48 protein-coding genes (1 of these 48 only partly in view) are annotated in these 57,671 nt (G+C 46.7%); 10 read left to right on the top strand and 38 right to left on the bottom strand.

Features of this window, described 5'->3' with window-relative positions:
• Positions 1 to 236: 236 nt before the first annotated feature.
• The gene (locus KFE26_RS07595) at positions 237 to 2,471 is read right to left on the bottom strand and encodes a heavy metal translocating P-type ATPase (protein WP_212600052.1); all 2,235 of its coding nucleotides are present in this window, start codon (positions 2,469 to 2,471) and stop codon (positions 237 to 239) included.
• A gap of 155 nt (positions 2,472 to 2,626) precedes the next feature.
• Between KFE26_RS07595 and KFE26_RS07590 the strand changes: the two genes are divergently transcribed.
• Complete coding sequence (locus KFE26_RS07590; protein WP_212600051.1) at positions 2,627 to 3,088, top strand: Cu(I)-responsive transcriptional regulator; 462 nt, start codon at positions 2,627 to 2,629, stop codon at positions 3,086 to 3,088.
• 33 nt (positions 3,089 to 3,121) lie between these two features.
• Here KFE26_RS07590 and KFE26_RS07585 read toward each other — a convergent pair whose 3' ends face one another.
• The 11 genes from KFE26_RS07585 to KFE26_RS07535 form a co-directional block, all read right to left on the bottom strand.
• A complete protein-coding gene (locus KFE26_RS07585) occupies positions 3,122 to 5,170 on the bottom strand; it encodes a S9 family peptidase (protein WP_028760559.1) in 2,049 nt (682 codons plus the stop codon).
• 78 nt (positions 5,171 to 5,248) lie between these two features.
• Positions 5,249 to 5,491 carry a hypothetical protein gene (locus KFE26_RS07580; protein WP_028760560.1) on the bottom strand — a complete coding sequence of 81 codons (243 nt, stop codon included), beginning with the start codon at positions 5,489 to 5,491 and terminating at the stop codon, positions 5,249 to 5,251.
• Positions 5,492 to 5,706: 215 nt separating this feature from the next.
• Positions 5,707 to 6,465 carry an SDR family oxidoreductase gene (locus tag KFE26_RS07575; RefSeq protein WP_011846385.1) on the bottom strand — a complete coding sequence of 253 codons (759 nt, stop codon included), beginning with the start codon at positions 6,463 to 6,465 and terminating at the stop codon, positions 5,707 to 5,709.
• A gap of 24 nt (positions 6,466 to 6,489) precedes the next feature.
• Positions 6,490 to 7,392, bottom strand: a complete 903-nt coding sequence (gene mmsB, locus KFE26_RS07570; protein WP_212600050.1) for a 3-hydroxyisobutyrate dehydrogenase — start codon at positions 7,390 to 7,392, stop codon at positions 6,490 to 6,492.
• A 136-nt stretch (positions 7,393 to 7,528) separates the two neighbouring features.
• Positions 7,529 to 8,698 carry an enoyl-CoA hydratase/isomerase family protein gene (locus KFE26_RS07565; RefSeq protein ID WP_212600049.1) on the bottom strand — a complete coding sequence of 390 codons (1,170 nt, stop codon included), beginning with the start codon at positions 8,696 to 8,698 and terminating at the stop codon, positions 7,529 to 7,531.
• Entirely contained in the window at positions 8,698 to 9,471 is a 774-nt protein-coding gene (locus tag KFE26_RS07560) for an enoyl-CoA hydratase (protein WP_173245775.1), read from the bottom strand. The genes KFE26_RS07565 and KFE26_RS07560 overlap by 1 nt, the downstream gene beginning before the upstream one ends.
• 59 nt (positions 9,472 to 9,530) lie before the next feature.
• A complete protein-coding gene (locus KFE26_RS07555; RefSeq protein WP_113938930.1) occupies positions 9,531 to 10,688 on the bottom strand; it encodes an acyl-CoA dehydrogenase family protein in 1,158 nt (385 codons plus the stop codon).
• An 88-nt stretch (positions 10,689 to 10,776) separates the two neighbouring features.
• Complete coding sequence (locus KFE26_RS07550; protein ID WP_212600048.1) at positions 10,777 to 12,276, bottom strand: CoA-acylating methylmalonate-semialdehyde dehydrogenase; 1,500 nt, start codon at positions 12,274 to 12,276, stop codon at positions 10,777 to 10,779.
• A 116-nt stretch (positions 12,277 to 12,392) separates the two neighbouring features.
• Entirely contained in the window at positions 12,393 to 13,583 is a 1,191-nt protein-coding gene (locus tag KFE26_RS07545) for an acetyl-CoA C-acyltransferase (protein WP_212600047.1), read from the bottom strand.
• 291 nt (positions 13,584 to 13,874) lie between these two features.
• Positions 13,875 to 14,816, bottom strand: a complete 942-nt coding sequence (gene metA / locus KFE26_RS07540; RefSeq protein WP_028760567.1) for a homoserine O-succinyltransferase — start codon at positions 14,814 to 14,816, stop codon at positions 13,875 to 13,877.
• Between the two features lie 70 nt (positions 14,817 to 14,886).
• On the bottom strand, positions 14,887 to 15,306 hold the full coding sequence (locus KFE26_RS07535) for a YbaY family lipoprotein (protein ID WP_173245790.1): 420 nt from the start codon (positions 15,304 to 15,306) through the stop codon (positions 14,887 to 14,889).
• 117 nt (positions 15,307 to 15,423) lie between these two features.
• Between KFE26_RS07535 and KFE26_RS07530 the strand changes: the two genes are divergently transcribed.
• Positions 15,424 to 16,167 carry an SDR family NAD(P)-dependent oxidoreductase gene (locus KFE26_RS07530; RefSeq protein WP_028760569.1) on the top strand — a complete coding sequence of 248 codons (744 nt, stop codon included), beginning with the start codon at positions 15,424 to 15,426 and terminating at the stop codon, positions 16,165 to 16,167.
• Positions 16,168 to 16,266: 99 nt separating this feature from the next.
• Here KFE26_RS07530 and ompW read toward each other — a convergent pair whose 3' ends face one another.
• From ompW to phhA, 8 genes are all read right to left on the bottom strand, one after another.
• A complete protein-coding gene (gene ompW / locus KFE26_RS07525) occupies positions 16,267 to 16,914 on the bottom strand; it encodes an outer membrane protein OmpW (protein ID WP_212600046.1) in 648 nt (215 codons plus the stop codon).
• A gap of 476 nt (positions 16,915 to 17,390) precedes the next feature.
• Positions 17,391 to 18,047, bottom strand: a complete 657-nt coding sequence (locus KFE26_RS07520) for a nucleotidyltransferase family protein (protein ID WP_249195615.1) — start codon at positions 18,045 to 18,047, stop codon at positions 17,391 to 17,393.
• 88 nt (positions 18,048 to 18,135) lie between these two features.
• The gene (locus KFE26_RS07515; protein WP_212600045.1) at positions 18,136 to 18,426 is read right to left on the bottom strand and encodes a hypothetical protein; all 291 of its coding nucleotides are present in this window, start codon (positions 18,424 to 18,426) and stop codon (positions 18,136 to 18,138) included.
• An 86-nt stretch (positions 18,427 to 18,512) separates the two neighbouring features.
• Positions 18,513 to 19,163 (bottom strand): maleylacetoacetate isomerase, encoded by a 651-nt coding sequence (gene maiA, locus KFE26_RS07510; protein WP_212600044.1) that lies wholly within the window; start codon positions 19,161 to 19,163, stop codon positions 18,513 to 18,515.
• Between the two features lie 87 nt (positions 19,164 to 19,250).
• Complete coding sequence (locus KFE26_RS07505; RefSeq protein WP_028760574.1) at positions 19,251 to 20,237, bottom strand: fumarylacetoacetate hydrolase family protein; 987 nt, start codon at positions 20,235 to 20,237, stop codon at positions 19,251 to 19,253.
• 384 nt (positions 20,238 to 20,621) lie between these two features.
• Positions 20,622 to 22,160, bottom strand: a complete 1,539-nt coding sequence (gene tyrR, locus KFE26_RS07500) for a transcriptional regulator TyrR (RefSeq protein WP_113938940.1) — start codon at positions 22,158 to 22,160, stop codon at positions 20,622 to 20,624.
• 268 nt (positions 22,161 to 22,428) lie between these two features.
• The gene (locus tag KFE26_RS07495) at positions 22,429 to 22,767 is read right to left on the bottom strand and encodes a 4a-hydroxytetrahydrobiopterin dehydratase (protein WP_106650051.1); all 339 of its coding nucleotides are present in this window, start codon (positions 22,765 to 22,767) and stop codon (positions 22,429 to 22,431) included.
• Between the two features lie 131 nt (positions 22,768 to 22,898).
• Entirely contained in the window at positions 22,899 to 23,699 is an 801-nt protein-coding gene (phhA, locus tag KFE26_RS07490) for a phenylalanine 4-monooxygenase (RefSeq protein ID WP_212600043.1), read from the bottom strand.
• A gap of 321 nt (positions 23,700 to 24,020) precedes the next feature.
• Between phhA and galU the strand changes: the two genes are divergently transcribed.
• The 6 genes from galU to KFE26_RS07460 all read left to right on the top strand — a co-directional run bounded on the left by galU (position 24,021) and on the right by KFE26_RS07460 (position 31,134).
• Entirely contained in the window at positions 24,021 to 24,929 is a 909-nt protein-coding gene (gene galU, locus KFE26_RS07485) for a UTP--glucose-1-phosphate uridylyltransferase GalU (protein WP_028760578.1), read from the top strand.
• On the top strand, positions 24,929 to 25,942 hold the full coding sequence (gene galE / locus KFE26_RS07480; protein WP_028760579.1) for a UDP-glucose 4-epimerase GalE: 1,014 nt from the start codon (positions 24,929 to 24,931) through the stop codon (positions 25,940 to 25,942). The genes galU and galE overlap by 1 nt, the downstream gene beginning before the upstream one ends.
• A gap of 92 nt (positions 25,943 to 26,034) precedes the next feature.
• Positions 26,035 to 26,517, top strand: a complete 483-nt coding sequence (gene napF / locus KFE26_RS07475; RefSeq protein ID WP_168823154.1) for a ferredoxin-type protein NapF — start codon at positions 26,035 to 26,037, stop codon at positions 26,515 to 26,517.
• 112 nt (positions 26,518 to 26,629) lie between these two features.
• A complete protein-coding gene (locus tag KFE26_RS07470) occupies positions 26,630 to 27,079 on the top strand; it encodes a polymer-forming cytoskeletal protein (protein WP_173245805.1) in 450 nt (149 codons plus the stop codon).
• 314 nt (positions 27,080 to 27,393) lie between these two features.
• Positions 27,394 to 28,368, top strand: coding sequence for a LysR family transcriptional regulator (locus tag KFE26_RS07465; RefSeq protein ID WP_113938944.1), 975 nt, complete (start codon positions 27,394 to 27,396; stop codon positions 28,366 to 28,368).
• A gap of 468 nt (positions 28,369 to 28,836) precedes the next feature.
• Positions 28,837 to 31,134, top strand: coding sequence for an OmcA/MtrC family decaheme c-type cytochrome (locus KFE26_RS07460; RefSeq protein WP_212600042.1), 2,298 nt, complete (start codon positions 28,837 to 28,839; stop codon positions 31,132 to 31,134).
• A gap of 107 nt (positions 31,135 to 31,241) precedes the next feature.
• On the opposite strand, the gene KFE26_RS07455 is transcribed toward KFE26_RS07460, so the two are convergent.
• The 8 genes from KFE26_RS07455 to KFE26_RS07420 all read right to left on the bottom strand — a co-directional run bounded on the left by KFE26_RS07455 (position 31,242) and on the right by KFE26_RS07420 (position 42,365).
• Positions 31,242 to 31,925, bottom strand: a complete 684-nt coding sequence (locus KFE26_RS07455) for a DUF2982 domain-containing protein (protein ID WP_212600041.1) — start codon at positions 31,923 to 31,925, stop codon at positions 31,242 to 31,244.
• A gap of 57 nt (positions 31,926 to 31,982) precedes the next feature.
• A complete protein-coding gene (locus tag KFE26_RS07450; RefSeq protein WP_212600078.1) occupies positions 31,983 to 32,684 on the bottom strand; it encodes a YdcF family protein in 702 nt (233 codons plus the stop codon).
• Positions 32,685 to 32,902: 218 nt separating this feature from the next.
• Complete coding sequence (mak, locus tag KFE26_RS07445; RefSeq protein WP_212600040.1) at positions 32,903 to 33,820, bottom strand: fructokinase; 918 nt, start codon at positions 33,818 to 33,820, stop codon at positions 32,903 to 32,905.
• Between the two features lie 61 nt (positions 33,821 to 33,881).
• Entirely contained in the window at positions 33,882 to 34,688 is an 807-nt protein-coding gene (gene cysQ / locus KFE26_RS07440) for a 3'(2'),5'-bisphosphate nucleotidase CysQ (protein WP_212600039.1), read from the bottom strand.
• A gap of 357 nt (positions 34,689 to 35,045) precedes the next feature.
• Positions 35,046 to 36,167 (bottom strand): dTDP-4-dehydrorhamnose reductase, encoded by a 1,122-nt coding sequence (gene rfbD, locus KFE26_RS07435; RefSeq protein WP_212600038.1) that lies wholly within the window; start codon positions 36,165 to 36,167, stop codon positions 35,046 to 35,048.
• Between the two features lie 6 nt (positions 36,168 to 36,173).
• Positions 36,174 to 36,938 carry a phosphatase gene (locus tag KFE26_RS07430; protein ID WP_028760589.1) on the bottom strand — a complete coding sequence of 255 codons (765 nt, stop codon included), beginning with the start codon at positions 36,936 to 36,938 and terminating at the stop codon, positions 36,174 to 36,176.
• 50 nt (positions 36,939 to 36,988) lie between these two features.
• On the bottom strand, positions 36,989 to 40,213 hold the full coding sequence (locus KFE26_RS07425; RefSeq protein ID WP_212600037.1) for a DEAD/DEAH box helicase: 3,225 nt from the start codon (positions 40,211 to 40,213) through the stop codon (positions 36,989 to 36,991).
• A gap of 262 nt (positions 40,214 to 40,475) precedes the next feature.
• Entirely contained in the window at positions 40,476 to 42,365 is a 1,890-nt protein-coding gene (locus KFE26_RS07420) for a DUF885 domain-containing protein (protein ID WP_249195608.1), read from the bottom strand.
• A gap of 567 nt (positions 42,366 to 42,932) precedes the next feature.
• Between KFE26_RS07420 and KFE26_RS07415 the strand changes: the two genes are divergently transcribed.
• A complete protein-coding gene (locus KFE26_RS07415) occupies positions 42,933 to 43,142 on the top strand; it encodes a cold-shock protein (protein ID WP_006080998.1) in 210 nt (69 codons plus the stop codon).
• A 110-nt stretch (positions 43,143 to 43,252) separates the two neighbouring features.
• Here the strand turns inward: KFE26_RS07415 and KFE26_RS07410 are convergent, their stop codons facing one another.
• Positions 43,253 to 45,199 carry a monovalent cation:proton antiporter family protein gene (locus KFE26_RS07410; RefSeq protein ID WP_212600036.1) on the bottom strand — a complete coding sequence of 649 codons (1,947 nt, stop codon included), beginning with the start codon at positions 45,197 to 45,199 and terminating at the stop codon, positions 43,253 to 43,255.
• Between the two features lie 171 nt (positions 45,200 to 45,370).
• On the opposite strand from KFE26_RS07410, the gene KFE26_RS07405 reads away from it, so the two are divergent.
• Positions 45,371 to 46,261 carry a GGDEF domain-containing protein gene (locus tag KFE26_RS07405; protein WP_105249714.1) on the top strand — a complete coding sequence of 297 codons (891 nt, stop codon included), beginning with the start codon at positions 45,371 to 45,373 and terminating at the stop codon, positions 46,259 to 46,261.
• 140 nt (positions 46,262 to 46,401) lie between these two features.
• On the opposite strand, the gene tilS is transcribed toward KFE26_RS07405, so the two are convergent.
• From tilS to bamA, 9 genes are all read right to left on the bottom strand, one after another.
• Complete coding sequence (tilS, locus tag KFE26_RS07400) at positions 46,402 to 47,841, bottom strand: tRNA lysidine(34) synthetase TilS (RefSeq protein WP_212600035.1); 1,440 nt, start codon at positions 47,839 to 47,841, stop codon at positions 46,402 to 46,404.
• Positions 47,842 to 47,882: 41 nt separating this feature from the next.
• Entirely contained in the window at positions 47,883 to 51,356 is a 3,474-nt protein-coding gene (gene dnaE, locus KFE26_RS07395; protein WP_212600034.1) for a DNA polymerase III subunit alpha, read from the bottom strand.
• A gap of 150 nt (positions 51,357 to 51,506) precedes the next feature.
• A complete protein-coding gene (rnhB, locus tag KFE26_RS07390; RefSeq protein WP_212600033.1) occupies positions 51,507 to 52,139 on the bottom strand; it encodes a ribonuclease HII in 633 nt (210 codons plus the stop codon).
• Positions 52,139 to 53,317, bottom strand: coding sequence for a lipid-A-disaccharide synthase (lpxB, locus tag KFE26_RS07385; RefSeq protein WP_113938987.1), 1,179 nt, complete (start codon positions 53,315 to 53,317; stop codon positions 52,139 to 52,141). Before lpxB ends, rnhB begins: the two co-directional genes overlap by 1 nt.
• 241 nt (positions 53,318 to 53,558) lie before the next feature.
• Positions 53,559 to 54,329, bottom strand: a complete 771-nt coding sequence (gene lpxA / locus KFE26_RS07380) for an acyl-ACP--UDP-N-acetylglucosamine O-acyltransferase (RefSeq protein ID WP_028760598.1) — start codon at positions 54,327 to 54,329, stop codon at positions 53,559 to 53,561.
• Positions 54,326 to 54,790, bottom strand: a complete 465-nt coding sequence (gene fabZ, locus KFE26_RS07375; RefSeq protein ID WP_006080990.1) for a 3-hydroxyacyl-ACP dehydratase FabZ — start codon at positions 54,788 to 54,790, stop codon at positions 54,326 to 54,328. Before fabZ ends, lpxA begins: the two co-directional genes overlap by 4 nt.
• A 31-nt stretch (positions 54,791 to 54,821) precedes the next feature.
• Positions 54,822 to 55,847, bottom strand: coding sequence for a UDP-3-O-(3-hydroxymyristoyl)glucosamine N-acyltransferase (gene lpxD, locus KFE26_RS07370; protein ID WP_105249717.1), 1,026 nt, complete (start codon positions 55,845 to 55,847; stop codon positions 54,822 to 54,824).
• A gap of 3 nt (positions 55,848 to 55,850) precedes the next feature.
• Positions 55,851 to 56,348, bottom strand: a complete 498-nt coding sequence (locus KFE26_RS07365; RefSeq protein ID WP_028760600.1) for an OmpH family outer membrane protein — start codon at positions 56,346 to 56,348, stop codon at positions 55,851 to 55,853.
• A gap of 64 nt (positions 56,349 to 56,412) precedes the next feature.
• Positions 56,413 to 57,671: the 3' portion of an outer membrane protein assembly factor BamA gene (gene bamA / locus KFE26_RS07360; RefSeq protein ID WP_212600032.1), read on the bottom strand. 1,225 nt of this gene lie beyond the right edge of the window; 1,259 of the gene's 2,484 nt are visible here — the last part of the coding sequence; the start codon falls outside the window, past its right edge — the gene reads right to left on this strand; the stop codon is at positions 56,413 to 56,415.

The following is a 57,671-nucleotide window of genomic DNA, read 5'->3' as shown; positions in this document are numbered from 1 at the left end:
ACTAAGCCTGCGTGAGAAGCGTAATTGATTTTACCCTATTGGCTTAGCTTTCAATGTATTCGAGCAGAATGACAATCTGATGACCCTTAGCGTCGTAAAGCTTGCCGACGCTAAGGGACTATCTGCTTAGGGGCTATCTGCTAAGGACTTATGTGGTAAGTGTTAATGTGGACATAGCCCAGAGTTAGCTCAAGATACCCATTTCAGTATATTGAGCTTTTTTGGGCACAGGCAGCTTATAACTTCTGCCGTCTTAAGCGGTTGGCGTTCGTTACCACAGTAAGTGAAGACAAAGCCATGGCGGCGCCAGCGATCACAGGGCTTAATAACATGCCAGTAAGTGGATAAAGCACGCCCGCCGCAACCGGAATACCCAAACTGTTATACACAAAGGCGCCGAACAGATTCTGCTTAATATTGGTAATCGTCGCCCGCGACAATGCCAATAAGTTAGCAATCACTATCAATTGCTGCGACAGCAAGGTGATATCCGCACTTTCAATCGCCACCTCAGTGCCCGATCCCATCGCGATCCCCACATCGGCGCTCATGAGAGCTGGCGCATCATTAATGCCATCCCCAACCATAGCCACCACATGCCCTTGCTTTTGTAAATCCAGCACATGTTGTTGTTTTTGCTCGGGCAGTACGCCGGCAATCACTTCGGTGATGCCCACTTGGTCGGCCACCGCCTGCGCCGTTTGTGGGTTATCCCCCGTTAACAGCACCACGCGAATGCCCCTTTGCAGCATGGCCGCGATGGCTTCTTTGGCATCGGGTTTAATCGGATCAGCCAGCGCGATAGTGGCCACTAACTTGCCCGCTTTCGCGATATAAATCGGGGTTTTACCTTGGTGCGCAAAACTTAATGTCGCGTTAGGATCTAAGGCACTGCCATCGGAATTGACAATCTCCAATGCCGTCATCAAGGCGAGATTACCAATCGCCAGCGATACGCCATCGACCTTGCCCTCAATCCCCTTACCTTGATGGTTCGTAAACGCCTGTGTGTCAGGCAATTGAGTCAGTGATTCCTTGGCATAACTGACAATCGCCCCCGCTAACGGATGCTCAGAGTGCTGCTCAAGGCTTGCAATTTCGCCCAGCAAGGTTTCTTTGTCGGCATCACTCAGTGTTTGTACTAATACAAAGTCAGTGACTTGCGGCTTACCTAAGGTGACAGTGCCGGTTTTATCCAGCACCACACAATCAACTTTACTGGCGGTTTGCAACGCTTCGCCATTTTTGACTAACACGCCCATTTGGGCGGCGCGGCCCACAGCCACCATGATAGACATAGGCGTAGCCAGCCCCAACGCACAGGGACAAGCTATGATGAGCACACTCGTCAGCACCACTAACGCATGGCTTAAGGCGGGCGCTGGACCTGCAAAATACCAAATAGCCGCCGCCAGTAGTGCTATCGCCACCACAGTAGGGACAAATACCGCGGAGATCTTATCGGCCAATCGACCTATGGGTAATTTTGACGTTTGTGCCTGTTGCACCAATGCAATGATTTTGGCGAGCTTAGTATCTTGTTGTCCCGCCGTCACTCGGTAAACTAGGCTGCCATTGCCGTTGACTGTGCCCGCACTCACACTGTCGCCGCGATTTTTAAGCACGGGAATAGGCTCACCTGTGAGCATGGCTTCATCAAGTAGGGATTGTCCTGTTTCGACCTCACCATCAAGGGCAACTCGGTCACCGGGGCGCAAACGCAGCTTATCGCCCAGTTTCAACTGACTTATCTCAACCTTTTCATCACCCTTATCCGTAATACGAATCGCAGTAGTGGATTGCAACCCGAGCAGTCGCTGCACCGCTTCGCTGGTTTTGCCCCGCGCTTTGAGTTCGAGTCCATGACCTAAGTTAATCAAACCTAGAATCATCACACTCGCCTCAAAGTACACATGGCGGGTATCCATAGGGAATGCGCTGGGCATAATGACCACCAGCATGGAATAGGCCCATGCGGTACTGGTGCCCAGCACAATCAGCGTATCCATGTTAGTGGTTTTGGCTTTGAGCGCCCGCCACATACCTTGATAAAAATGTCTGCCTGTGGTGATGAGTAAAGCCAAAGTGACCAGTCCCATGATGCCCCAGCCTAACTGCAGGTTTGGGCTGTTGATCATCATTTCACCGCCCAGTAATCCCCACAGCATCATGGGAACACCCACAACGAGCGCAGCTATAGCTTGGCGCATCCGCAGTCGATACTCGGCGGCATCTTCAAGGCGTTTTTCTTCGGCGGCGACTTTAGCATCAATAACGACCTGCGCCGGATAACCCGCATTTGCCATCACAGCCAAGGCGGTATCAGCGCTCATCTTGCCTTCTACCGTCACTTGCTTATCGGCGAGATTCACACGCGCTTCAACGCCATCTTGGGCAGCAAACGCCTTTTCAATTTTTGCGACGCAGCCAGCGCAATTCATATTGGCGACATAGAGTCTGGTCATAGACATGGGAGATCCCTCACTTGATGTTTCACACTATAGGTCTAAGATAAAGTCTCCCATCACTGGAGAGTCAAGGATGAATTTGCTCAATGTGATCACATCGACAATTAATTGTTAGGCGAAATGGGTGATACCATTCAGTTGGAAAAATAGAGGTCAAAATGAAGATAGGGGAAGTGGCGAAACAAACGGGCTTAAGTGTTAAGAGTATCCGTTATTACCATGATATTGGTTTAGTGTGCGGCGAGCGCAATGAGGCGGGTTATCGAGTTTATCGCCATCAAGATATTGAAGCACTTAAGTTTGTGCATCAATGTCGCGACTTAGGTTTTAGCCTAGAGGATTGCAAATCCTTGCTTGGTCTTAAGGGCAATGAAAGCCGTAATGCCGAGGACGTTAAGCAGCTTACCCAAACGCACCTTGCCTATGTCGAGCAACAAATCAATAAGTTACAGCAGCTTAGGTCGCAATTGCAGCACATGGTGACCCAATGCCAAGGCGGCGATCAGCCCCACTGTGCCATTATCGACAGCCTAAGTCACGAGACTCATGGCAGCCATGAAAATCACAAGAGCCAGCAAAATGCTGGCTCTGAGTGTTGCAGTAAAAGCCAATCGCAATAATGATGGCCAAGTTCAATAACGGTAAATACTGCGTTATTGGCTTCTCACTATGGTTGGCTTTAGCGCCGCGGCGTTATCCAGTACCAGTGTTGCAAGCTTACCCGCAGGGGTAAAGTTAAACACTTGCCCATAAAATGCCAGCTCAGTTTCTAATCCTGCGGCCTTGTGCTCAGGTTTCCAACCGCCGTGGGGTTCATCCTGATAGGCGATATAAGCCGTGGGTACGCCTCTCACTTTTAACGCCTCATAAATCTGCCGCGACTGCTGTGGTGGCACGATTTGGTCACGTAATCCTTGAAAAATTAATAAAGGCTCATTCAATCCTTCAAGGTGATGCAGGGGCGACAGTTCCCTATAGCGGGCTTGATTTTCACCATAGGGGCCGATAAGCAGATCTAAGTAGCCAGTCTCGAATTTATGGGTACTCTTGGCGAGCTGTTCAAAGTCACTGATCCCCGCATAGCTCACCCCCGCTTGAAATACATCATAAAATGCCAAGGACGACATCACAGTTAACCCACCAGCGCTGACACCTCGAATCGCCAGCTTTTGTCCATCAACCCAGCCCTTATCGACTAAATAACGGGCCGCATTGACCGCATCCTCCACATCAACTTGGCCCCATTTTCCGTAGATACTTTGACGATAAGCACGGCCAAAACCACTGCTGCCACGGAAATTAACATCGAGAACCGCAAAGCCTCGGCTGGTCCAAAATTGAATGTCACTGCGATAAGCCAGACTCGCACGCGCCGTAGGACCGCCGTGTAACATTACAATCAAGGGCGGACGGGTATCATTAGGCGCAGTATAGTTGGGGTTAACCGGACCATAAAAATAACCGTAAGCTTGCTGGTTAGCACCTGTTTTAAAAGTAATATTTTTAGCACGGGAGATATAATTGGGATTAAGTTTTGGTAAGTTAGGGGTATACACCAACTCAGTACCACGACCGATCACTTTATAAATGCCCTTCTCTGGCGTCGCCTTAGCGCCGACAAAATAAACAGCATCTTCCCCTCGGATCACTTGGGTGATTTCACCAAAGTCGACGGCCAAAGATTCGGTCAGGCCTGAATCTAGATGCAGTCGAATTAAAACGGCCTGACTACCAAGCATATAACTGGCAATAATTGTTTTTTCGGATTCAAAGGCATAGTTATGATTGCCTAAATACCAATCAGCCACCGCAAACTCGGCCTTTTTCTTTAGCACTGGGTCTAAGGTATTTTGTGCCGTGACTCGATAGATATTCCACCAGTTACTGATATCCGATACGACATACAATTGTCCATCAGGACTAAATAACGGCTGCGACACCGAAGAATCTGCGGGCGTGTTTACCTTACGAATATTGTGTAATTGCCCTTTACGGTCTAGATCCCCAAGCCAGAGCACACTATTATCCCATGGCATATAGGGATGTTCCCACGTGATCCACGCCAGTTGGCTGTTATCGGGCGAGATGGCTGGCGAAGAAATAAAGTCATGGCCCGAAACAAAGGTATCGCCTTCACCGGCAAAATTAAGATTAATGGTAACAAGACTCGCCTTAGGCTCACCCGCTTGACGATGATCTTCGCGCACACAGATAATCCTCGACCCTTTGGGGTAAGCAATACAATCTGCATGGCGAGTACCATTTGGCGTTAAAGGCAAAGGGGGTTGATTAGGGGCAAAACGATAAAACAGTTGGTCCTGTGCCTTAGTGGCAAACAGACTCTGACCAATCCCCAAAAAGGCGGCACCACCGTATTCATGAACGGCGGATTTAACATTAAACGCAGGCGGCACTATGTCGGTAATTTTGCCCCGTTGATCGAGGCGTTTAATGCCGACTTGGCCTTGTTTTTCACCATCAGATTCAGAGAAATAAATAGCACCATCAACGCTTTGTAACTCAGCCACATTATCGGCCTGCTCAAAAACTTCAGTCGCCGATAGCGGAGACTGCCAACTACCATAGGGCGCAACTATGCGCGCGCCATTATCACTAAGATGCGGCGTCTCTTTGTTCGAGCGCTCGCAAGCACCTAAACAAAATAAGCCCCCCAGCATCCATAAATATCCATGTAGCTTCATTGTTTCTCCCCAATGTTTGCCAACTGCACAAACCGAAACAAAATATGAACTTGCAGAAATGAGTTATGTGTAAATTAGTTATTTTTTAAATTTTTTTAAGAACCAATTTACCACTTGCACTTGTTGTACTTGCGTTAAACCAAAATAAATACACACCCAAGGTGAGATAAGAAAAAACCATGGGATCACGGCCACAGAGCGGCCACTAAAGAGCAGAAAAAAGAAACCGCAATAAATCACAACCAACCCTAAGATACCCACGATCAACATCATGCGCTTAGTGATTTTCTCAAGCCAGTGGGCTTTTTCCTGCCAAGACATCCGGATTTCAAGCTCCATTACATGTGATCAACATGTTTGTAAAGTTATGTAAAAAAACGGGAGAGCGATTGTTGAAGGTTAACAACTAAATGTCAACTCCAACAGTGAAATCTAAATAAATCCGAAAGCTAAGGTATAAGAACCATTATCTTTATTTACCCTATAAAAAAACCGAGCCTAAGCTCGGTTTTTATGCAAATCAATAAGATATCGCTCTAAAGCCGGATACCACCATCGATTTCAAACACACGACCGTTAACATAATCGTTTTCAATAATAAAACGTACGGTAGAAGCTATCTCGTCGGCATGACCTAAGCGGCCAACAGGCACGAGTTTCTCTAAACGCTCCAACGCTTCTGGCTTCATTGCCGCCGTCATCTCGGTCGCAATCACACCTGGTGCTACGGCTGCACTACGGATATTGTAGCGCGCTAACTCCTTCGCCCAGCCGACGGACATAGCCGCAACACCCGCTTTTGAGGCCGCGTAATTTGATTGACCCATATTACCCGCCTTAGCAAGGCTAGAGATGTTAACAATCACTCCCGCTTGACCCGATTCAATCATGGCCGCTGCGGCCTCACGGCCACAGAGGAAACTGCCGGTCAGGTTCACATTGATCACCGATTGGAACTGCTCGTAAGACATACGATCAGTGACTTTGCCGTCTTTGGCTTTGACTAACATGCCATCACGCAGAATACCGGCGTTGTTCACTAACACGTTCACTTGACCAAAATCTTCGAGAATATAAGCAAAACCCGCGACGACATCTTCTTCGTCGGTAATGTCTAAGGCATAACCTTGAACTTCAGTGTCCGATCCAAGCTCAGCGCAGGCTCGCTCGAGTTTTTCTTGGTCCACATCGATAAGCGCTATCTTAGCACCCGCCTGCGCAAAATTTTGCGCCATTGCTAAGCCTAAGCCACCCGCGCCGCCAGTAATGACGACAACCTTATCTTTTAAATCCATCTGGTGATCCCTTGTTATCTGTGTCTATTTTTTAAGTGGTGCAAATTGTTCAAATATACTGGAAAAATCTCGGCGACCATTGCCTTGTCTTGCATGATTAACATACAAGCTGCGGGCTAAAGCGCCCATTGGCGTGCTAGAGTTGCTCAATAATGCAGCTTCTTGTGACAGACCGAGATCTTTGACCATCAAATCTACCATAAAGCCACCCTGATAGCCCTTAGAAGAAGGCACAGTTTCCATCACGCCTGGGCAGGGATTGTACTTCTCAAGCGTCCAGTTTCCGCCACTGCTGACCTTCATAATATCCGATAGCACTTTAGGATCGAGACCATGGTCAATCCCCATTTGCAGGGCTTCAGAAGTACCGACCATCAGCACAGATAACAACATGTTATTGCAGATTTTAGCGACTTGCCCCGCCCCTGGACCGCCTGCGTGGAAGATATTCACACCCATAGCCTTAAGTACGGGCTGTGCACGTTCAAAAGCGGTATCCGAGCCACCACAAATAAAAGTTAAGGTGCCCGCCGCCGCGCCTGCCGTGCCGCCAGAAACCGGTGCATCCATAAATTCGATGCCGCTTTTAGCCGCTTCAGCTGCCACGAGTTGTGCGCTTTGCGCATCGATGGTTGAACAATCGATGAGCAAGGTATCACCCGCAACCACTTCAAGTAGGCCTTTGTCTGTTCCATTGCCTAAATATAAGTTTTTTACATGCTTGCCCGCAGGCAGCATAGTAATCACCACACTTGCGCCCGCTGCAGCGCCGCAGGCTGTACTTGATACTAAGGGGCCTTTTTCGGCCAATTGCTGCATAGCCTCGGGGACTAAATCAAAGACACGAACCGTCATGCCTGCTTTTAATAAATTGGCCGCCATTGGGCCGCCCATATTACCTAAACCGATAAAGGCTACTGTACTCATGCCATCACTCCTGTGTGTTGTTCTTTTTAGTGTTGTGATAATGCTAGCCAATTGATTATGCTGACTTTATCACAGAGTAAAGCGAGCTTAGCTAAACCTATAAACACAGCGCTTAGCCAACTCGGCCCTTAAACGCTTAACTCAGTTGGTTAAAGGGATGCGCCTCGCCCCATGGGGAAGCCAATATTTGCTCAAGTACCGCTGTGGGTACTGAGTTAACATCCTTAAAATGCCATTGCGGTTTCTTGTCTTTATCAATCAAGAGTGCACGAACGCCTTCGCAGAAATCACCGTGGGCGCACACGTTAACACTCGCGGTTAACTCCCATTTGAAACATTGAGCTAAGCTAAGCTTAGTCCCTAACTGCCCTTGGATATAGACCAAGTGCCAGCTGATAGGGCTACCCGCAAGGAAGGTGTCCCGCGCTTTCATTAACCACTTTTCTTCCGATACCAAAGTTGACATGCGTGCTGCAATATCCTGCAGACTGCCCGCCATAAGCCTGTCAATTATGTCTTGGCTTTCGGCTAATACACTGTCGCCCTTCGGAATATCCACTTGATTAGACAGCTCGTTAATCATGCTATCTAAACGTTGATGATTAAGTGCTGGCGTATCGCTCCAATCTAAGGTTGCCATGGCATCAAACATCAGCTCTTTGTCGTCGCGGTTCAGGTAATGATCCGCAAGGCCCACATAACAGGCATCGGCGGCATTGAGTTGATAGGCGGTCAATCCCAAAAACAATCCCATCTTGCCCTGCATACGATTAAGGAAATAACTGCCGCCCACATCGGGATACAGGCCGATAGTCACCTCAGGCATAGCGATACGCGAGGTTTCGGTAACGACTCTGTGACTTGCGCCCGCCATCAAACCGAGGCCGCCGCCCATGACTATGCCATCACCCCACACCAACACAGGTTTGCCAAAGGTATACAGTAGATAATCGAGGCGATATTCCTCTTCGAAGAAAACCTTTGCTTCCTCAGTCACTTGCCCATTAGCGGCAATGGAAGCATGGTATAAAGCGCGCACATCACCCCCGGCACAAAATGCCTTCTCACCGCTGCCATCTAATACGATGCAAGCGATAAGGGGATCTTTCTTCCACAGATTAAGCTGCGCCGTCATAGCGCGCACCATGCCTAAATCTAAGGCATTGAGGGCCTTTTCCACATTGAGTGTGACCACCCCAACCAATTTGCCAGAAGCAGTGGCTAAGGTTTGAAAAACCACATTTTGTGTGGTCGTGACCTGATTTGCGACATGCTCGACCACGTCATTATCTACTACATTCGTCATTAGCGGTTTCTCCACTCAGCTTTACGTTTCCCTAAAAACGCATTCACGCCTTCGGCCTGATCTTCAGTATCAAATAATCCGACAAATAACTCACGCTCAATCGGTAGCGCTTGGCTACGCGCCATAGTGCGCCCCGCTTGAATAAGTGTCTTGCACGCTGTGACGCTGCTTGGGCTTTGGTTAGCGACTTTAACGGCCAACGCGATTGCCGCATTAAGCGCTTCGCCAGTATCAACCACTTCTTCCACTAAACGTAGATTCAATGCTTGAGTTGCATCGATACGCTCGCCGCATAAAATCATCCGTTTAGCCCACCCTTCACCGACTAATGCGGTCAGATTTTGAGTGCCACCCGCACAGGGTAATAAACCGACCGTCGCTTCGGGTAATGCCATTACAGCTTGAATTTCGGCGATACGAATATCGCAGGCCAACGCGACTTCTAAGCCGCCGCCCATGGCATAGCCATTAATCGCGGCAATCGACACACCGCGGAATTGGCTTAAGGTTTCAAAGGCTTCACCAAAATGCTTTGCCATCGTTGCCGCATTACCTTTGTCACCATCGCTAAACAGTTTTAAATCGGCGCCAGCGGAGAAGAACTTTTGCCCTTGACCCGTTAACACTAAGGCATAAATATCTTTATTGGCATTCAGCTCAAGCACTTTGGCTTTAAGCGCCTGCAAACTCTCGGCGGTCCAAGTGTTGGCTGGCGGATTGTTCATGGTCAGAATCGCCGTGTGGCCTTCGATACGTTCAACTAAATATTCCATCTTTATAGACTCCTTTTCAGTTATCGCCGACCTGTAAGTCACGCATATTGCGAGTTGAATTACAGGATTTGTCCTGCATTTTCATCGAGTAAACGACGGGCGATAATTAAGCGCATAATTTCGTTAGTGCCTTCTAAAATCTGGTGTACACGCACATCACGGAAATGACGTTCCAGCGGGTACTCCCTTATATAACCATATCCACCATGAATTTGCAGCGCCGCATCGCAGACTTGAAAACCCACATCGGTGGCAAAGCGTTTCGCCATAGCGCAATAAGCCGTGGCCTCAGGATCGCCACTATCGAGTTTAAAGGCCGCAAGACGCACCATTTGGCGGGCTGCGACTAATTCTGTCGCCATATCGGCAAGCTTAAATTGCAGCGCTTGGAAAGCCGCTAACGGTTTACCAAATTGCTGACGCTCATTCATATATTGAGTTGCGCGCTCTAAAGCCGACTGCGCCGTCCCCACAGAACAGGTAGCGATATTGATGCGACCGCCGTCTAAGCCTTTCATCGCGAAAGCAAAACCTTGGCCTTCTTCACCGAGCAAGTTTGCCACTGGCACACGCACGTTTTCAAAGGTGATTTGACGGGTCGGCTGGGCATTCCAGCCCATTTTATCTTCAGCTTTACCATAAATAACGCCAGCGGCATCCGCCGGAATGGCAATGGCCGAAATCCCCTTAGGGCCAGCTTGGCCTGTACGGCACATCACGACTAAAAGCTCAGTTGCGCCCGCGCCCGAGATAAACATTTTCGAGCCTGAAATCACATATTCATCGCCGTCGCGCACCGCTTTGGTTTGCAAAGATGCAGCGTCCGAACCCGCACCCGGCTCAGTCAAACAGTATGACGCTAACATCTGCCCAGTGGTTAACGGCTCAGACCAAGTCTGACGCAAGGTTTCAGTGCCCCAAGTCGTCACCATCCAAGTCGCCATATTGTGAATGGTCAGCATGGCCGTGGTCGCAGTGCAGCCCTTGGCAAGTTCTTCAAAAATAATCGAGGCATCGAGGCGCGATAAGCCCATGCCACCTTCGGATTCTGGCGAATACAGAGAGCAAAAACCCAGCTCACCGGCTTTTTGGATCACGTCTTTGGGGAAATGATGTTCTTCATCCCACTTGGCGGCGAACGGGGTTAATTCTTCCGCGGCAAACTGGCGCGCCAGATCGGCAAACTGGCGTTGGTCATCGTTGAAATTAAAATCCATTGGGCTCTCCTATGACTCTATGGTCACTTTTTTATTGAATAAATTGGGCGCCGTAAAGACGCCGTGGTTTATCGATTAATCACCGAGCTTAGCGTAGGTTAATGCTCATATTTGGCGTTGAAGCTACGGCGATATCGGACTCGAACCAGCGGGAAGTGATGGTCTTGGTCTCGGTATAAAAACGCACCGCTTGCTTGCCATAAGCATGTTGATCGCCGTAGAAACTGCCCTTCCAACCGGTAAATGAGAAGAAAGGTAATGGCACAGGAATAGGCACGTTAATCCCCACTTGGCCGACTTCGATTTCGTGTTGATATTTACGGGCCGCCGCGCCGCTAGCGGTAAAGATAGACGTGCCGTTGCCATAAGGGCTGGCATTGACGAGTTCGATGGCGGCTTCTAAGGAGTCTGATTCCATGCAGCACAGTACTGGGCCGAAGATTTCTTCCTTGTAAATGCTCATCTCAGTAGTGACTTTATTGAACATGGTTGGGCCAATCCAGTTACCGGATTCATAACCTTCAACGGTAAAATCGCTGCCATCGAGTAAACACTCGGCACCTTCGGCTTTACCTTGGGCGATAAGTTTAAGCACCCGCGCCTTGGCCGCAGGGCTGATAACCGGACCATAACCCGCTTCTTTATCGTCCCATAAACCTGGGCGAACTTTGGCTAAGGCTTCTTTTAATTCTGGGATCCACTCTTTAGCGGCGCCAACAAACACGGCAACCGAAATCGCCATACAGCGCTGACCCGCCGCGCCCACAGAAGCGCCAACTAAATTGTTGATCACTTGCTGTTTGTTTGCATCTGGCATGATAACGCAGTGGTTTTTCGCACCCGCAAAGGCTTGCACGCGTTTTAAGTTATCTGTACCGGTTTTATAAATATATTGACCCACAGCCACAGAACCGACAAAGGAAATGGCTTTAATCGCAGGATCTGCCAGCAGGATATCTACGGCTGTTTTATCGCCATGCACTAATTGCAATACGCCCTTAGGTGCGCCCGCCTCAACAAACAGCTCAACCAGACGCTGCGGCGTCATAGGATCTTGTTCTGAAGGCTTTAAAATGAAAGTGTTACCGCAGGCAATCGCCAGTGGGAACATCCATAACGGGATCATCGCAGGGAAGTTAAATGGCGTAATACCCGCACACACACCGAGCGGTTGAGTGTAGCTGTAAGTGTCAATTGAACGCGCGACGTTCTCGACGGTTTCACCCATCAATAATGACGCCACATTACAAGCATGTTCAGCCACTTCGATACCGCGCCATACATCGCCCTTGGCATCTTCGAAGGTTTTACCGGTTTCCTTTGCAAGAATGGTCGCCAGTTCGTCGTGATGTTCTTTTAGCAGATGTTGATAACGCAACATGACGCGCGCACGTTCAGACACTGGCACTTCTTTCCAGGTTTTAAAGGCCGCTTTGGCGCTGGCAATCGCAGCGTGAACTTCTTCGCTAGTGGCAGCATTAATCACGGCAATCGGCGAGTTATTCGCGGGATTGGTGACAATAATCTGTGATGTGCCAGTACCTTGGATAAACTCGCCGTCAATGTAATGCTTTACTTGTGTGGTCATGTTGCAATCCTTTCCTTGTAGAGTGATGGGCTGGCGGTGCGATATTATGATTATCCTCAAGGGAAGTGATTGCCCTTGCCAGCCCCGTCTTGTTGATTTAACTAAAACCTTTGCAATTAGACCTCAATGGCCATCGCTGTTGCTTCACCACCGCCGATACACAGCGAGGCGACACCGCGTTTAAGGCCGCGGGCTTTTAAAGCATGGATTAAGGTCACTAGTAAACGTGAACCCGAGCAGCCAATAGGATGACCTAAGGCGCAGGCACCGCCATTGACGTTAACCTTAGCTATATCTAAACCGAGCTCAGACACGGCAAGCATAGTCACCATGGCGAAGGCTTCGTTGATTTCGAATAAATCAACTTCATCCGTTGACCAACCGACATTGGCCAGTAATTTCGCCATAGCGCCGACAGGTGCAGTGGTAAAGAGTGAAGGCTCTTGGGCGTGGGTAGTGTGGCCTTTAATGGTGGCTAATACAGTTAAGCCTAACCGCTCAGCTTCGCCACGCGAGGTCAGCATCAATGCCGCTGCGCCATCGGAAATAGAGCTAGAGTTAGCTGCTGTGATAGTGCCATCTTTGCTGAAAGCTGGGCGCAGCGTAGGAATTTTTTCTGGGCGGGCATTACCAGGTTGCTCGTCGATATCGATAGTCACATCACCACGACGATCGCTGACAGTAACTGGCGTAATTTCAGCTTTAAAGGCACCCGAGTTAATCGCGGCATTGGCTTTTTCGAGCGAACTGAGCGCAAAGGCGTCCATCTGCTCACGAGTGATCCCAAATTCATCGGCTGTTTTCTGGGCAAACGTTCCCATAGCGCCGCCAGTGTAAGCATCCTCAAGACCATCTAAAAACATGTGATCTAACACTTTGCCGTGGCCCATACGCATGCCGCTTCGGGCTTTATCTAATAGATACGGCGCTTGGCTCATGCTTTCCATACCGCCAGCGATCACCACTTTTGCACTGCCCGCTTTAATCAAATCGTGGGCTAACATGACCGTCTTCATGCCTGAGCCACAGACTTTATTCACAGTGGTCGCCCCCACAGAAAGTGGCAGCCCTGCACCCAAAGTTGCCTGACGCGCAGGCGCTTGACCTAAACCTGCGGGTAATACGCAGCCCATCAAGACTTCATCGACATGTTCACCCGCCAATTGAGTCTCCGCCAACAAGCCCTTAATGGCTGTCGCGGCTAGAGTCGGTGATGCAACAGATGACAAACTGCCTTGAAAACCACCCATAGGGGTCCGTTTAGCGGCAACAATAACAATATCTTGATTTAACGGTTCAGTACTCATGCAGGCTCCAACCCAAATTGACCACAAGGCCTAGTGCTAGCCTTGGGACGTTTAATAAAATCGACAATAAAACCACTCTGACGTTTACGCGAACGTAAAGCAAGTATTCCTTGGTCTAATGTGTCGATTTTATCGGGTGAAAATTGTCAGTAAGGATTTACAGCGAGGCAGGGATTAAGCACAGTCAAGCGTGGACAACAGAATCGAAGGGAGAGATAAATTAAGGGATTTTGGGTATCAGCTTAGGTCACATCCATGTGACCACATCACCATAAAAGGCTAAACAAAACCTTAGCGCGATTCCCACGGTGTCATCGCCGTCATATCACTTAAGTCATAAGGCGTTAACTGGTAAACGTAATAATTGAGCCAATTACTGACCAACAAACTACCGTGGCTGTGCCAGCGGGCAATAGCTTCGGCTTCTGGATTATTATTTCGATAATAGTTTTGTGGCACATTTGGCGTTAAGCCTTGGGCTAAATCCCTATGGTATTCATCGTTTAAGGTCGATTTTTGATATTCAGGGTGCCCCATTACAAACAAGTTACGGTTATTGCGACTTAATACCAAATAGGCCCCGGCTTCATCGGACTGCGCTAACACTTGCAACTGCGGGTGTTGCCTAATTTCTTCTACATCCATCTCGGCAAAACGCGAATGGGGTGCAAAGAACTCATCATCAAAACCACGTAGCAGTGGGAAATGCTGACAAGTGCGCCTATGTACAAATACGCCAGAACGCTTCTGTTGCAATATTTTTCGATTTAAACCATAGAGATGATACAAGCCCGCATGGGCTGCCCAGCATAAAAACAACACTGAGGTGACATGTTCTTGGGACCAGTCGATGATTTCACGGATATGATCCCAATAAACCACATCTTCGAAATCGATTTGCCCAAGCGGCGCGCCTGTGATGATAAGACCGTCGTAATTTTTATGGCGCACGGCTTCAAAGTCACGGTAAAAAGTATTCATGTGGTCGATGGAAGTATGCTTGGACTCTTTGTCGTGAATGCGCAGTAAATCCACATCAACTTGTAAAGGCGTGTTACCCAGTAAGCGCAATAACTGGGTTTCAGTCTCGATTTTGTTCGGCATCAAGTTCAAAATCAGCACCTTCATCGGCCTGATATCTTGATTCGCCGCCCGCGTCTCGGACATAACGAAAATATTTTCTGACTCTAACACCCCTGCTGCGGGCAGATGATCTGGAATTCTAACCGGCATACCGCGCCTCTTCTGTTCGTAAATACTAACGGATTCGGCGCGTATGTCAGCTCACTTCTGAGCGGGCTAACTAGCCACCGACTTTCTCTAGCAGTATCGTCATTGGCTCAGTGGAATTGAGATCAATGTGATAGGCTTGAGTATTAATAAATAATAACTTATCACCCAACATAATCCGGGCACCTATGGCATAAGTGTGACCAGGTTGGAACTGATCGCTACCAATCGCAAAACTGAATGGCGCGGGTGTCGCAGCACCTTGTTGCACGCGCTCCGCCATCACTATGGCTGGCACATCCATTTTTGAGACATCAAGCAGTTGCACTATGACCTTAGCATCGGCAGGTAAGGCTATCCGTTCGCGATATAAGGTCTCGCCTTTTATCTCAACGATAGCATTCGGTGTCGCACAACCCGATAACACCCCCATTACGGCCATTAATGCTAAGGCTGTTAATCTCAACGCGCTTAAACGCAACCATTTGTTCATTTTGTTTCTCCTAATCATACATAAAGACTTCTAGATGTCCATACGCCCAAGCTATAAATCTTGTCTTGGTGAACATAACTTTCTATCATAAGCCACCATTTCGTTGCCGAAAAATCTATGACCCAAGCAACTGCAATCATTGTGGGAGCTAGCTCACAATTAAGTCGTGAACTTGCAAAGCAATTGGCAGATCAACAGGTTGAATTAGTCTTATTCGCCCAAGATCCAGAATCACTGCGCGATTTTGCCTTATCCTTGCCAACAAAAGTACAAGTTTTTGCACTTCAAATTGAACAACCTCAAGCCATCATCAATCAACTTGAATCAGTCTGGCAAACTCTTGGCGGCGCGCACTTAGTCTTAGTCAATACTGGCCTCAATAGCTATGACCCCGAGTTGCCTTGGCTACCGGAGCAAGACATTATCGATGTCAATGTGCGAGGTTTTGCTGCCATCTGCAATACGGCATTTAGACTATTTCGCGAGCAAGGTTATGGACAACTGGCGGCAATCAACTCGATTGCGGGCCTGCGCGGCGGGCCGAGTGTGGCCTATCACGCCTCAAAAGCCTTTGGGCAGAATTACCTTGAGGGCTTAAGTATGCATGCTCAGCGCCTTAAGCTACCGATTACGATTACCGATATCCAACTTGGTTTGCTCGATAAAGCCGCTATGCAGCAAAGTGCGATGTGGCTTGCACCATTGCCACAAGTCGCAGCACAAATCATCAAGGCAATGAAACAAGGCAAACGCCGCGTCTATGTGACCAAACGCTGGCGCCTCGTCGCTTGGCTTACTGTGTTATTACCCGAATTTATCTATAACACTCGCCACTGGAAAGCAAAAAAGCCAAAGCGCTAAATCGGCTTAGCCTAAGTGGAACAGAACATGGCGCGATAAAAAGTGCAGAAATGAAAAAGGAGCCTAAGGCTCCTTTTTTACGCTTATCTAATCAGTGGATTAGAAAGTGTAACCCACGCTGACCATATAAACCCATGGATCAATATCGGTTTCGATGGTAACTGGGGTACCTTGGTATTTAAATTTAACGTCACTATCAATTTTGGCGTACCACACGGAAGCGTTCACTAACCAGTTTTTGTTAACTTGATAATCAACACCCGCTTGTGCAGCTAAGCCCCAAGAAGTGCTCATGCTTAAATCCGTTAACGCACCACCTAAATCATTAGTAAACTCATTGTCGAAGAAATTAGTATAGTTCACACCAACACCCACGTATGGGCGTAATTTAGACTGTGCATCACCAAAGTAGTACTGCGCCACTAAAGTGGGTGGTAAATGCTTAGTTTCAGCAATCTTACCTACGCCAGCCAAAGAAACATCGTGGCTAAAAGGTGTGGCAGCTAATAACTCAACCCCAAAGTTATCTGTCAGCATGTAGCCAAAGTTTAAACCCACTTGAGTGTTATTGCTGATTTGGAACTCGCCGTTACCCGCAACATCATCACTTGATTCATTTGGCGCAACAACCACAGCACCCGCACGAACGATAATGTCACCCGCTTGGTGAGCCGATACAGAGGCAGAAAAACCAGCGGCTAAAAGGGTGGCAGCGACCAGTGTAGAAACAGTGTTTTTATTCATCATCATACTCCATATGTACAACATAGGTTTTTGTTTTGTATTACATCCTTAACAATTGACGCCTACACTGCCAGAGATATGCGGCTGATTTATTGATCCAAATCAAAGTGAGTGAGCAATACTCACTTATAGGTACTACACATGGGAGCTGAATCACGAAATTCAAACATTTATTGATAATACCCCTTTGTTTTCTGTGAGCTAAGTGTTGTATTAGCCATCACTAATGACTACCGCAAGAGGTAGTGATCAATAACACCATAAACATTTTAGTAACAATAAAAAGCACTTAACTAAGAGGTTATTTGAACATTAATTTCAAATTATAGAGATGGGTTGAATAATGCTAAAAGCAGAAAATGGACAAATAAAAACGGCTTGAGGATGATACCTATCATGTTAGATAACTAGATTGCATGGAATGATAGTGTGAGGCGGTTAAGTCAGTTTTAGACTGAACGAATAAGAAAGTGAGAAGATTAGCTTGAGTAGCAACACGTAAGCAAAGGATAGCGAGTTAGCCAGCCCTTAGTCGCGACTCTGTGATGAAACACTGGTAATGATCGCTTTGGATTGGCGCTCAATTTGAGGGCAAACAGGGAGTTCAGCCCAAAGGGAACCACCAGCTCAATACCGTAATGCATGGAATGATGAGCAGTCTCTGCATCTACCTGAGTATCTGTCTCAACATGAGATTTTAAACACACCCCAACCGCAGTTTCTAACTCTGGCCAATGGGCCATAGCATCAATACAAGATGTGTAAGCCATGTCTTGATTGCGACTATGCATGCGCGCCTGATTCTTAACCGACCAAGGTAACTCAGGGGCAAGCTGATGAAGATAGGCTTCAATCGCCAGATCCCGCTCAGGGCTAATATCTAAAGGGCAAAAATAGATCAGATCGATATCATTCAGTGGACTCAACTCAAATTCGTGCAAGCGATCCCAGACTAAATTACGGACAAATCCCGCCGCCAGACACCACTGCGGCATTGAGTGTACTTTGGCACATTGAAGCGCGAGTTCAAGCGCCCTCACCCGCTCGCAGTCTTGAGCTATCCATTCAAGTAATTGATGCTCTAGCGCTGCTTCCCTCATTGCATCATTCATAACATTATTCGTAGCAACACTCATGACATTACCCCTAGCACCACTCATAACTTCATTCATAACAGTATCGCCCGCTTCAATATCAGATAAAAACACGGGAAAGACATTAGGCTTACTCCACTTCGCCATCGGTTTCTGAGCACTTTACGACCTCATGACAGAGTAGTGAAACAAGACTATAAATCGGTGCCATCACCGCAACACAAATCCAAAAACCATGTACATCTTTGTCTAGCAGATTAACGCTAACAATATAGATAGGCACGAACAGTAGCATCCATTTTATTATATTGAATTTGTACAGTATCGGCTTATCACAATGACAGCAGCGTCCTTCCTTAATCGGCACGTCCTTAGCGCCGAGTTTACCTTTGCAATACGGACATTTTTTACTGAAAAGCATTTAAACTCCATCGCTGAGATTAGACTCTCAAAGCAAGCCTCATCATCCATTCTTTCTATTCGTAAAAACCGTATCCGCACAATTCGTTACACCGCATCCGCTTGGCGCTCTGGCGCAGCATTGGCAAAGGCTTCAAGCTGATTACACTCGGCCCACACGCGCATGATATTGGGATAAGGCGTTAAATCCACATTAAAACGCTGGGCGTTATACACCTGCGGTACTAAACATAAGTCGGCTAATGTCACGGCATTCCCAAAGCAATAACGACCGCTATGCCGTGTTAACAAGGTTTCTAAGGCCGTAAAACCACTTGCAACCCAATGGTGATACCAAGTATTTTTGGCGGTGTCATCAGCACCTAAGGTTTGCGTTAAATATTGCAATACCCGCAAGTTGTTTAATGGATGGATCTCACAGGCGACCGTAAGTGCCATAGCGCGCACGTGGGCACGTTCAAGAGCCGATGCAGGCAATAATGGCGACTGTGGATGTATCTCATCAAGATATTCGATAATCGCTAAAGATTGCGACAAGGCATCCACATCCAGCTCATCATCCACCACTAAGGTTGGCACTAACTCTAAAGGATTAAGCGCAATGTAGGCCGCTTTATGTTGCTCGCCGCCATCACGTACGAGATGCACTGAAAACTGTTCGGCTGAAATCCCCTTGAGATTAAGGGCAATACGAACCCGATAGGCTGCACTGGAACGCCAATAACCGTAAAGTTTCATATTTTCATGTCCTTATAAAAGTCAGTATAAAAACGGGGCAATTAAGCCCCGTTAGTTTGAGTCGGTGTCGCCCTTTAAGGGAAAGCCTTAGGCTTTGTATTCAACCACTTTTTGATCGATAGAACCAAAAATGGTTACATCATTATCATCGAGCATTTCGATACGCACTGTGTCACCAAAACGCATAAATGGCGTAGTGGCTTTGCCTTCGGCAATCACTTCTAACATACGTTTTTCCGCTAAACAGCTCGAACCTGCGCTACGGTCATAGTTAGAAATAGTACCAGAGCCTATAATCGCGCCTGCGCCCAATGGACGGGTTTTTGCAACATGCGAAACTAACTGACTGAAATTAAAGGTCATATCAACGCCTGCATTCGGACGACCAAATAATTCACCATTTAAATAGGTGATCAGCGGTAAATGCACTTTCGAATCCTCCCAACGGACACCCAATTCATCCGGTGTCACAGCCACAGGCGAAAAACTGCTCGATGGTTTAGATTGGAAAAAACCAAAGCCTTTCGCCAACTCGCCAGGGATCAAGTTACGCAATGACACATCGTTAACTAGCATCAACAATTTAATGTGCTTAGCTGCATTGTCAGTGCTCACGCCCATAGGCACATCATCGGTAATAACCGCAATTTCAGATTCGAAATCGATACCCCAGTCTTCACTCGCCAATGGGATATCCGCTTTAGGGGCAATAAAGCTGTCTGAGCCACCTTGATAAAACAACGGATCTGTCCAAAAGGTTTCTGGCATTTCTGCGCCACGGGCTTTACGGACTAACTCAACGTGATTCACATAAGCGCTACCATCGGCCCATTGGTAAGCACGCGGTAATGGCGACAAACACTTAGCTTCGTCGAACGCTTGCGCGTTATCTAACATGCCTTCATTTAACGCATCGTACAATTCTTGCAATTGCGGTCTCAGTAAATCCCAACCATCGAGTAATTGCTGCATAGTGTGGGCAATGGCAGGAACGGCAACCGTTTTAGTGAGATCACGGCTGACTAACATCAACTGACCATCACGACGACCATTGTTATAACTTGCAAGTTTCATATTGGCTCCAGTGCTCTTCGGCTAGGTGTACAATTTTATTGTGCTGGAAAACGCGCGACGTCACCCAGCTTATATTCGGCGATTTAAATCGGACTTTTTGACTCATTAAGGGCATACACGTTACGCAGTCCGCGCCAACGAGGCATGCTCTGTTACTTGCTTTAACGTATTTGTTGCGCGTAGAAATACCCGATGCAGCTCAAGATTCCTATAGCGTGACCAAAATCACATTTAGGTCAATTATTTCACATTTTGTAAACTAATCATTACGTTTATAACCTAGTTACCGCTTATCAATATCTCGGTAAGCAATATGCCTGAAAAGTCGGCAACTAAGTGGAACGATACTGTTACATTGACTGTGTCAACCCAACGAGACTCTAACTAACGGCGCTTGGCTATCTTGTATTCACGCAGTTTATTAGCAATAGCTGTGTGTGATACACCTAGCTTTTTCGCCAACTGGCGAGTGCTCGGGTAGGCCGGATATAATCGACGCAACAGACTCGCTTCAAACTGCTTCATTGCATCGTCGAGATTGCCTTCAAACTCATTATCAAAGTAACCAAAACCTTCGGCATATGATGGCAATTTCAGCTGTTCTACCGTCAACTCGGCCGAGCCATCCCACATAGACACGGCTCTAAATACCGCGTTCTTTAATTGGCGTACGTTACCTGGCCAAGCGTAGGTGAGCAAATGATCGCGGCACTGGGCCGAAATCCGTCGCACTGGGCTAGACAACTGTTGACTGTAATGTTCGAGGAACATTTCCGTCAGTGGAATGATATCGACTTTACGCTCGCGTAAAGACGGGATGTGATAACTCAACACATGGATGCGATAGTACAAATCTTCCCTAAACTCGCCGGTTTGGCATAGTTCAGCTAAATTTTTCTGGGTCGAGCAAATAATTCGCACATCAGCACGCACTTCTTCATCGCCCCCTATGCGTCTAAAAGTGCCATCTTGCAATAGCCGTAGCAGCTTAACTTGAGCCGCCCTAGACATTTCAGCCACTTCATCGAGAAATACAGTGCCCCCCTTAGCTTCTTCAAAAAAACCTCGTTTGACGACTTTGCCCTGACTGACGTAACCGAATAATTCTTCTTCGGCAGCGCTGTCGGGTAGAGCGGCGCAGTTGATGGCGATAAAAGGTTTTTCACGGCGCATCCCCGCATCATGGCTAGCTCTGGCCATTAATTCTTTGCCAGTACCCGTTTCACCCGTGATCAACAAAGGTGCATCGAGCTGGGCCATACGCCGCGCTTGCTTAAGCACTTCCTTCATCTTGTCACTGCTGGCTAATACATTTTCAAAGCCAGTGGTTTGGTTCTGCAGCGCGTTAAACTGTTTTCCAACGCGCGCAGGGGATTTCAGCGACACCACAGCACCAACCAAGATGGTTTTTTCATCCTCATCGGGTAGGTAAATCGGCAGCATTTCCGCTAAATATTCGTTTGGACCGATTTGAACTCGCGCCGCTTGTGGCAATACTTGTGCTTCACTCAACCAACGGCTGAAGTTAAAACCTTGCACCCAATGATTAAGCGACTCTTCGAGCACTTCGTGCTCACCCATGCCGATATTGAGCAAGGCGGACTCATTAACGATACGGATACGTGCCTTGGCATCGATAGAAAAAACGGAGTCGGGTAAGGTTTTGAGCAGGGTTTTAAGGGCGTAATGTTCTTGCTCTGAAGGCATAAATGACACCGTACGCACATCGTGCACGCTTTCCACTTTGCGGATCTGCGGCATCAAGGCACTCAAAGTTTCAAAACTAATTTCGGCAAATTGTAAGTACAGGAATCCTTGGTTACTGGCATCAATGGCAATTAAATTAATGCCATAACGCTCTAACACGACTAAGATATCTTTGGCTAAACCAACACGATCCTGACAGCTGACTTCCAAGCGCATAATGACTGATATTCCCTTTTTTGATTTGAATTTTGGGGATAAACCGTGCAGAGCTATTTTTCGCCTTAGGCTTTACAACAAAAATAACGCTTGCTAGGCAAATCGTTACCTTTGACGAAAACGTCAGCGATGAGGGGAAATAGCAGAGCCCGTATACGTTAGAAGGTTAAACTGAAAGTGGCAAGCCTAGTTTACAGTTGAATTGTAACAGGAAGAAAAAATCAGCATCATAAAACACGTTAAGATGCTGATTAAATTGATTAAATAATTAACCTAGTAACTGGTCTGTCTTGGCGGCCATGATGAAGTCATTCTTATGTAGCCCCTTAATGGAGTGTGACCACCAAGTGACAGTCACTTTACCCCATTCAGTGAAAATGCCGGGATGATGGAATTCTTCTTCCGCTAAATCCGCCAGCTTATTCGTGAATGCCATCGCCAGTTTAAAGTTTTTAAACTTGTAGACGCGCTCAAGCTGCATTACGCCGTCACGCACTTGCACGCCCCAGTCAGGGATCATACGAATAAGTTCTGCCAATTCTTCATCGGTCACTTTTGGTGCATCGGCTTGGCACGCTTCACATTTCATATTCGATAACGCAGTCATACATACTCCTGTTGGCAACATTGATAGAGATATTCAGTTGCACTTTACTCATTACTTATTAATTACTTAAATCACATGACTAAATTAGATGGCGACTCAAATAACACATCAAACCATCCATCGAATCGAGACTAGCTCGCCTTGGCTTTGGGAGGATATTTAGGAGCAAATAAACCTAACTGACGTGCCTTAGTGACATAACTCATGATGTCCATTTTGGCAATTTCATCAAGCATATCAATGTGCTCAATCACATAATAAATCGGCTGCATAATGTCGATGCGATATGGGGTTCGCAGCACATTCAATAAATCAAAAGGCTGACGTTCTGGCACGTCACTTTCCATTGCATATAAAGTTTCACCAGGTGAGCTTAAAATACCGCCACCATAGATACACAAGGGGCCATCTTTAGGCTGTAGCAAGCCAAACTCAACCGTAAACCAGTATAAACGCGCTAAAAACACCCTTTCTTCTTTGCTGGCATTTAAACCTAATTGGCCATACATATGTGAAAAATTGGCAAATGAAGGGTTGGTGAGCAAAGGGCAGTGACCAAAAATTTCATGAAAAATATCAGGCTCTTGAAGGTAATCAAACTCTTCCTTACGGCGAATGAATGTCGCCACAGGAAACTCTTTATTGGCCAGTAGTTCAAAGAAACGGCCGAAGGAAATAAGCGCAGGTACGGCTGCCGTTTTCCAGCCGGTGGTAGCTTGCAATACAGTATCAATTTCAGTAAGTTGCGGAATACGATTCTTTGGCAAAGCCAAGGCATCTAGCCCTTGCAAATACTCCTTACAGGCACGGCCAGGCAGGTTTATCGCTTGACGGGCATAAAGCTGGCTCCAAATCTCATGTTCTTCTTGCGGGTAGTTGATAAACCCTGTGTCATCAGCTCTGTGAGCGATGTACTCTGTTCCTTTCGTCATAGTCTTCACTTAGTGGCTAGCGCTCATGGAACCATAGTGATCTAAGCCTTTAAATTTGTTAACTCCCTCACACTTTATTCTTGCACCACTACTGTGACGTAAACGTAAAGCAAATATTACAAGGGTATTAAAAACGCCATGCAAGTGCACATCACCGATGCTGGATTAGATGCTCTGTGCTACCTTTGCTAAAACTTACGTCGACTTCGCTGTAAAAATACTTAAATATCCTAAGTTTTCAGCGTTTCTAAATAGCTTTTCTGTGCAGGTCATTTACAATATTGGCCATTAACCGCATCTCCTTGACCTAAAAGGTTCGCAATGAAACAACATCAAATTCGTAAAGCCGTTATTCCTGTCGCAGGCCTAGGCACTCGTATGCTTCCAGCGACCAAAGCAATTCCAAAGGAAATGTTACCTGTTGTCGATAAGCCATTGATTCAATACGTAGTCAGTGAAGCTATCGCGGCTGGGATCAAAGAAATTGTACTCGTGACCCACGCCAGTAAAAACTCTATCGAAAACCATTTCGATACCAGTTTCGAATTAGAGGCCCAATTAGAACGCCGCGTTAAACGTCAATTACTTGAAGCCGTACAATCAATTTGTCCTAAAGATGTAACAGTGATCAGCGTGCGCCAATCTCAAGCTAAAGGCTTAGGTCATGCGATTTTGTGTGCTAAATCTGTCGTCGGCGATGCACCATTTGCCGTATTGCTACCGGATGTGATCATAGATGAAGCCAGCTGTGACCTTCGTAGCGATAACTTAGCCGCTATGGTTGCCCTGTTTGATGAAACCCAAGTCGGTCAAATCATGGTGGAAGGCGTGCCACATAACGTCGTCAACCAATACGGTATTGCCGATGTGAATGGTCATGATTTACAACCGGGTGAATCTGAGCCATTAGTCGAACTGGTTGAGAAGCCAGCCGTGGATGAAGCGCCATCTAACTTAGCCGTTGTAGGCCGTTATGTGTTACCAGCCAGCATTTGGCCGCTACTGGCTAAAACCCCTGCGGGCGCAGGCGATGAAATTCAATTAACGGATGCGATTGCGATGTTAATGAAGCAAGAAACCGTAAATGCTTACTACATGGAAGGTAAGAGCCATGACTGTGGTAACAAGCAAGGTTATATGCGTGCTAACGTTGAATATGCCCTGCGCCACAGCGAAATCGGTGAAGATTTTGCGCACTATTTAAAAACCGTTGTAAAAGGAATTAAGTAATGACGATTTTAGTGACCGGTGGTGCTGGCTATATTGGCACCCACACAGTAGTAGAACTGCTCAATGCTGGTAATGATGTGATTGTATTGGACAACTTGTCTAATTCAAGCATAGAAGCCTTAAACCGAGTCGAGCGAATCACTGGTAAATCGGTTACTTTCTATCAAGGCGATATTCTCAATAAAGCGTTATTGCAGAAAGTGTTTAACGATCATGCTATTGATTCAGTTATCCACTTTGCAGGATTAAAAGCGGTGGGAGAATCCGTCGCAAAACCCCTGAAGTATTATGAGAATAACGTTACAGGTACGCTTATCCTTTGCCAAGTCATGGCAGAGTTTAAGGTAAAAAATCTCGTATTCAGCTCATCGGCAACTGTGTATGGCGATCCCGCAAGTTTACCGATCACCGAAGACTTTCCCACAGGGGCAACAAACCCTTATGGTCAGTCTAAGTTGATGGTTGAACATATACTGGCAGATGTACACAATGCCGATCCGAGCTGGAATATCGCCCGTCTGCGCTATTTTAATCCGGTTGGCGCCCATGCCAGTGGCTTAATCGGCGAAGATCCTAACGATATCCCTAACAACTTAATGCCCTTTATTGCGCAGGTTGCCGTGGGTAAACGCACCGCCTTAAGCGTGTTTGGTAATGATTATCCGACTCACGACGGTACTGGCGTGCGTGACTATATCCATGTCGTGGATTTAGCCAATGGCCATTTAAAAGCGCTCGCAAAATTGGCCACTAAGCCTGGTCTAGTAACCTATAACTTAGGCACAGGCCAAGGATATAGTGTATTAGACATGGTTAAGGCCTTTGAAAAAGCCTGTGGTAACACTATTGCCTACCAAATTGCGCCACGTCGCCCAGGGGATATTGCCGCCTGCTACGCCGATCCAACCCACGCAAGGGAAGATCTTGGCTGGCAAGCGACTCATACCCTAGAAGATATGGCCAACAGTAGCTGGCATTGGCAATCAACCAATCCGAATGGTTATAACGGCTAATAACTTGAATGGCTTGTGGAAATCTCCCAAGCCATTTTTCTTTATCCCTCTAAATACCATCGCTTTACATCATTAACCACCCGAGGAGCAACATGACTCAAAGTATTAATCACAGCCGTCGCAGCCTCTTTCGCCGGCGTAAAGATAATGCGATAAGGCCGCCTTGGGTACGTGATGATATCGAGTTTACCGATGTGTGTACTCGTTGTTCCGCCTGTCTTGAGGTTTGTGAAACTCACATTATCATCAAAGGTGATGGCGGATTTCCTGAAGTCTCCTTTAAGGACAATGAGTGCACATTTTGTACCCTGTGTGCTAAGGCTTGCCCTGAAAATATTTTCGATTTGACTCAAGCACCTTGGCAATACCAAGCCCATATTCAAGAAAGCTGCTTAACCTTTCAAGGGATCTGGTGCCAAAGTTGTAAGGATGCCTGCGAACCAAGAGCCATCAGTTTTGTGCTCAGTATTGGTCAGGCTCCGAGCCCCAAAATAGATCTTGATCTTTGTACTGGATGCGGTGCCTGCGTAGCTCCTTGCCCTAGCAAAGCCATTGAGATAAAACGACCAACTTGATAGAAACACTGTAATTGCATTAACACATGCAGAGCTGTGCTTCTCATGGATTTTAAGCTAGTATCGCGCCTCTGTTGAACTCAGTTAATCCCTTCTCGAATTAAGTTAATTTATGATGATGTTTGTAAAAAAACTGTTTTTCCCGCCTAAAAAAAGTACCTCTTTTAGCTTTATTGCTCGAGGCACTAAACTCACGGGAAATATCGAATTAACAGGCGACGTGCTTGTTGGCGGTGATATCCAAGGTCAGCTGCTTTCTGAGGCCAATATCACCATAGAACAAGGCGGTATAATTCAAGGTGAAGTAAAGTGCCATGAATTTATCGTCGATGGGCACTTCAAAGGCAGACTTATTTGTGAGCGTTTAGTGATCCAACGTAATGGTGTTGTCGACGGCGAAGTGGCAAGTACCTCAATGCAAATCCTTGAGGGTGGCCAATTTATCGGGATGCGGATTAAAGAAGATGCACCAACCATTTACTCCCATGCAATAGGCCATACCCCAACAGCAGATTCACTCAACTTACCGTCCGTGCAAAACGACGTCATAGAATCTCGCTAATCCTAAATGCATCACTATCGTTTGCTCGCCGCCTTAGGCGAGCAGACTTTGACTCACTCTTTTAGCTCAATCATTCCTTTCCGCTCGACGTTAAACATAGCGCCTACTCATCTAACTCCCCCCCCTCTCTTTACAATGGTTAAATAATTGTTATTTTGCCGAGAGGGATCACAGTTAATCCGCATGCTGAATGTTAATATTGGCAGTTAGTATCCATGATATTTGATCGCGGTGGTTCGGGTAATCGCAAGGACACAGAACTCCCCTAATAGCGCCGCAAAAACATTTAAGACTCATACAGGGCAAAATACAAAATGAGCAACTTATTACTAAAACAGATCTGTGAACTCGATGTTTTTACCTTGCTTGTATTTAAAAGTATTTTCGACACTGGGCACGCAAATAGCGCGGCCAAAGCGCTAGATGTTTCTGCACCCAAAATAAGCCGCTGCCTCAATGCATTACGCCTAACCTTTAACGATGAACTATTTTATCGTCGTCAACAGGGGCTTAAACCGACGCCTTTAGCAGAAAGTCTCTACGTTGCTATTTGCCAGTTTACTGAATCGGTTTATCACCTCGAACAATCTGCAATCCAGATACAAAATGCGGCCATCAATACCGACTTACCGCTGCATATCGCTGCTTGTAATGGCCTGCTAAGCTTTTTAGCGCCTCAGTTAAGCACTCCTGAACTTGCCCAAAAGCTAGGACAAATACGCTTACATAAATGGCAGGAAAATAGCGCTGAGTTGATCCACGCAGGTGCGCTTGATTTTGGGATTACGTTTGAAAGTGCTGAAAATAAAGAATTAAGTTACACCAAACTTGGCTCAATCAATGGCATTTATATCGTTGCAGCCAAGCAACACCCACTTTGGGACGTTGAGACGAATATTACCTTAGAGCAAATTTGTCGCCATCCGTTTCTGTTTCAAGAACTCAAGGGCTTTAACAGTAAAATCGATCCCTTAGAATTATTTTGCCAGCGCCAAGGTATCTTATTGCCTACCGTAGAGAAAGTGATAGACAGGGAGGAATGGTATGCCCATCTATTAACCATGAAGAGTGTGGCTTTTTGTTCTAGCATTGATATGCACACAGTTAAACATATGCCCGGATTACATCTCGAGCGCCTTAGCGACACAGAGCTTAATAGACTCCACGAAACTATGATGGCGCCACATTATTATCTGATTGAGAAACCTGCAGTTCATCGGCGTTACAGCCAAAGCCAGTGTGATCTCGTCGTGCGCTCCTTACTTGCCGCACTCGAACCAGCACACTAATACAAAAATAGATTACACACTAAGTTCATCAACCTAGCTTACGTCATGGATGTTAAGTGGGTTTACTGGGCTATGGCTTCTATTTATCCAAGGCACAATTAAATCACTTTAAAATGCCATATCTTCCCCCCATCCTCGCCCTCTTATCCCATTGCTTTTATGCTCAAAACCTTAAGATAACGACTTAAGATTTAGGCTCTCTTAACATCGTTCATTTTGCTTAACCGAAAATGAATTCATCATTTCGGCCTAAGTTTAAAGATTAAAATCGTGATACACATCATAGGCTAGCGGCTTAATTTCACTATTTAAAATATCAAAATGCAAAGTTTAGAATTACCATTCACGGGTGTTAAATCATCGTTCACATATCAGATACAAATTTGCAAATACCACTTTATAAGTAGATGAATCCTCCTATATTAGAGGCACTGCACACGCAGTCTTATAGATAGAAAAAGGGACGCGATGATGAAAAACTACAATAAATCTCTACTGGCACTGGCTCTCGTCAGTACCTTAAGTCTTACCGCCTGCGGGGACGGAAGCGATGGTCAAGATGGGGCACCTGGCACACCAGGTACACCCGGAACACCAGGCACTCCCGGAACACCAGGTACACCCGGAGCCCCTGCGGGTTCCTTCGCAACGACAGCTCAATCCATTACAGATCTGGCATTCACTTTAAGTCCTGCTGACATTAAAGTAACCAGCAGTGAAGGCTTCAGTGTTAAATTTACTGTTACGGGTAAAAATGCAGGCAAAGTAGTCCCTTTCAAAGGACTGGATAAAATTGCAATTTATTCTTTAACAGCAAATGAAAACACCTCAGGTACTGGCGCACCGATTGAGTGGCAAAATAATGCCACGGCAAATGCCGCTGGCACTTCGTTAACTTGTACTCTAAACGGCCTGAACGGAACTAAAAACGCTTGTACTTTAACCGAAGATACAGCGACGCCAGGCACTTACACAGCAACTTGGACTTATGGTGGCGCAGCGCCAATCATCAATCCAAATGATAATCCAAACGCAGTACACAGAGTCTTTTTACGTGCTTACAACATCGCCGATAGTACAGGTGTCGTCCTATCTGACAAGATTTTGTCTGTACCCGTTGATTTTATCCCTGCAACAGATGAATTAGGTGTATCGGGTAAAGACACAGTATCTAGTGCGGCATGTAAAAACTGTCACGGTGAAGTAGACGGCCATATCGCGAAGATTGAAGCCCACCATAACTACCAAGATGTTAAAAACTGCGTAACTTGTCATAACCCTGATCTCGTTCCAAGTGACGCACAACTGGCCGAAGGTTGGGTATTTGATTTTGCTCCCATGATCCATAGGATCCACGCAGGTCATCACATCAGTGACAGCTTAAGTGGCGAAGCAAAAGAATATTTCGGTGAAGTTGGTTTCCCATCTGATTTGAAAGAATGTAAATCTTGTCATGATGGTGCACCAAGTTATAACACCAATATTTATGCACAAGCTTGTGTGGGTTGTCATATCAATGTGAACTTCACCACTGGCGAAAACCATTCAGAATTTGGTTTAGCCCAAGCTGATGATACTCAATGTAAATCTTGCCATGGCAGCGGTAGCTTAACACCTGAAGCTGTACACAGTGTCGGTAAACGCGCTGAGTATGCAAGCCTATTCAAAGTTGACTTTACCAGTGCTGCAGTAGTGACTTCAGCAGCACCTGGAATGAAAACATTGACATTAAAAGCCAATGTGACCATGAATGGCGCTGCAATTCCTAACGGAACCGATTTAAAAGTGTATAACGCGACAACTAACCCTACTGGTATGTTTGTGGCTAACGGCTTATTACTGGGTAACGTAACCACTGATGGTACTGTTTATGCTTGGAGAGATGTCAAACCAACAGCAATCGCTCTTAAGCTTGAAAATGGTACGCTGGTCGATGGTGTATTAACCTTCGTAAAAGATATTCCCGATGCCCAAGCTGTAGGTACTATCTACGTCAGTTCAGAAGCCAACGTCTGTATCAAAGCAGGTAAAGTGAGTAGCTGTAATGCCACAGGACTTGAATTTGGCCCAACAAATCCAATTGGTAACACTGCTCCTGTTAAATTCTATAGCTTAGATGCTTCTGCAGTAGTTAAAGCTCGAATGACAGATCCTGCTCGAATTACCGTAGAAGAAGCAAAATGTAACGCCTGTCACGGCACCTTAGATTATATCAAGGGCACCAGACACGGAACTTACACTTTTGATCAATGTATGAACTGTCACAACGATACAACAGGTGCATCAGGCCATAAAACAGTGGTTTCTAAAGGTGAAGACGGTAGCAAAGTCATTAATCCAGAAGTCACTTTCAATAACAAAGACCTATTCACCGTCGCCCACCGCTTCCACAGTGGTAACTTTGATGTTATCGCAGGAATCTTCCGCGATGCCAATGGTGAATTAGTCGGTTATCCATCACCAGAAACTGCATGTTCTGCCTGTCACAAAGATGATGCAAAACTGTTTGCGACTGACGGTGGTTTAGCCTCTGAGAAACGTTCAATCAAAGTGGGTAGCAACTACATTAGCCCAGTAGCTGAATCATGCCGTAGCTGTCACGCTCACTCTGATGCAGCGGCTGTCGCTCACTTTAGAAGCAACGGTGCTGTGGTTGAAGCTGACGCAATGACAGATCCTAACTTACCAGTAGAATCTTGCGCAACTTGTCATGCTGAAGGTAAAACCTACGGTGTAGATAAGGTACACGCAGAGGTAGCACACTAGTACCTTTGGGTTGCCCCTGCACAACCCAAACTTTAATCTCTGCAACTCATTGGGGACCCTAGGGTCCCCTTTTTTATTGCTGATGATCTTCAATTGAGATTGTAGATTTAACCAGCTGAGCGGCTACATTGTGCAATACGTTGTCTAAGTAACTTAATAAAGTCCTTAGGTTCCCTATCTAAACTGTCATGGGGAATATACAAGTGATACCCTAAACGCGTATCTAACATCACGCAGCGATGCCCAAACATAGCCAATACACCACGATAACGATCCCCTTCTATCACTAAAGGGCCAAACTCAGCGCCGAGATAAGTTTCTAAAGTCGCTAAGTCTGCATCTTGAGAGGCGGCTGTCACCAGCAAAGGTCGCTGTTCAGTTAATAATCCTGTTGCTAGACGCAGGGAAATATTATCGAGAATGGGATTTAAATGTTTCAGTTTAATGCCTAAATAAGATAACTCTATAGTATCTAAACCATTAGTCACCCGCGGAATATCGACCCGCTGAATATTATCCCAATCGATAGCCACTTTGCCGCGGCGATGAAAATAGGTCAGCCCCTTGTCATCTAGTGCTAGAGTCGTTTCCGGCTCATACACCTTGGCTAAACCGAGAATGAGTGAAATAGCGCCCAAACTAAAAAACATCAAACCGACAGCAAACAAGGCCGGCCACGTCAGAAACAGTCCCAAACCCAGCACCAGACTTAAGCCTCCCAGCCAAGTTAAGGTTAACCCATTTCGTTTCGATAAAGGACGCACAGATACTATTTCTGACTCAATTGTCATTGTTCATCTTCCTGTTAAAACTCACTATCTTTAGACTGAACTTGGCAAACCACGCCTTTAACTTACGGCCTTTATCCATAACCACAAACGGCCAATGTATTCGTGAATCGCCCGTTGAGAAGCCACTAAATTATCGGCGGTTAACCGCCACCAAAAATCATCTCGGCCAATAAAATCCGTTGGGGCAGCATCGGGGTGTAAGCCTTTAGTGGCGAAAATAGCCATCGCCCTTGGCATATGAGTGGCCGATGTGACTAAGCGAAAGGGCTCCTCCCCTAACTCCCACTTTAAGTATTGCGCTTCTTCTATCGTATCGCGCGCCAGTGGAAATTGAATAATTCGGCTTTTATCAACACCTAGCTCTACCGCGGCTTTAGCCATCATTTCAGCATGGGAAAATTGAGTGAGTTCACCACCCCAGCCGCTGACGATCAACATACACTCTTGACCCAACTTAAGTTGCCGAATTCCTTCAGTTAACCTTGTAAGGGCGACGTCCGATAAGGATTGCACCGCCGTCGCTCCCGCTATATCAGCATGCCCTGAACCTAATACCATCACAAAACAAGCGCCTGCGATGGGCGTGGAATTAATCGGGTAAGCTGATTCTAACGGCCGCACTAAGGTATTCACACTCAGCTGACTGCTTAAAAACAGTAAGAGAAAAAAAGCGCAGGATACTAAGTATTTTGCCATACTGCGACGGCGCCATACTAGAAAAGAAATCAGTAATAACAATAGGATAAAGGGAATCGGCATCATCCCCTGTGAAACAACTTTCTTAACCCAAAACATGATGTCCATGCCAAGCAATCCAAAGGAGCGCAATCATAGCATCAAAATACGGGGGGAATACATCGCACATAAAGCTAGCCCAGCGTTTTACTGGGCTATTGTTTACAAGACTCTAATATCACTAGACGTTGATTTCATAGCGTAATGAGTTCACTGGTGGAGTTTATATCTTCAATAATGGATCACTTTTCCCACAACCAAGCGGCACCGCGCACACCCGATGAACAACCGTATAGATTCTGCACCACAGGCGTATGACACTCACGCCCCACCACATAATGGGCCAGCAATGCCGGTAATCTTGGGTAAATCGCCGCGACATTCGACATTCCGCCGCCCAACACTATGGCATCGGGATCGAGCATATTGATCACATGGGCGAGTGAACGAGCGAGCCTATCCATATAACGATCAAATGCAGCAACCGCAATGGCGTCACCTTCATCGACTAACAACATAATATCGGCACCTGATTTGGCAGCAGCGCGCACTGTACCCGCAGCCGTCAAAGCCGCATTATAATCACGCACAAAGCCAGTGCCAGAGATAAAGGTCTCGATACAATCGGGATTACCACAGAAGCAACGGGTGGTATTGAACTCTTCCTTAGTCATCCAAGGCAGAGGATTATGACCCCATTCACCGCCGATACCATTACCACCACCGTGAACTTTGCCGTTAATTGCCACACCCGCGCCGCAGCCAGTACCAATAATCACGCCAAACACCACAGAAGCGCCAGCGGCTGCCCCATCGACCGCCTCTGATACCGCAAAACAGTTTGCATCATTGGCAACCCGTACTTCACGCTGCAACAATTCCCCTAAATGTACATCGAGGGGCTGACCATTGATCCACGTCGAGTTAGCATTTTTGACTAAACCTGAATAGGGCGATACCACACCTGGAATACCCACGCCGACAGTGCCTTTCTCGCCAAGAGTCGCTTCCGCTTCCTTAACTAAATCAACCACCGCAGCAAGCGTGCCCTGATAGTCACGTGGCGTCGTCACACGTTTGCGAAATAGCTCATTGCCCTCATCACTCAGTGCGACTAATTCTATTTTTGTTCCGCCTAAATCGACGCCCATGCGCATCATGAATTACTACTCCAGTGTTTAGCTTGCCCTTTCATCAAGTGAGATTGATGCAAGGCAATCGTTATTTTACCCAGCCAGGAGCTGTGGCAATAAAGTAAGGGTTTAAAATGTCAGGTTTTTGATTATAAGTTAATGGTTCACCTGAGTCATAACAGACAACTGTACCGCCAGCACTTTCGAGCACAGCTTGCGCCGCTGCGGTATCCCACTCACTGGTAGGACCCAGTCTGGGGTACAGATCGGCACTGCCTTCTGCCAACATACAAAACTTAAGCGAGCTACCCATGCTTAAGATGTCATGCTCACCAAACTGTTGTAAATATTGCGCTAAGCCAGGGCTCAAGTGCGAGCGACTGCCGACAATCATCGGCATTTCGCGTGGCGTGTTGGCGCCCAATAAGGGGCTCTCTTGACCCGCTTGTTGGCGCCATGCACCTAAATGTTTAGCGCCGTAATAATAGGTATCGAGCACAGGCGCATATACTACACCTGCGATAGCAACCCCTTGATGGATAAGCGCAATATTGACGGTAAACTCGCCATTGCGTTTAATAAATTCCTTAGTGCCATCTAAAGGATCAATCAACCAATAGGTTTGCCATTGACGACGCACGTCCCACGCGATATCCGCCGCTTCCTCAGACATAATAGGAATACCGACAAACTGCTGCGCCAATGCCGCCACTATCACGTGGTGCGCGGCTAAATCAGCCGCCGTCACGGGGCTATCGTCCCCCTTATGGCTCACCGAAAAGTCATCTTGACCATAAACTGTCATAATGGCATCGCCTGCGGCTTTGGCAATCGCGACCACTTGCAGTAGATCTTGTTTGGTTAATGTCTGCGCTATTGTCGTCTTGTCTGTCACTGAAACTTCCTTAATGCATTAAATATCTTGGCATTATGCCATTGTCATCCAAGGGGAATTTAGAACAAATTCATCATACATCAAGCAAAATAGACTAAGACTCGCAGCTTAAACCGCGGTGCACAAAACCACAGATAAACAAAGTGATTACGATACTAAGGCAAGCCATTGGCGCTGAGAAGAGGCTTAAGTCCAGCTGCATTCGTATTCACAGCCTATGTTTTCATATTGATAGTCTAAAGCCGTCGCTTAAATCTGATTATTGGCGGGCTTTTTGTTTTCGAAAGTGTTAATCACTACGATGATGTAAACGCTTAACGCCTGATTAAACATGCCTAAACCCAAATGTGAGTCACGCTAATTATCGTCATGATAGCGTCGCAACATGCAATTCAGTTGCTGACGCCAATCTTGCCATACGACGTTATCAGGTATAGGCAGTGTGGTATTGACAGCCAAAGCGGACTGCACTTTGACACTATCCAACACGCTATAACTCGGCCTCTTTGCCAAACTCATGCCGCGATTTAATGCCTGTTTAGCATAGTGAGCGCTGGTAATCGGCTGGATAACCACAGGTTGACTTAACAGATTGAGCGCTAGGGCTTGTCGCTGGATTTCACAGGCAAATTCATACCAACTGCATTGGCCTTGGGCGCTGTAATGAAATACGCCCGAGCACTGTTGCATGACTAATTGCCAAATCACCTTAGCGAGTGCATCACTCCACGTCGGACAGCCGATTTGATCGACTATCACCTGCAATCTTGGTTGAGTGCGCATCAAGTTCAGCATGGTTTGGACAAAATTATGCCCATCTTGACCGTAGAGCCATGAGGTGCGCACAATCGTTGCACGCTCGCCCAGAACCGCTAATACCTTCTGCTCGCCGAGCAACTTACTCGTACCGTAAGCAGACAACGGCTCGGGAGCATCGAGTTCAACAAAAGGCCTTGGTAAATGATTTGGAGCTGAGTCTTGATTTTGATGCTGCTCAACGCCAGTTTCTCTAACATCACGAACAGCATGACCACCAAACACATAATCGCTCGACACATGCAGTAGGCGCGCCCCCGACAGCCAACATTGCTGCGCCAATAACTCAGGGCCGAGTGCATTCACGCGATTGGCTTCGATTGCATCATGCTCAGCTGCGTCGACCGCATTATAGGCCGCACAATTGATCACCCAGCTTGGTCGATATTGAGTAAACACTGCGGCAATATTGGCGGCATCGGTAATGTCTAACTGACTACGACTTAGCGCATAAAGCTTAAGTGGTACGACTGAGTTTGCACTTGTACTTGTACTTGTGCTGGTATTTGGGGCTAGCTCACCAATATCGGCAGCGACTCTCAGCAAGGCCTGAGCGAGCTGACTCTTCGCGCCAGTGATTAACACCACTTGAGGAGTGTTAGCGACTGTGGCACTCGCCGCCCCGCATTGAAGTGGCGTCACTTTAGTTGCCACTATTTTCATCACTAATCAACAGCATGGCTCATCGTCACTGAATAAGGGGATCAAATCAGCAACGGTTTCATGGCCACGGGCGGCTAAAAAGGCTAAGAGTGCTGAAGGACTACGATTGAGTAATCGTGATGGCGGATAAGCCACTTCATCGATAATCGCTTGCGCCCGCGCAAAACCGCCTAAGCTAAAAGCCACATGGGAATCAGAGCCCATAACTAAAATCGTGCCAAATTCCTTGGCCGCTTTGGCAATCGCAGTGCAATTGGCTTCGCTGCCCTTACGGGACACTTCAAAGGAGGAATTGTTAATTTCGAGCGCCACACCGTATTCAGCAGCGGCGCGGGCAACGGCTTCAATATCAATTGGATAGGCGGGGTTTCCCGGATGAGTAATGATATCAACCTTGCCGCTCTTAATCGCATTAATCATGGCCTCTGTGTGAGTTGCTTTATCTGACGGAGGATAGACGGGCTCATGAAATCCTGCGAGCACAATATCGAGCTGCTTTAAATAATCGCCAAAGAAATCAATCTCGCCGTCGATATTTTTGATATTGGCTTCGATACCCCGCAAAATCCCGACGCCATCAACCATACGTGGCAAAACTCTTAAATTCACAAAGTGCCAAAAATGCGGCGCATCGGCCATCGCAGGCCCATGATCTGTGGTGGCAAATAGGCGAATCCCCTTCTGCTTTGCCACCGCTAAGTAGTCATGAATCGTGCTATAAGCATGGCTCGAAGCCACAGTATGGGTATGAGTGTCGACTTGGTACTGCATGGTTCACCTCAGTCAAATGATTCAATCAATTTAGAAAAACTGGCCACGATTTAGCTAAAGAGCGATAACAGTTCATCGGCGCTTCCTTGCCATGTGCCCTTGCCTTTACCTTCGAGAATACTGTCCGCCAGACTTTGCTTATGCTGCTGCATTTCTTGGATTTTTTCTTCGACTGTACCTTCTGCAATCAGCTTATAGACAAACACGGGCTTATCTTGGCCGATACGATGGGCTCTATCCGTAGCCTGTTTTTCCGCCGCCGGATTCCACCAGGGATCATAGTGGATCACAGTATCCGCCGCGGTGAGATTGAGCCCAGTGCCGCCCGCTTTTAAGCTGATTAAGAACACAGGCGTATCGCCCTCTTGGAACTTATCTATCTGCGCTTGGCGCAGGCGAGTTTGTCCTGTGAGTTTACTGTAATCGAGCCCCAGGTCCACCAGCTCAGCTTCAATCAAGCTGAGCATGCTAGTGAACTGGCTGAAGATCAATATCTTACGTCCCTCTTGCACCATCTCGGGCAAGTTCTGCTTCAGCCAGTCTAACTTAGCATTATTCTTCACTTTCTGCGCTTGCTCTAACTTCACCAAGCGCGGATCGCAGCAGGCTTGGCGCAACTTAAGTAAGGCATCGAGAAACTCGATATGACTGCTACCAACGCCTTGAGTGGCAAATAAATCCCGCAGTTTTTTCTCCATCACCAGTCGAATACTCTCGTAGAGATTTCGCTGATCTTTTTCTAACTCTAAGCTCTGGGAGATTTCGGTTTTAGGGGGTAATTCACCGACCACTTCATCTTTGGTTCGGCGCAGCACAAAAGGCGCAATCCGTTGACTCAAGATTTGCGCTTGTTCCATATCGCCATAACGTTCAATTTTGTGCCTAAAGGATTTGTTAAAGAAGGCATTCGTGCCGAGTAGTCCGGGCAAACAAAAATCCATTAAAGACTTAAGTTCGCCCAAATGATTTTCAAGCGGCGTACCCGACAGGCACAATCTAAACGGCGCTTTAAGATCTTTAATCACTTGAGTCACTTTCGCCTGCGCATTTTTTATCTGCTGCGCTTCATCCAGCACGATATGTTCAAACACCTGCCGTTGATAATAGTCACTGTCGCGCACGATCAGCGGATAGGTCGTCACCACAATATCAAACTCATTTAAGCGTTCGAGCAAAGGCTTGCGTAAAGCACCATGAATAACGACTAGCTTTAACGAAGGCGCAAATTTCGCGGCTTCTTTCGCCCAATTACCCACCAAGCTCGTTGGGCAAATAATTAAACTCGGTGAACAACTTGCCACCGTGGATTTTAGTTCTTGCTGCTTGAGTAAAAAAGCCAAGGTTTGAATGGTTTTACCCAGCCCCATATCATCGGCCAAAATACCGCCAAGCTGATATTCCTTTAAGAAACAGAGCCAATTCAACCCTTGCTGTTGATACTGACGTAATTCAGCATGTAAGTTGTCTGGGACTGCGACCTCTAACACACCGTTAAAATTTTCGAGCTTAGTCGCTAAACTGCGCACTCGTTCACCATTAAGCAGACGAATATCACTGTCGGCAAAATCATTTAATAGGTGGGCACGGTATTTAGGCAAAGACACGCTATTGCCTTTGTGGCTATCGAATAGTTCTAAAATAATGCTGATCAGCGGCTTAATCACGCTGGCTTTGACTTTTAACCAATCACCATTTGGGCTGGGTAACAGCAGTTCTGCATCATCGGCGGGCTCACCGTACTGCTTAAGCCAAGTGGCAATTAAGGGCAGCATAGGCACTATTTGACCATCGATATCAGCATTCAGTGACAGAGAAAACCACCCCTCTTGCGTATCATCCAGCTCAATCGCCAGCGGAGTCTCAATGACATTTAAGCTGAAATTGTCGGCAAAATGCACTTGGTAGCCCACCAAGGCCTCCAGGATCGGGATTTCCTGTTGAATAAAGTGCAACCAAGCATCAATCGTTTCAGGCAGTGAACCTAACCCCCAAATACTGACATAGCTGCCACTGTTAGGGATAAAAGAAGGCGCAAGCTCCACCAGTTCCAATGCCATCAAACGATTAATCGCATCCATTTCCGCATCGAGTTGACGCGCGATTTGATAGGTTTTGCCTTGATGGGTGACTAAGGACAAGGGCTCGTCGGGATACTGACCGCCGAGCACCACATCTTGGTAGATAAACTCCAGCAGCACTAATGGCTGCGCCATAGCAAACTCAGGTAAATCCTGCGATGTTAAGGTCAACCTAACTTGAAGCGGCACTTGCAGCTCGACAAAATCAATCAAAGCCGGCGTAGGTACCGTTTTCGCCGAAAAATGCTTAATCAGTTTGTGGCTCACCAGTTCAATCTGTGAGCTAGGCACTGGCGGCATCTGACTGAGTAATAACAGCTTTTCAACACTGATCTCTGTGTCCAATGCACCAATTTTAAAATAATCTAAATCGATATAAGTCGGTGGCTCACAGGGGATCAGCTCCCAATTGTCTTTATTGGGCAGCATTAACTGCATTTGTTTATGCTCGGCATCCTTATCTAGCCAAATGAATTCAGGCTTGCTCGCTTCACCTCGGGTGAGCGGTAAACGGCTCTCCTCCCAAAAACACCGCCCAGTGACGAGCATTTTTTCCAGTGCCATGGCACCTAACTGAGCTTTAAGATACAGACGCGAGGCCCCGTGGCGGCGGGTCGACATAATGAGATTGATGATGAGTACGTCTTCGGCGCCAATCCAAGCGGGCATGTAATATTGCACATCGGATAACGCGATTTTAGAGCCTTTGTTATAGCCGCCCTTCTTCGCCAGCTTGCCTTTTCTTAGTTCAAGGTAAACGCCGTTATCATCTTTGGATAACACGTACAGCACGCGATCGTCATAGAGTAAATCGACATTTGAAACCGTGAGATCATCACTTTCGTCTAGCAGATGTAACCACTGGGTAATACGTTGATCTTCAACGGTTCTATCACTCAGTAAACTGTAAAGCACGGCGGCAATATGCTTGCAATGCCCAGTGGCGGGGCATGAACAGAAGCCATTCATGATCAACTTATGGTTAACACTTACGAGGCGAATATCTTGACGATAGGGCTGGGATTCCGTCCCCATGACGCGACCTTCAATATGACGAAAATCGGCATTCGCTTTGGCGCTCAACACCCGTCCCTTCATCACATAATCACGGGCGCGCATTAAGGTTGGCGGCGTGAATAATGACTCAATCGTGGTTCGAGTCAATTGGATAGGATCTTGGGGGGACAAGCGATTCATGTAAAAACCTTGAAACTAAAAATATCAACTCCGAGCAATAGTAAGCCATTGCCGCGCGACATTTATCAATAAGTTGTGTGGGATTGTATTGAAAGCCTTGGCCGAAAGCCAGAATGATAGCCACGATAGACAGCCCCACCATGCCCGCAGGATAAAATAACAAACTTATCCGCAGACAGGGAATGGGTCTCATACAGAGAAAAGTCATTGATAAGTAATACTTTATTATCAATTACTGAGCATTAACTGTTACAACCAAACGCTAAATTTTCGCTTTAGCGTCAGTGGCTTTAGCGTCAGTGGCTTTAGCGTCAGTGGCTTTAGCCCCAGCACTTTTTTTATCAGCAATGTAGCGGTCGACCAGTGTTTCTAAGATATCCAAAGGAACTGCACCATTCTTCAGAACTACATCGTGGAAATCCCTGAGATCGAACTTATCACCTAAGGCCAACTTGGCTTTTTCGCGCAGTTCGAGAATGTTCATCATGCCGACTTTATAAGCCGTCGCTTGACCTGGCATAACGATATAACGCTCAATCTCAGCCGTGACATCGCGATCGGACATGCCAGTATTTTTCTTCATATAGTCAATCGCTTGCTCGCGAGTCCAACCACTATGATGAATACCCGTATCCACCACTAGACGCACAGCGCGGAACAACTCAGCCTGCAGACGACCGATATTATCAAAGGGATCCTTTTGAAAACCGAGCTCCCAAGCCAAACGTTCGCTATATAAAGCCCAACCTTCAATGTACGCCGTAAAAGGCGCCATCTTACGAATAAGTGGCATACCTTCTAACTCCATCGCCACTGCAATTTGGAAATGATGCCCTGGGATCCCCTCGTGGTAGGCTAAAGTGCGCATACCGTATTTAGGCGTGGCCTTGATGTCATATAAATTGGCATAGAAACGCCCTGGACGACTACCGTCTATCGCGGGCTGCTGATAATAGGCACCCGGTGCTGTTTTCTCTTTAAATTCAGGAATGCGCACCACTTCCATGCCTGCTTCGGGTCGAATACGGAAGGCATCACCGAGTCCCGCATTCACTTCATCAAGAATCGCTTGATAATCGACGAGGATTTGCGCCCTACCCGCATCGCTATCCTCGTAGTAAAACTTAGGATCGGCGGCTAATGCTTCAATCGCGACCGAGAAACCTTGGCTCACATCGTAACCTTCAGCAGCTAAAATAGTCATGATTTCATTTTGAATGCGATCTACCTCAGCGAGCCCTTTGGCATGGATTTCATCCGCAGTGTAATTAGTGGTCGTAAAGAACTTCAGCAATTGCTCATAGGCAAGGTTGCCATTTGGCAGCGCCCAATAACCATCATCCGTCCCAGCTTTGGCTTGTAGCTGGGTAAGGTAGTCGATAAATAATTGATACGCTGGATGCACGTAACCTTTAATGTCCGCTTCCACCGCTGCCAATAACCGTGCTTGCTCATCGGCACTGATATCCGTGTCAGCCAATTTAGTTTTGAAGGAACTGTAGAGAATATTGTCTTGAATCGGCGTCGCGACAAACTCATTCATCTCGGTCAGAACACGCTCAATCACAAACTTTGGCGGGATAATCCCCTTAGCCTCACGAATTTTTAAGCCTTCGAGAGTTTGCGCAAACTTAAGTTTCACTTTTTGTAAACGCGACAGATAGTTTTCAGCATCGCCCACAGAATGCACTTGGTGCTGCGCCTGCATAAAGCTGGGATAACCGTTTTGCACGCCAAACAACTGATTCAGCGGATAGTTATGGTAACGATACGGCTCAGAGATCAGCGCAAAATCGGCAAGATATAGGGCGATATCCTTGGAGATACGTTGATTTTCATCTAAATCCGCATCGGAATAGCTCAATAGGGTTTCACGCAGATCTCGCACTTGCGCGAAAGTCTTATCCATCGCCTCAGGACTATCGTCATCCAACTCTGCGTTATGGCCTGTAATCCCTACCGATTCCAAGAATCCCAATGAAGTCAAGGTCTCAGGGCTTTCGAAAGCCATCTTGACCACACTGCGGTCTAGAAATGCGCGAAAGAAAAACGGCTTTTTCGCAAACCATTCATGGACGGCCAGCGCCACTAATAACAGCACTAAGACTAAGCTGCCAAGTCCAATCCGTTTTAGTACTGTTTTCAACGTCATTCTCCATTCTTAATTATATTCAATCTAAAGTTATCGCCCTGAATCCATAGCTCAAGCACGTTTTTATTGGATGACGAGAATACCATTAACCACAAATAAGCAACAATTCAATAACGTAACGAATCATGACAGAATCCTTACCTAAGCATACAAGCCGCATTTAAACCTAATGGAACGGATTGAAAGGTTAATCGCAAGTCAGTCATGGCAAACATAAAAAAACTTTCACACTAGATAACAATCAAAAACAAAATCTAAATAGTTGAATATTAATAGTTATATCTAATTCCGCACTCAATAAGTCGCAAAAAAGCAGTTTCAATATGAGAGGTATTTAAAAATAAAACTATACAAACCCCTAGAGTATGTTAATCTGCACTCCGGCCTGTGATTCAGACCTATTTATAAGCAATATTATGTATTTGAAAACCTTCGCTACGCCTGTAATATTTTTTTTGCTGTCATGAAGCTTTCCACTCATAACTTATCATCAATGTAAATAATTCTATTTCTGGCTAACATACCGCATAATTGCGAATTATTTGTTTGAAAATTTTGGAGACATTCATGTCTAAAACTACTGGTGTAGTTAAATGGTTTAACGAAGATAAAGGTTTTGGTTTTATTTCTCCTGACAATGGTGGCGCTGACGCATTCGTTCATTTCCGCGCAATCGTTTCAGAAGGCTTTAAAACTCTTGCTGAAGGTCAAAAGGTTTCTTTTGACATCGAACAAGGCCAAAAAGGTCCTCAAGCTGCGAACGTAGTTATTCTGTAATTAGACTTTGTCTAATTTAAGTTAACAAGTTCCAGACAAAAATGCCGACACTATGTCGGCATTTTTATATCTGCATTTTCATCCATATCAAAAGAGTGAACCTCAGGCCTTTAGCCATGTAGGAGCTTAGCCTCAGCTTTCTCAAGTCGCCGTGGTTTACCCACTATCAGTAAGATATCCCCTGCACGAAAAACCCAGTCCTGCTCAGGATGTTCCACTTCGGCGCCATTGCGACGAATCGCCCTTAACTCTACTTTCAATGTTTCCCACAGGATATCGGCAACGGTTTTACCAATCGCATCAGCCCCACGCGGTAATGCCACCGCATGCAATGACTCTAAAGTAAAATCAGTTTCTGTGCCGGAAAAGAAGCCGTGTAAAAATTGATAATGATTGCGCCGCTCAGATTCTAGCCGTTTTAGGATCCGTGCCAATGGCACACCACATTGGTGTAATACCTGCGATACTAACATCAAGCTCCCCTCTAAAGACTCAGGGATCACTTGATTAGCTCCCGCCTTTTTAAGCAAGTCTAGATCGCTGTCGTCTTTAGTTCTAACTAAAATTTTAGCCTCTGGTGCCAATAATTTACATAAAGGTAAGACTTCTTCTAAACTACGTGACTCACAAAAAGTGATAACGATCATCTTAGCCTGTTTAACGCCCATTTGTTTTAAAATTGCCCGTTTACACACATCACCGAAATAAATAGGTTCGCCAGCACGACGCGCTTCAGTGACGCGCGTTGGATCGAGATCCAATACCAGATAAGGTACAGCTTCAGTTTTTAAAAAACGGGCAATGGTTTGTCCTACTCGGCCGTAACCAAAAATCATCACCAGCTCATGATCATCCATCATCAATGGCACAGCTTCATCCACATGCTTTGCCTGACGGATCCCCAGCGCCCATTTAGCAATATCCACACTATGACGAACTAACCAAGGAGCTATTGCCATGGAAAGCACGGCGACCATGACTAATATGGTACTGATCTCATTATTTAAAAGTTGATAGTTGACCGCTAAAGCCAATACAACAAAACTGAACTCCCCCACTTGAGCTAAGCTCATAGCCGTACTCATCGCAATTCGAAAAGGCTCGCCTACTAATCTTAAAATGCCATGAATGATCAGCGCCTTACCTAGCACAACCGCCACTAAGATCAGCAGTATCTGCCACCAGAAACGCATCACTAAGGTAAAGTCCAGCATCATGCCAATGGAGATGAAAAACAGCCCCATCAATAGATCGCGAAACGGCCGTATATCCGCCTCAAGTTGTCGGCGGTACTGGCTTTCTCCCAGCAACATACCCGCCATAAATGCCCCCAGCGCCATAGATAATCCTAGCCACTGAGTAAAAGCCCCTGTGACAAGCGCAACGACTAAGGTCGATAATACAAACAGCTCATTGGAGCGAGAACGCGCAACCTCATCAAATATCCGCGGCAACGCCCACTTACCAAACGCCATTAAGAGGAAAAAGGCCAAAATACCTTTTAGCAAGGCGAAGGCGATGTCCGCGACCATCAAAGGTTCGCCGCCATTGGCCAGTAATGGCAATAGGATCAACAACGGCACAACCGCTAAATCTTGGAACAAAAGCACGCTGACGGAGAGTTCGCCGTGGCGGCGCCTCAGCCATCCTTGTTCATTGAGCAATTTAAGGACAATAGCAGTAGATGACAACGCGATGGCAGCACCGATAACCAAGGCTTCAACCCAATTCAGGCCGCACAATAGGGCCACGCCCATGGTCAACAGGGTCGTTATCACCATCTGTGCACTGCCTAAGCCAAATACAGTCCGGCGCATGGCCCACAGCCGCGGCACAGAGAACTCTAAGCCTAAGGTAAACATCAGCAGCACTACGCCAAGTTCGGCGACAGATTGCATTTGATGCTGGGTAAACCAGTGAAAACCACTCGGGCCACTCACTACCCCTGTGAGTAAATAAGCCAGAATTGCGGGTAGGCCCAAACGGCGCAGCACAGCAATGGCCACAATGGCAATCACGAGCATAAGTAATACTTGGATTAAAAAGCTATGTTCCATTGGGCGCTATGACTCCTGTCAAAATGCTGACGAGTCAAAAAATTTAACTCTCAGTTTTAAGCTTAACTGAATGACTAACAAAGACAAATTTTATTAACAAATATTGCGGCACGGTATTTGCTTAGACTAGGTTAGAGATGTATCGCACTAACATTTGCTGGAGTGATGATTATGGACTTTGGCCTAGCGACCGAGCTATATCCCGACGAATATCGCTATCAAACAGAACATTATAGTCCCAATGATAATCCATTGGACTTGATACAAGTGATCCAACAACTGCACGCCAGTTTAGATCCTAGGACAGTCTTTGCCTGCTATGGCAAAGTGCTGGGACAACACTTGCCGATCCAAGGCGTGCGCTTAACCTATGGCGAGCACAAATTCAGCTGGGGCAAACGTTATGGTATCAGCGTCAAACGACAGCTCATGTGTGCAGGAATGCCATTAACGATTCAGTACCAACTGGTGACGCCATTTACGCCATCACAAACCTCAAACTTACAGGATATTGAACCGCTGTTATTGCAACCTTTATTAAATGCGTTGCAATATCAAGAAATGTCGATGCAAGCTATGTTTGACTCGCTCACTGGCTTAGGCAATCGCCATTATTACAGTCAGAGTCTCAGCAATGCGACCGCAAGAGCCCATCGAAAACAAGGAGCCGTCGCTCTCATAGTGCTCGATCTTGATAACTTTAAACAACTTAATGATAAATTCGGCCATAAATGTGGTGACTATATTCTGAAGGAATTTGGTGACATCATTCGTGCAACCATACGCAATACAGATCAAGCCTTCCGGATTGGTGGTGATGAATTCGTCATTATTGTCCAAGGCAATATTCATGCGGCTGGCTTGTTATGTGAACGGATTGTCTCGGTAATCAATCAGCACAGTAGTTTCAATCAATTTGGGGTGAGCTGTAGTTTAGGGGCGGCAGAATCACACGATACCATTGAAGCCGAACAACTTTATGAACTTGCCGATAAGGCGCTTTATCAAGCCAAAGCCGCCGGACGTAACTGCTATAAACTCAGCCAAAATCAATTAGTTTAACACGCGCAGGGATGCCAAATGAAATGCGATAACTCACTCGCAGCGCGTACCCCATAAAGGTCTAAATCAAACTGACGCGCTGCGTTCCACTCTCCTCTCGCTTTCCTAGAACACACCAATATTCCAAGATTGACTCTCGACTAGAATTCCTTTGCTTCCTCAACAAACACCTGTAAACCAAGTCCATTCGACTCAACAATAAAGCCCTTTTCAACCCACAGTCCAATTGCCATCACCAGTTGCTCGCCATAAAACACAAACCCCACCTTTTCGCGTACCCAAGGCGGAATGGCAAACTCTTGCCACAGTTTCTTTAATTCTCGCCCCTTACCCCGAGAATGCGGGTGGCAGCGAAATTGTCCCGCAAGTTGATAACGCACACTAACGACTTCATCAGGCCAAGGTAAACGGACTCTGGGACCTTGTTTTATCACTATCAGCCTAATCTGCTCACCATTCGCTAAGCCCTCTAGCGACACGACTAATTCGGTACTATCTCCCTGTAATAAAGAAATAAAGTCATGCTGTGGCAATGTCCAACTCACAGGCTGAGTGTGACGTTTGTGAGTTTGATACTTGAATAAATAGACTTGATTAGCAAAGCGACGGATTTCACACTCACCCACTCGAATATGCACTTTAGCATCGTCTTTCGCGTTAAGAAGCTGAGTGATGATTTGCTTAAGCTGCACCTTTGAGGGCAAGGCGAACCCTTGGGATTCAATAAAACCCCGCAAGAGTAACGCTTGCCAGTCGGCTGACTGTTCGGCAAAACCATCGAGCTTGAATACACTTTGAGTATGGTAAGGGGCTTGGGTTAACCATAAAGGTAAACGTTCACTCACCTGCACATCCAACGTTGCCTGTTGCTCGGCGCACAATGCCGCGCTGCGACTCGCGGTTGTCGCAATACTCGGCCAGCGTGCTTTTAAGCGGGGAATGATTTCTAAGCGTAAAAAATTTCGATCGTACTTATCGTCTTGATTACTTTCATCTTCGATATGCACTAAGCCTTGCTGTTTTGCGTAGGCTTCAATTTGCTCACGGCTGATATCCAATAACGGCCGCAGTTGTCTGCCTTGTGCTAATGCTTGAACTTGTCCCATGGCCGCCAGCCCTTTCGGTCCCTGACCACGTTTCAGCGCCAGTAAGATAGTCTCAAGCTGATCGTCTTCATGGTGAGCCGTCAGCAACACATCATTGGCACTTAAATGCCGCTCAATCGCTTGATAACGGACTTTTCGTGCTTCGGCTTCAAGGCTCAATCTTGGCCCACGATTAACCGCGACTCGCTCAACCGTCACGGGCAGATCGTAATACAGGCCCCGCTCAAGGCAATGCAGTGCCCAAGCCTCAGCGTTATCGCTTAGGCCATGGTGTACATACACTAGCTGATAATTAAACTCCGGATGTTGCCGTGCAAACTGGCTTAAACCAAAGGCCAAGACTTCGGAATCAACCCCACCACTGTAAGCCAGTACTAACTTGCTGTCAGGCGCTAAGGATTGCGCTGCCAAAAAATCACAGATATGCGCGCTGAGATCGCCAGCAGTCAACGCTTCGTCACGCTTAGCCGACATAAGTTAACTTCATCTGTTTACACCTAAGACATTCGCCAACATTAGAATAAAATTCTCACCTTGTTTGGCCCGAGCAGCGATTCGAGCGAGAGCATCAAGTCATCGGTCGGATTCACTCGCCAAGCATCGGCTAACCTAAACTGACCTTTGGCTTGAGCTTGAGTGTAATTGATCACCACAGGCACGGCGCCGTTACGCCACGGGTTTAGGGCTTGCTCGAAAGTGTCTAACGCCGATGGCGTTAACTCGCTGCCATCCATATCAATTTCCAGCGCCTTGGCAAAGTGGCTGCGCGCCTCACTGATATCTATGATGTTACGCGCCGTCATGCGGTTACCGCCGGCAAAATCATCGTAACTCACCTCACCTTCACAAATGAGGATGCGGTCTTTCTCCAGCAGATGATTAAATTTTTCAAAGGCTTCGGTAAACAACATGATTTCGAGACGTGCACTCTTATCGTCGAGCGTCAACAGGCCCATTTTCGAGCCGCGCTTGGTCAGCATCACTCGCGTTGCCACCACTAACCCAGCAGCCTTAGCGGTTTTACCGCGTTCGGTAGGATGCACATCTTTCAAACGACCGGACGTGTAATGCTTCAGCTCTTTTAAATATTGATTGATCGGATGACCGGTCAAATACAAGCCTAAGGTTTCGCGCTCGCCTTCGAGCCAAATTTTATCTGGCCATGGGGTACATTCGACAAACTGCTGCTTACTGTCTTCTGGTTCACTGTTGAGCAAACCAAACATATCGTGTTGGCCAATCGCCTCGGCTTTGGCATGTTGATCAGCAGCGCGAATCGCTTCGGGCAAGGTTGCCATCATAGACGCACGATGCGGCCCTAGAGTATCGAGTGCGCCCGCGCAGATCAGCTTTTCAATCACGCGCTTATTGAGCTTTTTCAAATCGATACGGGCACAGAAATCGAATAAATCCACGAAGGGGCCATCTTTACGCGCCTCTAAAATCGATTCAACTGGACCTTCACCCACGCCTTTAATGGCGCCAATGCCATAAACAATGCGCAAATCATCATCGACGGTAAATTTGAACAAGCCTTTGTTCACATCCGGAGGAATGAGCGGTAGCCCCATACGCTCACATTCATCGACCAAAGTCACAATTTTATCTGTGTTGTCCATATCGGCCGACATTACCGCCGCCATAAACTGCGAAGGATAATGGGTTTTTAGCCATAAGGTCTGATAAGACACAAGCGCATAGGCGGCTGAGTGAGATTTGTTAAAACCGTAGCCGGCGAACTTTTCCACTAAGTCGAAGATCTTCATCGACAAGTCGCCGTCGACACCGTTATTGATTGCGCCCTCTTTAAAGATACTGCGCTGCTTGGCCATCTCTTCGGGCTTTTTCTTACCCATAGCACGGCGCAACATGTCGGCGCCGCCAAGGGTGTAACCCGATAACACCTGTGCAATCTGCATCACTTGCTCTTGATACAGAATAATGCCGTAGGTCGGTGATAACAGTTCTTTTAAGGATTCATGCTGGTACTGAGAATCGGGATACGATACTTCCTCGCGCCCATGCTTACGCTCGATGAAGTTATCTACCATGCCCGATTGCAAAGGCCCAGGGCGGAACAATGCCACCAGTGCGATCATGTCTTCGAAACAGTCGGGCTGCAGACGTTTAATCAAATCCTTCATACCGCGGGATTCCAACTGGAATACCGCTGTGGTTTCATATTTTTGCAACAAGCGGAAAGATGCAGCATCCGTTAACGGAATCGCTTCGATACGCACAGGTGGGCGACCGTTTTTGACCTCGACCTTGTTCACCATCTCCAGTGCCCAGTCGATGATTGTCAAAGTACGTAAACCCAAAAAGTCGAATTTAACTAAACCTGCGGTTTCGACGTCGTTTTTATCGAATTGTGTTACTGGGTTTTTACCTTCAGCGTCGCAATAGAGCGGCGCAAAATCGGTAATTTTAGTTGGTGCAATCACCACACCACCCGCGTGTTTACCCGCGTTACGCGTCACACCTTCGAGCTTGCGACACATGTCGATCAGATCTTTTACGTCTTCATCGGCATCATAGGATTCTTGCAGGGCTGGCTCGACCTCAAACGCTTTCGCCAGCGTCATCCCAGGTTCTGGTGGAATGAGTTTAGAAATTCGGTCAACGAAGCCATAGGGATGACCCAGCACACGGCCAACGTCACGAATAACCGCTTTTGCCGCCATAGTTCCGAAGGTGATGATTTGCGATACCGCTTCGCGGCCGTACAATTCGGCCACATGGTCGATCACTTCATCACGTCTATCCATGCAAAAGTCGACGTCAAAGTCGGGCATAGAAACCCGCTCAGGGTTGAGGAATCGCTCGAACAGTAAGTCAAATTCCAATGGGTCTAAGTCGGTAATCTTAAGCGCATAGGCCACGAGTGAACCCGCGCCCGAGCCACGACCAGGCCCTACTGGAATACCGTTATCTTTACCCCATTGGATGAACTCCATCACGATCAAGAAGTAACCGGGGAACCCCATCTGGTTGATCACTTTAAGTTCAATGTCGAGGCGCTCATCGTATTCGCCGCGTTTCTCGGCGCGCACCTCAGGATCAGGGAACAAAAACTCGAGCCGCTCTTCAAGACCCTTCTTCGAACAGTCGACCAGAAAGTCTTCAATGGACATATCGCCCGTCGGGAAATTAGGCAGGAAATATTCGTATAAACGAATCGTGACATTACAGCGTTTAGCGATTTCGACACTGTTCGACAACGCCGCAGGAATGTCGGCGAATAGTTCACACATTTCCTCTTCGCTACGTAAATACTGCTGTTCACTGTATTTTTTAGGTCGGCGAGGATCCGCAAGGGTAAAGCCATCGTGAATTGCCACCCGAATTTCGTGGGCATCAAAATCTTCGGGTTTAAGAAACACCACCTGATTAGTAGCCACCACAGGGATGCCCTTCTCCTGCGCTAAGGCCACAGCCATATGCAGATAACGCTCTTCATCGGGGCGACCTGTGCGGATAAGTTCGAGGAAATAACGGTCAGTGAAATGGGTCTGATAAAAGTCGCATAAAGATTCGACTTGTGTGCCATTGCCCTTGAGCAGTGCCTTACCCAGATCGCCTTCTTTGGCGCCAGATAACAGCAAAATGCCTTCGTTATAAGTGAGTAACCACTCTTGGTCTATCACTACACGGCCGGCCACTTGGCCACGCAAATAAGCCTGACTGATGATTTGGGTCAGATTTTGATAACCGACATTGTTCATCGCAATAATGGTTAAGGCGCACAATTCGCCTTCAAATCCGGGCACTTGCATCCAAAAATCGGCACCAATAATCGGCTTGATCCCCGCACCATGGCAACCACTGTAAAACTTCACCAAACCACAAAAGTTATTTTGGTCAGTCAAGGCGACCGCAGCCATTCCCTGCGCTTCCACCTGCGCCAAAATAGGCTTGACCTTGGCCACGCCATCGGTCATAGAGAAGTCACTGTGGACACGAAGATGCACAAAACGAGGATCGGACATAATTAGGATTATCTTTGAATAGCAGGTTAACAATAACTAGAAAGCAGACTAACAAAGTCACGCAGCCAGAGCCAGTGACTTTGCTGGATAACGGGAACTTATACCCAAACAACCTGAAACTCGTATCTTCAGGTAGCTTGGGAGCACAGCTTATAGTCCCAGTAATGCCTTGACGGGTTTAAAACTTTTACGATATTGGTCAAACACCCCATGTTCGGCGATGGCCTCAAAATGCGCCTTAGTCGGATAGCCCTTATGCTTAGCAAAACCGTATTGCGGATAAGCAGCATCGAGCACATCCATCTCACGATCCCGCGTCACTTTGGCGATAATCGATGCGGCACTAATACTGGCAATTAAACCATCACCTTTAATGATGCTGTGACTGGTAAGCGAGGCGCCATTATGGGCAACAAATGCTGGACTGCGATTGCCATCGACTAACACCAACGCAGGCGCAATCTTAAGCCCAGCAACCGCACGCTGCATCGCCAGCATAGTGGCGTACAGAATATTCAGCTCATCGATTTCAGCAGGACTGGCGCGGCCCACGTGATAACACAGGGCTTTTTCACAAATCTCATCAAACAAAGCTTCGCGGCGCTTCTCACTGAGTTTCTTGGAATCATTCAGACCACTGATGGGCTTGTTTGGATCTAAAATCACAGCGGCAGTCACCACATCACCAACTAAAGGCCCACGGCCGACTTCATCCACACCAGCAATTAATCCCGTCGAAAAGGCCAGCAAATCGGCTTCGGTTAAACTTTTAAAAGTTGCCACTAGTTAGCCTCCAGCGATTTAGCATGACTTGGTTTAGGCTCAACCAGTGCCATTACCGCTTCAGCGGCTTTTAAGCTCGCATCACGGCGTAACACTTGGTGCAGGGCATCAAACTCAGCTTTGAGCGGCGTAAAATCTCGATTTAACTCGACTGTGACCGCTGCAGCTATTTTCTCTGGCGTGCAATCTTCTTGAATGAGCTCAGGGACGAGATCTTTTCCAGCCAGTAGATTCGGTAACGAGAAACGCTCGACCTGCATCATGCGCTTAGCAATCCAATAGGTCATAGGGCTAACACGATAAGCCACCACCATTGGACGCTTGACCAACATGGCTTCTAACGTCGCGGTGCCAGATGCTAATAAAATGCCATCGGCAGCCGCCATGACTTCGCGCGACTGACCTTCGACCATATGAATTTCGAGATCCGGTGCAAAATCCTTCAGCGCTTGCTCAAATTGCTCACGGCGTTTTTGATTGACCAGTGGCGTCACAAAACGTATATCAGGGAAGTTCTGTTTAATCAGTAAAGCCGCCTTCACGAAAGGCTCAGCCAGTTGCTTTAACTCGCCACCACGGGATCCCGGTAGAATAGCTAAATATTCTGCATCGGCATCGAGTTCAAGTAACTGACGCGCCGCCGCTTTATCGCTTCGCAACGGAATATCATCCGCTAAGGTATGACCCACAAAGGTGCAAGGTACTTGATGCTTGTCATAAAAAGCTTTCTCAAATGGCAATAACGACAACACCATATGGGTCGCCTTCGCGATTTTGAATATACGTTTTGGGCGCCATGCCCACACGGATGGGCTCACATAATGGACGGTTTTAATACCGCGGGCTTTAAGTTTAAGCTCGAGGCCTATATTAAAATCCGGTGCATCTATGCCAATAAAACAATCGGGCTTAAGCGCGGTGATCTCTTTAATCAAGGATGACCGCACTTTTAATAAGCGAGGTAGACGAGATAACACTTCAACGATTCCCATCACTGCGAGTTCTTCCATCGCAAACAGGGATTTGAAGCCTAGGGCTTCCATGCGGGGTCCACCGATACCGACAAAGCGCGCATCGGGATGGGTCTTTTGCAGCGCAGCCATTAAACCTGCACCTAAAATATCGCCTGAGAGTTCTCCGGCAACCATGGCAAACACTAATGGAGTTTTATTGCTCATAAACCAATCACGTCTCATGAATTAATGGCATTGGATGAAGAGGTAAACCACACCTAAAATGCATCGTTCCAAGCCTACACTTATGTTAAGTTAATGATTCAATTAATGACTAAGCTCATTTATGGTCGAATGCATTGATGAATAAACGCATTTTTAACGACTACGTCTACCACAAAAAAGGCTTAAACCAATAATACAAAAGGGCATAAAAATGCCCTTTTGTTGTCATGTGGTCATCAAGTTAGCGAATAATGCCGCGACTCGATGACTTTACAAACTCAAGCAGTAATTTGACTTGCTCATCGTTCTGCGCATCTTCAGCTAATGCTTCAATCGCTTCTTCTACCGTTAAGCTGCTACGATATAACGTTTTATAAGCACGACGCACGGCTAACTGGCTTTCTTTAGAAAAACCGCGACGCTTCATACCTTCGCTGTTTAAGCCGCGAGGCACTGTCGGTTGACCCGCTGCCATCACAAAAGGAGGCACATCCTGCAAAACTAAAGAACAACCGGCAGTAAACGCATGGGCACCAATATGCACAAACTGATGTACGCCTGTCATACCGCCTAAAATCGCCCAGTCACCGACGTGCACGTGACCTGCAATAGATGCGTTATTCGCCATGATGACATTATCGCCGACCACACAGTCATGGGCGATATGCACATAGTTCATAAACAGGTTATTCGACCCAATACGGGTTTCACTGTTATCTTGAACTGTACCGCGGTGAATGGTCACGTTTTCACGGATGACGTTATTGTCGCCAATGATCAGTCGTGTCGGCTCGCCAGCGTACTTTTTGTCTTGGCATTCTTCACCAACGGAGGCGAATTGAAAAATACGATTCCCTTTGCCGATAATCGTTGGACCTTTGACCACCACATGGGAACTCAACCAACAATCATCACCAATTTCGACGCCCGCACCGATATAGGTCCAAGGGCCAATAGTGACGTTATTGCCAATTTTTGCATCGGGATGCACAAACGCTAATGTATCTATCACTGACTAATCTCTCTGCGGGCACACATGATTTCAGCGGAACAAACCACTTCACCATCCACTTTGGCCTCACCGTAGAAAACGCCAATCCCGCGGCGCTCTTTAATCATTTTGACATCAAAATGAATTTGATCTCCTGGCTCAACCACACGTCTAAAACGCGCATTATCAATACCAGCAAAGTAATACAACACACCTGGTGGTGGTACATCACTACTCATTGTTTTAAAGGCTAACAGGCCAGTTGCCTGTGCCATCGCTTCTAAAATAAGCACACCTGGCATCACAGGTTGTATCGGGAAATGTCCCTGAAAAAATGGCTCATTTATTGAAACGTTTTTGATCGCCTGCAGACTAACACCAGGAGTGTAATCAAGCACACGATCGATCAATAGGAATGGATATCTATGGGGTAGATATTTAAGTATTTCTTTAATATCCATAGTGTTCATTTGATTAGACACGAACCGAGTTCCTCAAATTGCCTTGGGGCAATTAATCTGGTGTTTTTAAATTTTTTTCCAACGTTTTAACACGCTGGAACAGTTCATCTAACTGACGGAAACGAACTGTATTTTTACGCCAAAGTTTATTGTCCATTGCCACCGTGGCAGAAGAGTATAAGCCAGGCTCACGCATGTTAGTGGTGATATTGGTAGCACCAGACACATGCACACCATCGGCAATGCTCAAATGACCTGCGATGGCACAGCTACCGCCAATAATACAATATTTACCAATAGTGACACTGCCAGCAACAGTAGTACTGCCTGCAATAGCAGTATTTTCGCCGATTATATCGTTATGGGCAATTTGTACTTGGTTATCAATAATCACACCGTCGTGGATCTCTGTATGGCCTAATGCCCCACGATCTACCGTTGAATTAGCACCAATCTCAACCCGATCGCCAATACGCACGCCACCTGTCTGCGGAATTTTAATCCACTGACCACGTTCGTTAGCATAACCAAAACCATCTGAGCCTAATACGGCACCCGAATGGATAATACAATCCTGTCCTAAATGCACATCGTGATAGACGGTGACATTAGCCCACAAACGTGTTTTTGAGCCAATAACCACATCTTGTCCCAGCACAACACCGGCACCAATCTGCACATTTTCACCTAAAATGACGTTCGCACCAATCACAGCATTCGCGCCAATAGCGACACCTTCCCCTAAATGAGCTGAAGGATCAATTTGTGCCGAAGGATGGATACCCACCGCCGCTTTGGGTGTAGTATCCAAATACTGAGCAACACGAGCAAAACCGACATATGGATCTTTTACAATTAACGCAGTACCTTGATAATCCTGCGCATCTTTAGCTGACAATAACACCGCACTCGCTTGAGTTGCCTCAAGCTGAGAGCGGTATTTACTGTTGGCTAAAAAAGAGATCTGACCCGCCTTGGCATTTTCTAAGGTCGCCACACTATTAATAATTAGCGTTTCGTCGCCTTGGATATCACCGTCTAATAACAGGCATAGCTCTTTTAAAGTCACACTATTCATCTATTACTTGCCTTTGCTTAAGGCTTCAACCACTTTGCCACTGATGTCAGCGTTAGGCTTAACATAAATGACAGCACCACGTTGTAATACCAAATCATATTGGTCTTTTTCAGCGATAGTGTTGATGGCTTTTTGCACTTTAACTAACAGTTTATTTTGCTCTTCACCTTGGCGACGACGTAGGTCTTCATCCAATGCTTTGCCTTTTAACTGATATTCAGATTTTAGCGATTCCATTTTACGAACCAGCTCAGTTTTTTGTGCATCGTTCATTAATGCACCATCACGTTGCTGTTTCTCCATCAGAGAACGCATTTCTTCTTGCATTTTTTGGACATCAGCTACGCGATCACCAAACTCTTTCTTCAGAGATTGAGAGATCTGTTCACGTTGTGGGAGCTGTTCAAACACAGCGCCCATATCCACTACGGCAATTTTCTCAGCATGTGCCACTAACGGCGCGCCTAACAAAACTAACGTCATCAGCGCACAATTTACCATCTTGTTCAAAATAAACTCCTTGTTACCTTGTTATTGTCAGCAAAACTTGCCGAGTGTATGCCTTTTAAAAAGTTTTGCCAATATTGAAAGAGAAGATCTCCGTTTGGTCACCTTCATATTCTTTAAGCGGCCACGCCAAGCTGAACACCATAGGTCCCATAGGTGATAACCATTGCACACTCAGGCCCCAAGAGGCGCGCAGGCGTGCTGGATCACTAAAGTCCTGTAACTTAGCAAACTCTTCCGCAGGCAAACTATTTCGATAAAAATCATAGTCAAACTCAGTATCCCAGACGTTACCCGCATCGACGAAGAAGCTAGTACGAACTGAGTTAGTGTAAGCCTCATCCAAGAATGGGGTTGGTACAATCAACTCCATACTTGCCGTTGCAAGAGCATTACCACCGATAGAGCGGCCAGAACTGACTTGAATGCTATCAGGATCCGGTTGAGGGAAGTTACAACCATCACCCGATGGATCCAAGCAAGGTTCGCTACCACTATACATATAGAAGGAGCGAGGACCGACCGAGTTTGACTTAAAGCCACGTAGTGAGCTACTACCACCTGAGTAATAGTTTTCCCAGAAAGGCAAAATTTGGTCATTATCATTAAATTGACCATAACCGTTACCATAACCTAATCGACCACGGGCCAAGAGCACAACGCTCTGACTGCGGTTAACAGGAAAATAGAAGTTAGTGTCAAAGTCTGTCTTAAAATACTGTAAATCAGACCCTGGCGAAGTCATTTTGCCATTCAGACGCTGGGACGAGCCATCTGTTGGGAAAGTGCCACGGTTCAAGGTACTACGATACCAGCCTAGGCTGAGTTCGAAGTTATCAAAACTTAAGTCGGCATTCGGATCATCATCACGATAGATGTTATAGAAACGACGTGCCTGCTCATAGGCAGAAATTTCAGAAATCGTGTTGTGACGATAGCCAATACCACCATTGATACGGTTGTATTCGTTAATCGGGAAACCCGAGTTAAGCGCCACACCATACGAACTGTTTTTATAGCGTTCTAAGTTAGCTTCATTGGCGTCAAACTCACTCCAATAAACGCTCCCGCCTAAACTCACTCCGTCTTTTGTCCAGTACGGATCGGTATAGGATAAGTTAACGTTTTTAGAGTACTTATTTGTACTCAAGCTAATACCCGCTTGATTACCTGTACCTAAGAAGTTGTTTTGCTGTACGCCAAACTGCAAGCTCAGACCTGATTCAGTACCATAACCGACACCCGCGTTAAATGAGCCCGATGGCTGCTCTTTCACTTTAACCGCAACATCAACTAAGTCATCAGTACCCGGCACTT

This window comes from Shewanella sp. M16, assembly GCF_018224605.1.
GTDB lineage: Bacteria > Pseudomonadota > Gammaproteobacteria > Enterobacterales > Shewanellaceae > Shewanella > Shewanella oncorhynchi.
The sequence above is the reverse complement of the archived record's forward strand: the minus strand, read 5'-3'. Positions and strand labels throughout refer to the sequence as shown.

Coding starts and splice junctions, on each gene's coding strand:
- KFE26_RS07595 (WP_212600052.1), bottom strand. CDS start 2,471: ATGTCTATGACCAGACTCTATGTCGCCAATATGAATTGCGCTGGCTGC.
- KFE26_RS07590 (WP_212600051.1), top strand. CDS start 2,627: ATGAAGATAGGGGAAGTGGCGAAACAAACGGGCTTAAGTGTTAAGAGT.
- KFE26_RS07585 (WP_028760559.1), bottom strand. CDS start 5,170: ATGAAGCTACATGGATATTTATGGATGCTGGGGGGCTTATTTTGTTTA.
- KFE26_RS07580 (WP_028760560.1), bottom strand. CDS start 5,491: ATGTCTTGGCAGGAAAAAGCCCACTGGCTTGAGAAAATCACTAAGCGC.
- KFE26_RS07575 (WP_011846385.1), bottom strand. CDS start 6,465: ATGGATTTAAAAGATAAGGTTGTCGTCATTACTGGCGGCGCGGGTGGC.
- mmsB (WP_212600050.1), bottom strand. CDS start 7,392: ATGAGTACAGTAGCCTTTATCGGTTTAGGTAATATGGGCGGCCCAATG.
- KFE26_RS07565 (WP_212600049.1), bottom strand. CDS start 8,698: ATGACGAATGTAGTAGATAATGACGTGGTCGAGCATGTCGCAAATCAG.
- KFE26_RS07560 (WP_173245775.1), bottom strand. CDS start 9,471: ATGGAATATTTAGTTGAACGTATCGAAGGCCACACGGCGATTCTGACC.
- KFE26_RS07555 (WP_113938930.1), bottom strand. CDS start 10,688: ATGGATTTTAATTTCAACGATGACCAACGCCAGTTTGCCGATCTGGCG.
- KFE26_RS07550 (WP_212600048.1), bottom strand. CDS start 12,276: ATGACCACACAAGTAAAGCATTACATTGACGGCGAGTTTATCCAAGGT.
- KFE26_RS07545 (WP_212600047.1), bottom strand. CDS start 13,583: ATGAGTACTGAACCGTTAAATCAAGATATTGTTATTGTTGCCGCTAAA.
- metA (WP_028760567.1), bottom strand. CDS start 14,816: ATGCCGGTTAGAATTCCAGATCATCTGCCCGCAGCAGGGGTGTTAGAG.
- KFE26_RS07535 (WP_173245790.1), bottom strand. CDS start 15,306: ATGAACAAATGGTTGCGTTTAAGCGCGTTGAGATTAACAGCCTTAGCA.
- KFE26_RS07530 (WP_028760569.1), top strand. CDS start 15,424: ATGACCCAAGCAACTGCAATCATTGTGGGAGCTAGCTCACAATTAAGT.
- ompW (WP_212600046.1), bottom strand. CDS start 16,914: ATGATGAATAAAAACACTGTTTCTACACTGGTCGCTGCCACCCTTTTA.
- KFE26_RS07520 (WP_249195615.1), bottom strand. CDS start 18,047: ATGAGTGTTGCTACGAATAATGTTATGAATGATGCAATGAGGGAAGCA.
- KFE26_RS07515 (WP_212600045.1), bottom strand. CDS start 18,426: ATGCTTTTCAGTAAAAAATGTCCGTATTGCAAAGGTAAACTCGGCGCT.
- maiA (WP_212600044.1), bottom strand. CDS start 19,163: ATGAAACTTTACGGTTATTGGCGTTCCAGTGCAGCCTATCGGGTTCGT.
- KFE26_RS07505 (WP_028760574.1), bottom strand. CDS start 20,237: ATGAAACTTGCAAGTTATAACAATGGTCGTCGTGATGGTCAGTTGATG.
- tyrR (WP_113938940.1), bottom strand. CDS start 22,160: ATGCGCTTGGAAGTCAGCTGTCAGGATCGTGTTGGTTTAGCCAAAGAT.
- KFE26_RS07495 (WP_106650051.1), bottom strand. CDS start 22,767: ATGACTGCGTTATCGAATATGAAATGTGAAGCGTGCCAAGCCGATGCA.
- phhA (WP_212600043.1), bottom strand. CDS start 23,699: ATGACGAAAGGAACAGAGTACATCGCTCACAGAGCTGATGACACAGGG.
- galU (WP_028760578.1), top strand. CDS start 24,021: ATGAAACAACATCAAATTCGTAAAGCCGTTATTCCTGTCGCAGGCCTA.
- galE (WP_028760579.1), top strand. CDS start 24,929: ATGACGATTTTAGTGACCGGTGGTGCTGGCTATATTGGCACCCACACA.
- napF (WP_168823154.1), top strand. CDS start 26,035: ATGACTCAAAGTATTAATCACAGCCGTCGCAGCCTCTTTCGCCGGCGT.
- KFE26_RS07470 (WP_173245805.1), top strand. CDS start 26,630: ATGATGATGTTTGTAAAAAAACTGTTTTTCCCGCCTAAAAAAAGTACC.
- KFE26_RS07465 (WP_113938944.1), top strand. CDS start 27,394: ATGAGCAACTTATTACTAAAACAGATCTGTGAACTCGATGTTTTTACC.
- KFE26_RS07460 (WP_212600042.1), top strand. CDS start 28,837: ATGATGAAAAACTACAATAAATCTCTACTGGCACTGGCTCTCGTCAGT.
- KFE26_RS07455 (WP_212600041.1), bottom strand. CDS start 31,925: ATGACAATTGAGTCAGAAATAGTATCTGTGCGTCCTTTATCGAAACGA.
- KFE26_RS07450 (WP_212600078.1), bottom strand. CDS start 32,684: ATGCCGATTCCCTTTATCCTATTGTTATTACTGATTTCTTTTCTAGTA.
- mak (WP_212600040.1), bottom strand. CDS start 33,820: ATGATGCGCATGGGCGTCGATTTAGGCGGAACAAAAATAGAATTAGTC.
- rfbD (WP_212600038.1), bottom strand. CDS start 36,167: ATGAAAATAGTGGCAACTAAAGTGACGCCACTTCAATGCGGGGCGGCG.
- KFE26_RS07430 (WP_028760589.1), bottom strand. CDS start 36,938: ATGCAGTACCAAGTCGACACTCATACCCATACTGTGGCTTCGAGCCAT.
- KFE26_RS07425 (WP_212600037.1), bottom strand. CDS start 40,213: ATGAATCGCTTGTCCCCCCAAGATCCTATCCAATTGACTCGAACCACG.
- KFE26_RS07420 (WP_249195608.1), bottom strand. CDS start 42,365: ATGACGTTGAAAACAGTACTAAAACGGATTGGACTTGGCAGCTTAGTC.
- KFE26_RS07415 (WP_006080998.1), top strand. CDS start 42,933: ATGTCTAAAACTACTGGTGTAGTTAAATGGTTTAACGAAGATAAAGGT.
- KFE26_RS07410 (WP_212600036.1), bottom strand. CDS start 45,199: ATGGAACATAGCTTTTTAATCCAAGTATTACTTATGCTCGTGATTGCC.
- KFE26_RS07405 (WP_105249714.1), top strand. CDS start 45,371: ATGGACTTTGGCCTAGCGACCGAGCTATATCCCGACGAATATCGCTAT.
- tilS (WP_212600035.1), bottom strand. CDS start 47,841: ATGTCGGCTAAGCGTGACGAAGCGTTGACTGCTGGCGATCTCAGCGCG.
- dnaE (WP_212600034.1), bottom strand. CDS start 51,356: ATGTCCGATCCTCGTTTTGTGCATCTTCGTGTCCACAGTGACTTCTCT.
- lpxB (WP_113938987.1), bottom strand. CDS start 53,317: ATGAGCAATAAAACTCCATTAGTGTTTGCCATGGTTGCCGGAGAACTC.
- lpxD (WP_105249717.1), bottom strand. CDS start 55,847: ATGAATAGTGTGACTTTAAAAGAGCTATGCCTGTTATTAGACGGTGAT.
- KFE26_RS07365 (WP_028760600.1), bottom strand. CDS start 56,348: ATGGTAAATTGTGCGCTGATGACGTTAGTTTTGTTAGGCGCGCCGTTA.